39 protein-coding genes and 1 pseudogene are annotated in these 48163 nt (G+C 44.9%); 28 read left to right on the top strand and 12 right to left on the bottom strand.

What is annotated here, in order from left to right; all coding sequences use genetic code 11:
* Positions 1-129: 129 nt before the first annotated feature.
* Positions 130-294, top strand: a pseudogene (locus FTU72_RS11215) (nuclease); the annotation flags it as partial.
* 32 nt (positions 295-326) lie between these two features.
* On the opposite strand, the gene FTU72_RS11210 reads toward FTU72_RS11215, so the two are convergent.
* The 3 genes from FTU72_RS11210 to paaZ all read right to left on the bottom strand — a co-directional run bounded on the left by FTU72_RS11210 (position 327) and on the right by paaZ (position 5217).
* Complete coding sequence (locus tag FTU72_RS11210) at positions 327-1262, bottom strand: tRNA-dihydrouridine synthase (RefSeq protein WP_180034041.1); 936 nt, start codon at positions 1260-1262, stop codon at positions 327-329.
* 197 nt (positions 1263-1459) lie between these two features.
* Entirely contained in the window at positions 1460-2899 is a 1440-nt protein-coding gene (locus FTU72_RS11205) for an MFS transporter (protein WP_180052842.1), read from the bottom strand.
* Positions 2900-3105: 206 nt separating this feature from the next.
* The gene (paaZ, locus tag FTU72_RS11200; RefSeq protein ID WP_180052843.1) at positions 3106-5217 is read right to left on the bottom strand and encodes a phenylacetic acid degradation bifunctional protein PaaZ; all 2112 of its coding nucleotides are present in this window, start codon (positions 5215-5217) and stop codon (positions 3106-3108) included.
* A 262-nt stretch (positions 5218-5479) separates the two neighbouring features.
* Here paaZ and paaA point away from each other — a divergent pair, with 262 nt between their 5' ends.
* The 11 genes from paaA to FTU72_RS11145 all read left to right on the top strand — a co-directional run bounded on the left by paaA (position 5480) and on the right by FTU72_RS11145 (position 15591).
* On the top strand, positions 5480-6424 hold the full coding sequence (paaA, locus tag FTU72_RS11195; protein ID WP_180052844.1) for a 1,2-phenylacetyl-CoA epoxidase subunit PaaA: 945 nt from the start codon (positions 5480-5482) through the stop codon (positions 6422-6424).
* 28 nt (positions 6425-6452) lie between these two features.
* The gene (gene paaB / locus FTU72_RS11190; RefSeq protein WP_004783374.1) at positions 6453-6740 is read left to right on the top strand and encodes a 1,2-phenylacetyl-CoA epoxidase subunit PaaB; all 288 of its coding nucleotides are present in this window, start codon (positions 6453-6455) and stop codon (positions 6738-6740) included.
* Between the two features lie 16 nt (positions 6741-6756).
* A complete protein-coding gene (paaC, locus tag FTU72_RS11185) occupies positions 6757-7512 on the top strand; it encodes a 1,2-phenylacetyl-CoA epoxidase subunit PaaC (RefSeq protein ID WP_004783372.1) in 756 nt (251 codons plus the stop codon).
* Positions 7513-7540: 28 nt separating this feature from the next.
* The gene (gene paaD, locus FTU72_RS11180; RefSeq protein WP_180003062.1) at positions 7541-8041 is read left to right on the top strand and encodes a 1,2-phenylacetyl-CoA epoxidase subunit PaaD; all 501 of its coding nucleotides are present in this window, start codon (positions 7541-7543) and stop codon (positions 8039-8041) included.
* Positions 8042-8106: 65 nt separating this feature from the next.
* Positions 8107-9165: a 1,2-phenylacetyl-CoA epoxidase subunit PaaE gene (paaE, locus tag FTU72_RS11175; RefSeq protein ID WP_180052845.1), complete on the top strand. Its 1059-nt coding sequence runs from the start codon at positions 8107-8109 to the stop codon at positions 9163-9165.
* A 64-nt stretch (positions 9166-9229) separates the two neighbouring features.
* A complete protein-coding gene (gene paaG / locus FTU72_RS11170; RefSeq protein ID WP_180031824.1) occupies positions 9230-10021 on the top strand; it encodes a 2-(1,2-epoxy-1,2-dihydrophenyl)acetyl-CoA isomerase PaaG in 792 nt (263 codons plus the stop codon).
* Positions 10022-10463: 442 nt separating this feature from the next.
* Positions 10464-11675, top strand: a complete 1212-nt coding sequence (gene pcaF / locus FTU72_RS11165) for a 3-oxoadipyl-CoA thiolase (RefSeq protein WP_180052846.1) — start codon at positions 10464-10466, stop codon at positions 11673-11675.
* 58 nt (positions 11676-11733) lie between these two features.
* Positions 11734-13026, top strand: a complete 1293-nt coding sequence (gene paaK, locus FTU72_RS11160; protein ID WP_180052847.1) for a phenylacetate--CoA ligase PaaK — start codon at positions 11734-11736, stop codon at positions 13024-13026.
* 60 nt (positions 13027-13086) lie between these two features.
* Entirely contained in the window at positions 13087-14028 is a 942-nt protein-coding gene (gene paaX, locus FTU72_RS11155) for a phenylacetic acid degradation operon negative regulatory protein PaaX (RefSeq protein ID WP_159123525.1), read from the top strand.
* 42 nt (positions 14029-14070) lie between these two features.
* The gene (locus FTU72_RS11150; RefSeq protein ID WP_179993128.1) at positions 14071-14670 is read left to right on the top strand and encodes a gamma carbonic anhydrase family protein; all 600 of its coding nucleotides are present in this window, start codon (positions 14071-14073) and stop codon (positions 14668-14670) included.
* Positions 14671-14811: 141 nt separating this feature from the next.
* On the top strand, positions 14812-15591 hold the full coding sequence (locus FTU72_RS11145; RefSeq protein ID WP_179993127.1) for a class I SAM-dependent methyltransferase: 780 nt from the start codon (positions 14812-14814) through the stop codon (positions 15589-15591).
* 55 nt (positions 15592-15646) lie between these two features.
* On the opposite strand, the gene FTU72_RS11140 is transcribed toward FTU72_RS11145, so the two are convergent.
* Positions 15647-16456, bottom strand: a complete 810-nt coding sequence (locus FTU72_RS11140; protein ID WP_004783358.1) for an inner membrane protein YpjD — start codon at positions 16454-16456, stop codon at positions 15647-15649.
* A gap of 138 nt (positions 16457-16594) precedes the next feature.
* Here FTU72_RS11140 and ffh point away from each other — a divergent pair, with 138 nt between their 5' ends.
* The 3 genes from ffh (at position 16595) to FTU72_RS11125 (ending at position 19479) form a co-directional block, all read left to right on the top strand.
* Positions 16595-18001, top strand: coding sequence for a signal recognition particle protein (gene ffh / locus FTU72_RS11135; protein WP_180052848.1), 1407 nt, complete (start codon positions 16595-16597; stop codon positions 17999-18001).
* A 159-nt stretch (positions 18002-18160) separates the two neighbouring features.
* Positions 18161-18736, top strand: coding sequence for an alpha/beta hydrolase (locus FTU72_RS11130; RefSeq protein WP_159123528.1), 576 nt, complete (start codon positions 18161-18163; stop codon positions 18734-18736).
* A gap of 137 nt (positions 18737-18873) precedes the next feature.
* Positions 18874-19479: an alpha/beta hydrolase gene (locus FTU72_RS11125; protein ID WP_179992863.1), complete on the top strand. Its 606-nt coding sequence runs from the start codon at positions 18874-18876 to the stop codon at positions 19477-19479.
* On the opposite strand, the gene FTU72_RS11120 is transcribed toward FTU72_RS11125, so the two are convergent.
* Positions 19433-20173, bottom strand: coding sequence for a type III pantothenate kinase (locus FTU72_RS11120; RefSeq protein WP_179992864.1), 741 nt, complete (start codon positions 20171-20173; stop codon positions 19433-19435). The two genes, FTU72_RS11125 and FTU72_RS11120, sit on opposite strands and share 47 nt — an antisense overlap.
* A gap of 14 nt (positions 20174-20187) precedes the next feature.
* Positions 20188-20943: a biotin--[acetyl-CoA-carboxylase] ligase gene (locus FTU72_RS11115; protein ID WP_004783349.1), complete on the bottom strand. Its 756-nt coding sequence runs from the start codon at positions 20941-20943 to the stop codon at positions 20188-20190.
* A 27-nt stretch (positions 20944-20970) separates the two neighbouring features.
* Here FTU72_RS11115 and FTU72_RS11110 point away from each other — a divergent pair, with 27 nt between their 5' ends.
* From FTU72_RS11110 to rlmF, 6 genes are all read left to right on the top strand, one after another.
* Positions 20971-21774: a sulfite exporter TauE/SafE family protein gene (locus FTU72_RS11110; RefSeq protein WP_004783347.1), complete on the top strand. Its 804-nt coding sequence runs from the start codon at positions 20971-20973 to the stop codon at positions 21772-21774.
* 194 nt (positions 21775-21968) lie between these two features.
* The gene (locus FTU72_RS11105; RefSeq protein WP_004783346.1) at positions 21969-22664 is read left to right on the top strand and encodes a GntR family transcriptional regulator; all 696 of its coding nucleotides are present in this window, start codon (positions 21969-21971) and stop codon (positions 22662-22664) included.
* 11 nt (positions 22665-22675) lie between these two features.
* A complete protein-coding gene (smc, locus tag FTU72_RS11100) occupies positions 22676-26128 on the top strand; it encodes a chromosome segregation protein SMC (RefSeq protein ID WP_180052853.1) in 3453 nt (1150 codons plus the stop codon).
* A 1-nt stretch (position 26129) separates the two neighbouring features.
* Positions 26130-27137: a cell division protein ZipA C-terminal FtsZ-binding domain-containing protein gene (locus tag FTU72_RS11095; protein WP_180052849.1), complete on the top strand. Its 1008-nt coding sequence runs from the start codon at positions 26130-26132 to the stop codon at positions 27135-27137.
* 96 nt (positions 27138-27233) lie between these two features.
* Positions 27234-29273 (top strand): NAD-dependent DNA ligase LigA, encoded by a 2040-nt coding sequence (gene ligA, locus FTU72_RS11090; RefSeq protein WP_180052850.1) that lies wholly within the window; start codon positions 27234-27236, stop codon positions 29271-29273.
* Positions 29274-29495: 222 nt separating this feature from the next.
* A complete protein-coding gene (rlmF, locus tag FTU72_RS11085; protein ID WP_180052851.1) occupies positions 29496-30470 on the top strand; it encodes a 23S rRNA (adenine(1618)-N(6))-methyltransferase RlmF in 975 nt (324 codons plus the stop codon).
* Between the two features lie 120 nt (positions 30471-30590).
* On the opposite strand, the gene FTU72_RS11080 is transcribed toward rlmF, so the two are convergent.
* Positions 30591-31658, bottom strand: coding sequence for an aldehyde reductase (locus FTU72_RS11080; RefSeq protein WP_034590045.1), 1068 nt, complete (start codon positions 31656-31658; stop codon positions 30591-30593).
* A gap of 336 nt (positions 31659-31994) precedes the next feature.
* Here FTU72_RS11080 and bfr point away from each other — a divergent pair, with 336 nt between their 5' ends.
* Entirely contained in the window at positions 31995-32459 is a 465-nt protein-coding gene (gene bfr, locus FTU72_RS11075) for a bacterioferritin (RefSeq protein WP_004783337.1), read from the top strand.
* 53 nt (positions 32460-32512) lie between these two features.
* On the opposite strand, the gene FTU72_RS11070 is transcribed toward bfr, so the two are convergent.
* From FTU72_RS11070 to FTU72_RS11050, 5 genes are all read right to left on the bottom strand, one after another.
* Positions 32513-32932, bottom strand: coding sequence for a biopolymer transporter ExbD (locus tag FTU72_RS11070; RefSeq protein WP_004783336.1), 420 nt, complete (start codon positions 32930-32932; stop codon positions 32513-32515).
* A 20-nt stretch (positions 32933-32952) separates the two neighbouring features.
* A complete protein-coding gene (locus tag FTU72_RS11065; RefSeq protein ID WP_005234255.1) occupies positions 32953-33378 on the bottom strand; it encodes a biopolymer transporter ExbD in 426 nt (141 codons plus the stop codon).
* 15 nt (positions 33379-33393) lie between these two features.
* On the bottom strand, positions 33394-34278 hold the full coding sequence (locus FTU72_RS11060; protein WP_179992868.1) for a MotA/TolQ/ExbB proton channel family protein: 885 nt from the start codon (positions 34276-34278) through the stop codon (positions 33394-33396).
* Positions 34279-34317: 39 nt separating this feature from the next.
* Positions 34318-35022: an energy transducer TonB gene (locus FTU72_RS11055; RefSeq protein WP_180012860.1), complete on the bottom strand. Its 705-nt coding sequence runs from the start codon at positions 35020-35022 to the stop codon at positions 34318-34320.
* Between the two features lie 137 nt (positions 35023-35159).
* Complete coding sequence (locus FTU72_RS11050; protein WP_180011936.1) at positions 35160-37817, bottom strand: TonB-dependent receptor; 2658 nt, start codon at positions 37815-37817, stop codon at positions 35160-35162.
* A 725-nt stretch (positions 37818-38542) separates the two neighbouring features.
* Here FTU72_RS11050 and FTU72_RS11045 point away from each other — a divergent pair.
* From FTU72_RS11045 to FTU72_RS11020, 6 genes are read left to right on the top strand one after another with little or no spacing between them, the layout of a single operon-like run.
* Entirely contained in the window at positions 38543-40300 is a 1758-nt protein-coding gene (locus tag FTU72_RS11045; protein WP_159123547.1) for an ABC transporter substrate-binding protein, read from the top strand.
* A 22-nt stretch (positions 40301-40322) separates the two neighbouring features.
* Positions 40323-42125 (top strand): ABC transporter substrate-binding protein, encoded by a 1803-nt coding sequence (locus FTU72_RS11040; RefSeq protein WP_179992870.1) that lies wholly within the window; start codon positions 40323-40325, stop codon positions 42123-42125.
* Between the two features lie 19 nt (positions 42126-42144).
* A complete protein-coding gene (locus tag FTU72_RS11035; RefSeq protein WP_180052852.1) occupies positions 42145-44148 on the top strand; it encodes a M3 family metallopeptidase in 2004 nt (667 codons plus the stop codon).
* Positions 44149-44165: 17 nt separating this feature from the next.
* The gene (locus tag FTU72_RS11030; protein WP_004783323.1) at positions 44166-45104 is read left to right on the top strand and encodes an ABC transporter permease; all 939 of its coding nucleotides are present in this window, start codon (positions 44166-44168) and stop codon (positions 45102-45104) included.
* A 7-nt stretch (positions 45105-45111) separates the two neighbouring features.
* On the top strand, positions 45112-46260 hold the full coding sequence (locus tag FTU72_RS11025; protein WP_034170660.1) for an ABC transporter permease: 1149 nt from the start codon (positions 45112-45114) through the stop codon (positions 46258-46260).
* Positions 46261-46270: 10 nt separating this feature from the next.
* Positions 46271-47998 (top strand): ABC transporter ATP-binding protein, encoded by a 1728-nt coding sequence (locus FTU72_RS11020; RefSeq protein ID WP_034701592.1) that lies wholly within the window; start codon positions 46271-46273, stop codon positions 47996-47998.
* Positions 47999-48163: the final 165 nt, after the last annotated feature.

Genomic DNA, 48163 nt, shown 5'->3' with positions numbered 1-48163 from the left:
GTTGAATTTCCTTGTCAGACATAGTGATCAACATCTCTAATTTATATCCAGTCCATGATGGTAAAAACCATCATAAACTAGACATTTTTATTGGTGAGAATATAGACACTTTAAATGGTTTCTAACATTCGGGGTGCAGGTTGGACAGATTATGTAAAAAGCTTTAATCAGCGAGTTATTTCTGACACCAAGATTAAACATATCCAGATTCGCTTGGAGAAGGAAGTACTAGAAAAATCCTGGAAAACCAACCGTGAACATGTTGCAAATTTAAACAGGCGGCAATCCGAATAAAAAAGCCTTTGAATCATTCAAAGGCTTTTTTCTTAATTTTTCGAGGCTTTTAGCTTTTCAGTAATTTCAACCAGCTGTTTAATCCGTTTAACCTCATCCCAGAGTGCTTTAGCTTCAGGATAATGCTTGGACATCATCCCCAACCATTGTTTGTAACGGCCGACCATATTCATTTCCTTTTTATAGGAACCATTCAGGAAACGGATTTGCAGTTTCAGTAGTTCATTCCAGGTGATGAGCGGCTCATCAGAATTCTGGCGAATACATTGGGTCAGATCAGGTGTAGTGACCGCACCACGGCCAATCATCAGGTCTTCACAGCCTGATTCTAGCTGACATTGCTTGGCATCGGTATTGGTCCAGATTTCACCATTGGCAATCACATTGATTTTTAGTGCTTCACGAATCGGTTGCAGTTGGTCCCAGAAGGCTGGCGGAGTATAGCCATCGGCTTTGGTTCGTGCATGGACAGTGACCCAGGCCGCTCCAGCATCTTCAATGGCATGGGCATTTTCCATCATGAAGTTGCGATCCATATAACCCAGACGCATTTTCGCCGAAACCGGGATATGTGCAGGCACTGCATCACGAACAGCTTTGACCAATTCATAGACGACTTCAGGTTCATCTAGCAGCACTGAACCACCACGGTGACGATTCACGGTTTTAGCTGGGCAACCGAAATTCATATCAATTGCAGGCGCGCCCATGGCAGCGACCTTCACTGCATTGGCTGCCAGCATTTCCGGATTATTTCCCAGAAACTGTACATGCACCGGCGTACCGGCAGCAGTTTTGCCCTCATTTAACAGTTCAGGGCAGTAGGTGTGATAGATATGATCTGGTAGCACCGAATCCGTGACACGAATAAACTCGGTTACACACCAGTCGAAGCTCCCAACGGATGTCAGTACATCACGCATAATCGGGTCAGTTAAGCCTTCCATGGGTGCAAGAACAAGTTTCAACGGTCAACACCTGTTAATTCGAAAAACGGTGTTATACGGCTTTTTGGTGGGAAAGTCCAGGCAGTTTAATTTTCATATGAATTGCAGAAAAAGATTGAGTGTGAATGAGTATCTATTGATCTTTTGCTATCTAAATAAAAAACCTTAAATCGGCTGATTTAAGGTTTGGATTTAAAGCTTGAAAATCTAATATTGTCTTAATCGACCAGCTTTTCAACTTTCATGCTTTCACGATAATACTGACAGCCTTTATACAGTAGGAATACACCAATCAGGCCGGCTATCGCATTGACGATAGAAATTGAATTCCCCACCATTAGGGTATTTTCATAATATCGGTCTGTAATCAGCGCCACCGCAGTTGTACCCACACCGAGTGCAATCAGGTTAGAAATCAACAGGAATTTGGCTGATACCTGAGAGCGCAACTGGTTTGGTGTCAACATCTGGGTAGCAGCGGCTGATGCTGGAATCGGGAAGGTGGAGAAGAACATCGCGACAAAGATCAGTGCGAATGAAAGCTGCATATTGTCGACTTGGGTAAACAGCACGCTTGGAATGATCAGGGCAGCACAGCCAATTGCACCGGCACGGATTGCTGCATCGCTATAGCCACGTTTAGAAAAGAAGTCGATGAGCCAGCCACAGAATAAGGCACCTGAAGTATTTGCAACAAGAATAATACTTCCAAGGATATATCCGGTCTGGCTTGCATCCAGGCCAAAGTGACGCATGTAGTAGGCCGGTGCCCAGCCGAGCAGGGAATACAGCATCATAGTATAGAAAGAGAAGCCAATAAAATGACAGAAGAAAGTCTTTTTATGGGTTTTAATAAAACCGATGGAATTCTTAAAAGATGCTTTAACGGCGACACCATTCGCATCCATTTTGAGGCCTTTACGTTCTGGTTCACGTACGGTCAAAATCATCAGTAATGCCAGCAATACACCCGGTAAACCGACAATCATAAAGGTCAGCTGCCAGGTTTTGATTTCACCGATCACCGGTAAAGTGACAAAGCTCACATCTTTGAGCAGACCAATCACATAACCACCGATCAGGAAAGCCAGTCCTGAACCGATAAAAGCACCAATGGCATAAACACCCAGCGCACGGCCTAGTTTATGTTTAGGAAACAGATCCGCCACGATTGAGTAAAAAGCAGGAGATAGGGCTGCTTCACCTGCACCGACACTAAGGCGAGCCAGGAACATCTGGATAAAGTTTTTACTGAGGCCACAGGCTGCAGTGGCCAGACTCCAGAAAGCGATCCCAACCGAAATAATTTTCACACGTGATTTCTTGTCGGCCAGTGCGGCGATCGGTACGCCCATAAAGGCATAAAACAGCGAAAAGGCCAGCCCCTGTAATAGGCTGAACTGGGTATCACTGAGCATCAAGTCGGCCTTAATCGGCTCAATCATCAGAGATAAAATCTGACGGTCTACGAAAGACAGAATGTAGGCCACCATACAGATGATTACCACATACCATTGATAGCTGCTACGTTCCGGAGTTGCTGGTGGAATTTCTGTAGCTACCTGTTCAGGGATAGGCGTAGTAATTTTTAGATGAGAATCGAGTGGTTGGACGTCATTGTCAACCTTGTCTATGACCAATGTTTTTTCATTCATCATGCAACATCCTGTGCAAGTTATAGTGATTGGTTTATTTGATACAAATTTAATTATTTTTATTTTTAATGTGTATCAATTAATCTAATCTAGGAGTAATTTGCATAGCCGTCAATATGTCGGGATTAAAAAGATACAATTATTTTTAAATCAATAAAAAAAGGGAATCAAATAGATTCCCTTTTGCTTTAAATATCTGAAAATAGTGCTTAAGCGGCTTTTTCCACGAGAGTCAGGATGTCATAGGTCGCGACCAGTTCATTGCGCTGGTTTTTCACTTTGATATCCCAAACCACGACACCGTGCGGTTTTTGCTCATCACGCAGTGGTTTAGGGGTTTTCTGCTTGCAGGTCAGTTCTACCTGAATGGTATCGCCAATTTTCACCGGTTCTACGAAGCGAAGGTTATCCATACCGTAGTTAGCAATGACAGGACCCGGAGCGGCATCAACAAACAGACCAGCAGCGGCAGAGACAATGAAGTAACCATGTGCGACGCGTTCACCGAACAGGGATTCCGCAGCCGCAATCTTATCCATATGTGCATAGAAGTAATCACCACTTAAACCACCAAAGTTGACAATATCAGCTTCAGTAATGGTACGGCGTGCAGTCAGCAGGCGTTCACCGATCCGCAGTTCATCAAAGGATTTCTTGAATGGATGCACGCGGTCTTCAAATACCTCCGCACCCGCGGTCCAGCTATGACCGACCTGAGTCAGCACATTTGGTGAGCCTTGAATAGCAGTACGCTGCATATAGTGTTTCACTGCACGCAGACCACCGAGTTCCTCACCACCGCCAGCACGCCCCGGACCACCATGCACTAACAATGGCAGTGGTGAACCATGACCGGTACTTTCCTTAGCGCTTTCACGATCCAGAATATGCACACGACCATGCCAAGGCGCGATCTTGCTGAGTAGCTGTTCAATATTTTCATCCTGGTTACGCACGATTGAAGCAACCAGACTGCCTTCACCACGAGCTACTAATGTTGCCAGTTGTGGTAGGTTACTATAGGGCATCAATGTAACCACTGGGCCAAAGGCTTCGATATTATGAATCTGCTGGGCCTGAACCGGATCTTTACATAAAAGCACTGTTGGTGGATAGAAAGCAGATTTTTCTGGATGTGCGACCTGGATGGCAAAGTCCTGGCGCAGGTGGCTACCCATGATGATTTCAGCTTCCTGTGCCAGCTGTTCTACCTTGGCAGCAACATCATGCTTCTGTTTAACGCTGGCCAGAGCACCCATGGTTACGCCGTCCTGTGCAGGATCACCCATGACCACTTTCTGTAGTTTCTCAGTCAGGCGTTGCTGTACGGTATCGAGCAATGCTGCTGGCACAAAGGCACGACGAATTGCAGTACATTTTTGTCCGGCCTTGGTTGTCATTTCACGGAAGACTTCACGCACAAACAGGTCAATGGTTTCATCGTTGGCTTGCTGGGTCAGGATGGCACTGTTTACCGAGTCGGCTTCCATGCTGAATGGAATAGAGTGGGCATTCAGGTGCGGATGCGCACGCAGTTTCTGGCCGGTAGCAGCCGAACCTGTGAAGGTTACCGTATCCTGTGCATTCAGGTGATCAAACAGGTCATAAGTCTGCCCGCAGATCAGCTGAAGGGTGCCTTCTGGCAGTAAATTGCTGGCTAAAATGTCTTTAACGACTGCATGTGTCAGTTCTGCGCCTTCTGTTGCTGGCTTGACAATACAAGGTACGCCGGCTAGTAGAGTAGGTGCAATTTTTTCCAGCATGCCCCAGATCGGGAAGTTAAAGGCATTAATATGCACTGCTACACCAGCTTTTGGGCTCAGGATATGTTTGGCACCAAAGCTACCCTGTTTGGATAGTGGAATCCAGGCATCTTCAACCAGTGCCGTTTCATCGCTGAGTTCACGGCGAACCAGACTTGAATAGGCAAACAGGGTGCCAATCCCACCTTCAATATCAATCCAGGCATCTTTGCGGGTACAGCCGGTTGCGGCTGCCAGGCGGTAATAATCTTCCTTACGTTCCAGTAAATATTGTGCCACCTGTTTCAGAGCATTAGCACGCTGGTGGAAAGTCCAGTGGGCAATGGCTGCACCCTTCTGTTTGGCATATTGCACCACATTATGCATGTCGATACCGTGACTGCTGACCTGATAAATCGCTTCACCGCTAATAGCGTGATAAACCGTACGCAAGTCATTTTGTGCGCTATGTTCACCACCTAAAACCAGTGAACTCAATACTTTAACTTTAGCTGAGTAATTCGCCTGTGTGTCGTCCTGAAGATCTGTGCTCTGGGTAGTGCTGTCCAGTTCCAACATTGTATAACTCCATTTATGATACGTTATTGAGTTTATTTTTACTTTTGATGTTTCATAAATTGCAATCAAAAAGCTTAAATGTCAATCATAATCCGCAAACAAAAAAGTAACTTTCATGTAATTAAAAATTTAAAAATATTAAAAACAATAGCTTAATTAAAAATGCTTTTAAAAAATATATGATACTTAAAAAATAGTATTGATTTTATATTTGTATCGTTTTAATTTGAGTGTATCAGCACTTGGGATAAGTGAGACAAACATGAATAAGCAACAACAAACATTCGATCAGAAGATAGAGCAGGACATTTCTATTGAAGCGAAGGACTGGATGCCGGATGCCTATAGAAAGACCCTGATTCGCCAGATTGGCCAGCATGGACATTCAGAAGTGATTGGTATGTTGCCAGAAGGGAACTGGATTACCCGCGCACCGACTTTGAAACGTAAAGCGGTATTGCTGGCTAAAGTACAAGATGAAGCCGGGCATGGCCTGTACCTGTACAGTGCAGCAGAAACGCTTGGTGCAGACCGTGATGACATGATGGAAAAGCTGATTGCTGGCCGCATGAAATACTCATCCATTTTTAACTATCCAACTTTGACCTGGGCAGATGTAGCGGCGATTGGCTGGCTGGTAGATGGTGCTGCAATCGTCAATCAGGTGGCGTTATGCCGTACCTCTTATGGTCCTTATGCACGTGCCATGGTGCGTATCTGTAAAGAAGAAAGTTTCCATCAGCGTCAAGGTTTTGAAGCCATGATGCAACTGGCAGAAGGTACACCAGAACAGAAACAGATGGCACAGGATGCAGTGAACCGTTTCTGGTGGCCGGCACTGATGATGTTTGGTCCAAGTGATGACAATTCTCCAAACAGTGCACAAAGCATGCAGTGGAAAATCAAATTATTCAGTAATGATGCATTGCGTCAGAAATTTGTCGACAACACCGTGCCGCAAGTATTGCAGCTTGGCCTGACTGTGCCGGACCCAGACCTGAAGTTTAATGAAGAAACAGGCCACTATGAATTTGGTCAGGTGAACTGGGATGAGTTCTTCGATGTGCTGGCAGGTAAAGGTCCATGTAACCATGAACGTATCGAAGCGCGTCGCAAGGCTTGGGAAGACGGCAAATGGGTGCGTGAATCAGCAGCAGTTTATGCCAGCAAGCAACAGCAGCAGTCAGATCAACAAAAAATCGCTTAAGGCAACGGAATAGCACAAGGATATGCAAATGAACAAGAATAACTGGTCTTTATACGAAGTATTTATTCGCAGCAAACAGGGTCTGAGCCACCGTCATGTCGGCAGCCTGCGCGCCCCTGATGATGAAATTGCCCTGCAAAATGCCCGTGACGTCTATACCCGTCGCAATGAAGGTGTAAGTATCTGGGTCGTGAAATCTGAACTAATTACCTCATCTCAACCAGATGAAAAATCGGAGTTTTTTGATCCTTCATTGAACAAGGTCTACCGTCATCCGACCTTCTATCACATTCCAGATGGCATCGAACACATGTAAGGTGGAGGAAAGAGCAATGACGAATCAGGTATTGGCACAATTTTTACTGCATGTTGGCGACAGCCAACTCATCCTTTCACACCGTCTGGCAGAGTGGTGCGGTCACGCACCGGAGCTGGAGCTGGATATTGCATTGGCAAATATCGGTTTGGACCTGCTGGGTCAGGCACGTACCGCGTTGAGTCTAGCCGGTGAAATTGAAGGGCAAGGTCGTGATGAAGATAAACTGGCCTATTTCCGTACCGAGCGTGAATACCGTAACTTACTGCTATGCGAACAGCCAAATAATGACTTCGGTCAAACTATCGTACGTCAGTGGTTGATGGATCATTACCATGCTTTGCTGTTTGCAGCCCTGAGCAATAGCAGGAATGAAGAGATTTCCTCATTCGCCATCAAGTCGCTGAAAGAAGTGAAATACCATTTGCGTTTTTCAACCTCATGGATGGAACGCCTGAGCTTAGGTACAGCAGAAGCTCATGAAAAAATCCAGAATGGTCTGAATCAGCTATGGCGTTTTACCGAAGAGTTGTTCAGCCTGACTGCAGATGAACGTCAGCTGGTTGATGCTCACCTGATTCCGGATGTGGAACTGCTGAAACCGAAATGGTTGGAAAGCATATCTGCTGAGTTGCAACGTTTTGAACTGAGCTTGCCAGAAAGTGGTGCTTACCGTAGTGGCGCCAAGCAGGGACTACATACCGAACATCTGGGTTATGTACTGGCGGAACTGCAATATATGCAGCGCAGCTATCCAGGCATGAACTGGTAAATCCAGCACATCACAGGGAGTGAGTGGCATGAACTTGATTAGACATGTAGAAGATCAATGCTGGGAGGTCCTGGCACAGGTTTCCGATCCGGAAATTCCAGTCCTGTCAGTCCTTGACCTGGGCATGATTCGTGGAGTGGAGATCAACCCACAGGATGAAATCGTGGTTCGATTGACCCCCACTTATAGTGGCTGTCCGGCAACCGATCTGCTCAAGGCGGAAATCACCCAGGCATTTGCAGCACATGAGCTGACGCCGGTCAAAGTCGTGGTCGATCTGTCAGAAGCATGGACTACTGACTGGATGAGTGAGGAAGGTAAACATAAATTGCAGCAATACGGTATTGCTCCACCTAAAGGTGAATCGAATAGCTGCGGCACTCATGTTGCACTCAGTGATGGTATCCAGTGTCCACATTGCCATAGCCATCACACTCGACTACTCAGTGAATTCAGTTCAACCGCTTGCAAGGCGCTGTACAAATGTCAGGAATGCCTGGAGCCGTTTGACTATTTTAAATGTATTTAAGGGCTTAAGCGCACAAGCCATAACAATAAAGCGTGAGATCGCCACAGCTTAAGAAGGATTTTGAAATGAGCCAGTTTATTCCGTTAACCATTAAATCTATTCAGCCTCAGACTGAACAGGCAATTTGCATTGCTTTTGAACTGAGTCCAGAACATGCCGAAAATTTTCAGTATCAGCCGGGCCAACACCTGACCATCCGTCATATGACAGGACAGGAAGAATTGCGCCGTTGCTATTCGATCTGTAGCGATAGTGATGAAGACATGAGTATTGCGATCAAGAAAATTGATCAGGGCCAGTTCTCGACCTGGGCCAATGAAAATCTGAAAGTCGGCGATGTACTGGAAGTGATGCCACCACAAGGTGTGTTTTTCCAGAAAGCGGCCAAGGCTGGTGGCAAACACTATCTGGGCTTTGCTGCAGGTAGTGGCATTACACCAATTTTGTCTATTGTCAAAGCAGTGTTGAGCCGTAAGCAAGATGCCACTTTTACACTGGTTTATGGTAACCGTTCCTGGAAACAGACCATGTTCTCTGAACAGATCATGGATCTGAAAGACCGCTTTAAAGAGCGTTTGCAACTGATCAATATTTTCTCGCGTGAGCTAAATGACAGCGAGATTTTCAATGGTCGTATTGATGAAGAAAAATTGCAGCAGTTGTTCCAGGCGGGCCTGATTCCAGCAGAAACTGATCACTGCTTTGCTTGTGGTCCTGAAGAAATGATGAATGCGGTAGAAACCGTATTGCCAACCCTTGGGATCGAACGCAGCAAAATTCACACCGAACGCTTTAATACCGGTACTGCACCAAAAGCCTCTGCGCAGCAGATCGAAAGCCGTACCGAGGAAAAGGTCAACATCATTCTGGATGGTCGTGAGCTGATCATTGAAGTGTCCAAACAGGATGACAGCATTCTGGATGCGGCTTTACGTGCTGGTGCAGATCTGCCATATGCCTGCAAGGGCGGGGTATGCGCAACCTGTAAATGTAAGGTGCTGCAAGGTGAAGTGGAAATGGCAATCAACTATAGCCTGGAAGAAGAAGAAATCCAGAAAGGTTATGTGCTGAGCTGTCAGGCGCGTCCAACCACTCGAAATGTTCGTCTCAGTTTCGACGAGTAAAGATTTTAAATTAAGCACCATGCAGATAAATGCATGAACGAAATAGAAACTTAAAAGGTGTGTAATGGATTACCAAACAATTATTGTTGAAGAAAAAAATGCAGTGGGCTACCTGACTTTTAATCGTCCTAAACAGCTCAACAGTTTTAATGAAACCATGCATCAGGAAGTATCTTCTGTCGTAAAACGCTGGGCGCAAGATTCAGCAATTCGCGCAGTGGTGATTTCTGCAGAAGGTCGTGGTTTCTGCGCTGGTCAGGACCTGAACGACCGTGTAGTAGATCCAAATGCTGATGCTCCAGATTTAGGTTTATCCATTGAAAAATACTACAACCCGCTGATTAAACTGATTACTGAAATGCCAAAACCGGTGATCTGTGCCGTAAATGGTGTAGCAGCGGGTGCAGGTGCCAATATTGCTCTGGCTTGTGACATCGTGGTAGCAGCGAAATCTGCTTCATTTATTCAGGCCTTCTGCCGTCTCGGTCTGGTGCCAGATTCAGGGGGTACCTGGTTCCTACCACGCCTGGTTGGCCGTGCCCAAGCGATGGGTCTGGCGATGCTGGGTGACAAAATCTCGGCTGAACGTGCACTGCAACTCGGCATGATCTGGCAGGTAGTTGAAGATGATCAGTTAAAAGCAGAAGCTGAAAAAATGGCTGAACATCTGGCGACTCAGCCGACTTATGGTCTATCCCTGATCAAGAAAGCGATTCATGCCGCTGCAGACAATAATCTGGATGAGCAACTGATTCTGGAGCGGGATCTGCAACGTCTGGCGGGCCGTTCTAATGATTATCGTGAGGGCGTTCAGGCCTTTATGCAAAAACGCACACCACAATATAAGGGCTGCTAAATCTGCCGGAGATGGATTTGACTCGGCTCAAAGTTGTTGGATTTTTTCCTTTCAGTTATCGCTTAGCAACTTGGTCGAGTTGAATTATTCCTGACAGGTATGAATATGATACCTATTTGGTCTGATGGTTAGCTAGGTCCTATGTTATATGTAGTAGTACCCTGATAGTAAATGAAATCTGAAAATATAGATTTATGCACTATTTTTCTACTCAAGATGTTGATTTTTGAATTATTTTTTATTTTATTTATTCAAAAAAATGATTTGGATGAGTAAATGGAATTTAATATGTCAGGAATTTACAAATATTAAAAAATATGTATCGTATTTTTGGTTAAGAGTGATACAACCTGGTATATATTGAACTAAGCAGACAGCGCTAGGACAGGCGCAACAAGTATCGCCAACAGACTGAGGTATGGCGAGCTAAGGAACAAGAACGATGGAACATGTTTATATTTTTGACGGTATTCGTACCCCAATTGGTCGTTACGCAGGTGGTTTGAGCAGTATTCGTACTGATGACCTTGCTGCTTTACCGATCCAGTATTTAAAACAGCAGCATCCCAACCTGCCATGGGTGGAAGTCGATGAAGTGATTTTAGGCTGCGCCAATCAGGCAGGTGAAGATAATCGTAATGTGGCGCGTATGGCTACACTCTTGGCTGGCTTGCCGGAAAGCGTACCGGCGATTACCGTAAACCGTCTCTGTGCTTCCGGTCTGGATGCTGTTGGTTTGGCAGCACGTGCGATTAAATCGGGTGAAGCGCAGTTCGTAGTGGCGGGTGGTGTGGAATCGATGAGCCGTGCGCCATTCGTACAATCCAAGCCAACCACAGCATTTAGCCGTACTCCGGAAATTTATGACACCACCATTGGCTGGCGTTTTATCAATCCAAAATTTAAAGCTGGCTTCGGCGTAGATAGCATGCCGGAAACAGCAGAAAATGTGGCTGAAAAATATCAGATTAATCGTGAAGATCAGGATCTGTTTGCTTATCGTAGCCAGCAAAAAACTGCACAGGCACAGCAGAATGGTATTTTTCAGGCAGAAATCCTGCCAGTGGAAATCAAGGGCGCTAAGGGTTCTACTCGGGTGATTGCTGAAGATGAACATCCACGTGCCGATACTACTTTAGAAAAGTTATCTTCTCTAAAAGCACCATTTCGCAAGGAAGGTGGTTCGGTAACTGCGGGTAATGCGTCTGGTGTCAATGACGGTGCAGCCTGTGTGCTACTGGGTAATAGATATTTCGCAGAACAATATGGACTGAAACCGCTAGTACGAGTAGTAGGAATTGCCAGTGCAGGTGTAGAGCCACGCTATATGGGGATTGGACCAGTACCAGCGATACAGAAAGTATTAAAACAGACAAACTTAAGTCTGGAACAGATGGATGTGATCGAACTGAATGAAGCCTTTGCCGCACAGGCACTTGCAGTGCTACGTGAGCTAGGCCTTCAGGATGATGATCCACGAGTCAATCCAAACGGGGGTGCTATTGCCCTTGGCCATCCACTCGGAATGAGCGGTACACGACTCGTGATTACTGCCATGAAAGAATTACAACGCAAGCAAGGAAAATATGCCCTTTGTACCATGTGTGTCGGTGTTGGACAGGGTGTCGCACTGATTCTGGAAAATGTGGCTTAAGGACTGAATCAAAAGAGAAATCATCAGCAGTCAGGATGACTGCAGCAGGAGCAAGAATATGAATAACAATGCAATGGAACAAATTGAAACCGCTTCAGTAGATGAATTACGTAGCCTGCAACTGGAACGTATGAAAAAAACGCTGCAGCATGCCTATCAGAACAGTACGGTTTACAAGAAAAAGTTTGATGAAGCGGGTGTCCATCCGGATGACTTAAAATCACTGGAAGACCTGGCAAAATTCCCGTTCACCACCAAGCAGGATCTGCGCGAAAACTATCCATTTGGCATGTTTGCTGTGCCTCAGGAGCAGATTGTCCGTGTACATGCTTCTTCAGGTACTACAGGTCAGCCGACTGTAGTCGGTTATACCCAGAATGACATTACGACCTGGTCAGATGTGGTGGCACGTTCGTTACGTGCAGCAGGACTCAGCAGTAAAGATACGATTCAGGTATCTTATGGTTACGGCCTGTTTACTGGTGGTCTAGGTGCACATTATGGTGTAGAACGTCTGGGCGCTACCGTAATTCCAATGTCAGGTGGCCAGACCGACAAGCAGGCCCAGCTGATTCATGATTTCAAGCCAACAGCTTTAATGGTCACTCCATCATACTGTCTGAACATTATTGAATGTCTGGAGAAAAAATTCGGAACTGCCAAAGACTGTTCAATCAAGACAGGTATCTTTGGTGCAGAGCCATGGACCAATGAAATGCGCCGTGAAATTGAAGAACGTCTGGGTATTGATGCACTGGATATTTATGGCCTTTCTGAAGTGATGGGGCCGGGTGTGGCGATGGAATGTCTGGAATCCAAAGATGGTCCTACCATCTGGGAAGATCACTTCTATCCTGAAATTATCCATCCGGAAACTGGTGAAGTATTACCTGATGGTGAGCTGGGTGAACTGGTATTTACCACCATTACCAAAGAAGGTATGCCGGTAATTCGTTACCGTACCCGTGATCTGACACGCTTATTGCCAGGTACAGCGCGTACCATGCGTCGTATGGACAAGATTGTCGGTCGCAGTGATGACATGATGATTATTCGTGGCGTGAATGTGTTCCCATCACAGATTGAAGAGCAAATCCTGCATATTCCGCAGCTTATTCCAAATTATCAGATTCAGATTTGTAAACAGGGTCATCTGGATACATTGCATATTCGTACCGAAATGCGTAAAGATAGTGCTATAAATATGACACACCAATTGGCAAATCAGCTGAAAGTACAAATCAAGACCATGGTCGGGATTAGTGTCAGTGTGGAAGTTTTACCGGAAGGTAGCTTGCCACGTTCTGAAGGTAAGGCTCAGCGGGTGTTTGATATCCGAAAGTCCGCTTAAATACGTCTGGATGACAGGCTCAGGTCTGTCATCCGGCTTTAACAAGGTAAATTGAACGTAATGAATCCGAAATTAAAACAAGTAATTGATGATTTCATTCAGAATGAGACCCTCAGTGGAACCTCATTGGTAATGACGATTTTTGGTGACAGTATTTATCACCGCGGGGGAGTCATTAGTCTTGCCAGCCTGATTCAGCTGATGGATGTATTCGGCTTCAATGAGCGTTCTGTGCGTACCGCCGTATTCCGTCTGGTACAAAATGGCTGGCTGAGTTCTGAAAAAATTGGCCGCACCAGTTATTACCGGATTACCGAAAGCAGCCGTCAGCGTTTTATTACCGCAGACCAGAAAATTTACAGCTTCCAACATAATGAATGGGATCAGAAATGGGATCTGGTTCTGCTCAGTTCAGTTGAACTGGAAAATAAACAGACACTGAAAAAAGAACTGGAATGGTTGGGCTTTGCCAATATCGCGACCAATGTCATGGCCTATCCGGGTTGTGATCAGCAGAAACTGCAAAACCTTTTACTGAATAACAAGATGACCGATCAGGTGGTAGTATTCCGTGCTGAAACTTTACAGCTTTGGCAGGAATCTTATCCGACCATTAAACGCATGGTTGAAACCAATTGGCCAATCCCGGAATTGCATCAGCGTTATGAAAAATTTATTAGTGATTTCCGTGAATTTTTCTATCTGGTGGAAAATGAAGAGGAACTGGATCCAGTACAAGCCTTTCAGATCCGTATCCTGCTGATCCACCAGTATCGCCGTATTTTACTGAAAGACCCGAATCTGCCATTTGAACTGTTACCAACAGACTGGTTGTCACTGATTGCACGTAACTTAAGTACCAATCTATATCAGGCAGTATTTGCAGCAGGAGATGAGTTTTTCCTGGAGACTGCCCGGACAGCGGAAGGCCTTATGCCACCTGCACATCCACAATTTTATAAACGTTTTGGTGGCTTAAAGCAGCCGGAATTGACTTTTTAATATTTTAAAAAATCATGAATGTAATAGCTCAAGGAGGAGTCTATGCCATGTTATGCGATTGATGGGGTGATTCCTGTCGTCAGCCCTGAAGCTTATATCCATCCTACGGCTGTGCTGATCGGTGATGTGATCATTGAAGCCGGAGTTTATATTGGTCCGTTCGCTTCGCTGCGTGCCGATTTTGGCCGGATTCATATCCAGAAAAATGCCAATGTCCAAGACTCCTGTACCATCCATGGATTTCCGGACAGTGTGACCTTGGTTGAAGAATATGGCCATGTCGGTCATGGTGCCATTCTGCATGGCTGCGTGGTACGAAAAAATGCCCTGATCGGTATGAATAGTGTGATTCTGGATGAGGCCGAAATCGGGGAGAATGTCATTGTTGGGGCCAACAGTACAGTTAAGGCCAAATTCAAAGTGCCAGCAAATAATCTGGTACTTGGCAGTCCGGCAAAAGTAGTTCGGCCCTTAGAAGAAAAAGAAATTGCCTGGAAAAGCCATGGCACCGAGCAATATATCCAGCTCACTGCACGTTGCTTGAATACCATGCAGGAAGTAAAAGCTTTAACCGAAAATTCCGCAGAGCGACGTAGTTATCAGAACTTTAAAGCGGATTATCAAATCAAGCAAAATAGTTAAACTCGCTGATTTTTAAAAAATTTAGATAATTAAAATACGCTAATTTTTTAGTTTTAAAAATTATTGGAAATGAAACCAAATTCCTATTGTCGCCTTTCCGGATCGAGTTAAGCTGTTAGAAAACAGGTCAGGAAAGTGCAGATGGAAAGGCGGGAATTTAAAGACCATTTCTCCCAGCAGTCCCAAGATTATGCCTTGTTTCGCCCGCATTATCCGGACACTTTGGGGAAGATGCTGGCAGAGCTATCAACGAGTACCAAATTGGCTTTAGACGTCGGCTGTGGCTCAGGACAGTTTTCAGAGGTTTTGGCGCATTATTTTGATCAGATCATTGCCATTGATGCGAGTAGCGAACAAATCGCACAGGCCAAACCTCATCCGAAAATTCAATATCATCAGGCCTTAGCCGAAGAAATCCCATGTGTTGACCAGAGTGTAGATCTGATTTCAGTCGCACAAGCTGCCCATTGGCTGGATCTGGACAAGTTCTATGCGGAAGTTCGCCGTATTGCAAAATCCAATGCCATTCTGGCTCTTATTAGTTATGGGGTATTCAGCATTGATGAAGAACATCTGAATCATTATTTCAGACATTTTTATGAAGTGACGATCGCACCCTATTGGGCACCTGAACGTCGCCATGTCGATGAAGGATACAAAAATCTGCCATTTCCATTTCAGGAAATTTCTGTACAGCCGCCGGTATTACAAGTCGAGTGGAACTTTTACCAACTGATAGGCTATATGAGTACCTGGTCAGCCGTAAAAGCAGCCACCCAGGCACTCGGACATAATCCGCTGAATGTACTGGCAGATGCCTTATTGCCAGAATGGGAAGATCCAGAATTGCCCCGGGTGGTGAGTTGGCCGCTATCGCTACGAGTGGGAAGGATAAATCCAGATCAAGAAAAGGATAATTAAATAAAAAGCCCAGTCTTAGCTGGGCTTTTATAATACCGATCGAAGATCAATCAGCTTATTTGTTTAACAGCATTTCTAGCACAAATTTGGAACCGATAAAGCCGAGCGCCAGCAGGCCAAACCCAAGCAGGGTAAAGCGCACTGCTTTCTGACCACGCCAGCCAAATTTCCAGTGGCCAATCAGTAATGCACCATAAACCAGCCAGGACACAATACTAAAGGCAGTCTTATGGGCCAGATGCTGGGCAAAGAAATTATCGATGGTAAAGAAGCCAAAACCCAATGCCAGTGTCAGTAAAATGAAACCGGTCATCAGCATATCGAACAATAAAGATTCCATATCCTGATAGGAGGGCAACAGATTAACCCAAACCCGACGTTTCTGTTTTTTCTTCAGTTCACGATCCTGAAACCGCAAAATGACGGCCTGAATCGTCGCCATCAATAACACAGCATAAGCGGATAGGGACAAGATAATATGAATATCCAGGCCTAGAGAATTCTGTGCAATGACTTTCGCTGGCTGGGTGAAACTGAAACCGAGAATTAGGCCGGTTGCAGCGACGGGAATACCAATCAGGTTTAGCGCAATAATCGGCCGATAGGTACTGTAAATGATACTTAGCAGCAGCATTAGCCCTGACGTAAAGGAAAGTAAGGCAAATACATCATAATTCATCCCCATCGGGGTATACATGTCACCTGATAAAACCAAAGCATGCAGTACCAGTCCAACTAAAGCTGTTAAGCCGACAAACCATTGATTTGGAGTACGTTTAGTCATTAAATGAATGAACAGATACCAAAAAGAGGAGGTATAAGCGATTAATGCTAAGATCGTGTAAACCAAGGGTAGGCTAAGCATGTCAAACCTTTTTAAGGGTGATGAATATTCATTTATATAAATTCAGTGCGAACTACAGTATCCTATAGCATTCTATGCATAAATTTTCTATTTTAAGAAACAATTTTTTGCTACTGGCTATTTTAAGCGGATTTTGCAATGTTTGATACCTTAACAGAACGACTCACGCAGAGTTTAAGAAATGTTACTGGCTCAGGGCAGCTAACCGAAGACAATATTAAAGATACGTTACGTGAAGTACGTATGGCACTTCTTGAAGCCGACGTTGCGTTACCTGTAACTCGTGAATTTATCGCGAAAGTTAAGGAAGAAGCATTAGGCCAGGAAGTGATGACTCAGTTATCACCAGGGCAAGCCTTCGTCAAAATCGTCTATGACGAATTGACCAAAATGATGGGCGAGGCTAATGAAAGCCTTGACCTTGCAGCAAAACCACCGGTGGTGGTACTGCTTGCCGGTTTGCAGGGTGCGGGTAAAACCACGACTGCAGCCAAACTTGCGCGCTTCCTGCAAGAGCGTCAAAAGAAAAAAGTAGCTATGGTGTCTGCCGACGTTTATCGTCCGGCTGCGATCAAGCAGTTACAGACAGTGGCTGGCGAAGTTGGCGCGATTTTCCTTGAATCGAGTGCTACTGAAAAACCGATCAGCATCGTTAATCGTGCGATTGAACAGGCAAAAATCCAGTTTGCCGATGTACTGATTGTCGATACTGCAGGTCGTCTGCATATCGATGACGATATGATGGAAGAGATTAAAGAGCTGCATGCAGCGATTAATCCGACTGAAACCCTGTTCGTGGTTGATGCCATGACCGGTCAGGATGCGGCGAATACAGCCAAAGCATTTAACGATGCGCTTCCTTTGACGGGTGTGATCCTGACTAAAACCGATGGTGATGCGCGCGGTGGTGCAGCACTGTCTGTTCGTGCGATTACTGGCAAGCCAATCAAGTTCCTCGGTATGGGCGAAAAATTGGATGCGCTGGAACCTTTCCATCCGGAACGTGTGGCACAGCGTATTCTGGGTATGGGTGACGTCCTTTCTTTGGTCGAAGAAGTTGAACGCAAAATCGACAAAGAAAAAGCCGAGAAAATGGCGAAGAAATTGCAGAAAGGCGGTAGCTTCAACTTTGAAGATATGCTGATGCAATTCGAGCAGATGAACAAGATGGGCGGCATGATGGGCTTCCTGGACAAACTTCCAGGCATGAGCAATTCTGGTATTCAAGACGCAATTGCGCATGCGAATCCTGAAAAGCAAGTGAAGAAAATGGAAGCGATTATCCAGTCGATGACTATCAAGGAGCGCCGTAACCCTGACCTGATGAATCCAAGCCGTAAAAAGCGTATTGCAGCAGGTTGCGGTATGGAAGTCTCAGAAGTCAACAAGCTGATTAAACAGCATGCGCAAATGGCGAAGATGATGAAGAAATTTGCTAATCCGTCGGGTATGGCAAAAATGATGAAATCACTGAGCGGTCTGCAAAAACAGTTTGGCGGTGGCGGTGGTATGGGCCCACTGTTCGGCGGCAACGACAAAAAATAACTGTTTTAAATAAAAAAGGCGCGTACAGCGCCTTTTTTATTGTCTGTATTTTCTTTTATATCCAGTTTAAACAAAACAACATTTGCTTACCCAAATTTCCAGAAAAATCAGGCAGACTCGAAAACATTCGAAATAAAATAATACAGAAGGATGTATCTAATGACTCAAGTGATTGTGGTGCATGGCTATACCGCAAGTCCTGAAGAAAACTGGTTTCCATGGATTCAGGAAAAAGCCCAGCAGGAACATGTCAGCTTGAAAGTACTCAGACTTGACCCGTCAACTACGCCAAAACTGGAGGTCTGGGAACAGCAAATGCGTGAACAGATTGACGGGATTGACGAAAACAGTATTTTTATTGCGCATAGTCTGGGTTGTCTGGCTGCATTACATTATTTAAGTCGCGAATTAAAAAATCAGAGAATCAAACAACTGGTTTTGGTGGCCGGTTTCAATGGCAGACTGGGACGTCTGGAAGAAGTTAATCCGTTCATTGACGCGGCTGAAGTGGATTTTGATTTACTAAAACGCCAGATTGATGAACGTGTAGTGATTTATTCGGAAGGTGATGATCGGGTTCAGCCTGACTTTAGTCTGGAGCAAGCGGAAAGTCTGGATGCAATTGTAGTCTGTGCCGAGCATCAAGGACATTTTATTAATTCGCAAGGCTGTACTGAACTGCCGGAAGTCTGGCGAGTGATTCAGCCTTATCTGATTCAATCTTCCACTGAATAGGGAGGATGATGAACAGATCGGTTCAATGATGACAGGATGAAATTAAATAAGGAATATTGAATTTCATCCGCTAATAAATAATTAAAAACTTAATTTTTTTCGGAGCATTTTGCTCTCAATATAATAAGTACAATGCTATGAAAAATATAACGAAGAAAGTCTATATCGTGCCTGACTATCAGGCGACCTCAAATGACCACTGGTATCCGTGGTTAAGCCGGCAGATCAAAGACGCCGGGTTCGAGGCCAAACGGATCATGCTGGCCAATCCTTTTCAACCCGATCTGGAAGAATGGCAGCACAACCTGAAACTGCAGATTCCACATCTGGATGAGCATAGTTTCATTGTTGCGCATGGCTTGGGTGGCTTAAGTGCTCTAAAGTTTCTCGAAGAACACTATAACCGTACACAGTTGAAAATTGGCGGGCTAATGCTGGTCGCAGCTTTTGATACACCACTGGTGGCCTGGTCGGAACTAAACAAAATGGTACAGGCAGTAAAGCTAGATCTGAACAATTTATCACTTGGCGCCAAACGTTTTGTAATGCTGCTTTCCAGCAATAATCCTTATGTGCCTGCACCGATTTCACTGCGTTTGGGCCATAGCCTGAATGCACAGATTTTTGAAATCAAAAATGCAGGGCATTTTAACAAGCTGGATGGCTATGCAGATTTTTCAAAGTTGCTCGAGCTGCTCAAACTGTGTTTGGCAAATGATCTGCAAAATGCTGCAGGCCTTTAAGCAATAAATCGGGTTCAATAATAGGCTGAAACCGTTCGAGATGCTGGGCAAAGAGTGCAGCATCTCCACCGGTCAGGATCAGCTGTGCCGGAAAATCTTGCAGTACTTTTTCAATGGTACTGAGCAGACCGAATAAAATGCCATGATGTACGGCATCAATGGTATTGCGCCCAGGACTGAGTTCCTCGAAAGCTGCATCCGGGATTTTAATGCCTTTGGTATTCTGGATCAGGGAATCGCGTTGTAAATACAGATTCGGCAGGATATAACCGCCGAGATGTTTCTGACCTTGGGCTAGATCAATGGTCAGGGCAGTCCCGCAGCTGATGACACAGTAATTTTGCTCGGTCGACTTGGCAACGGCCAGCACCTGCAACCAGCGGTCAATCCCAAGCTGGGAAGGATCATCATAGCCACAGATCAAACCGGCATAGCGTGCCTGTACCTTGGCAAAAACTACAGGAATGTTCAGGCAGGTCAGAATCGATTGAATTCGGGTATTATTTGCTTTGTCCAGCACGGAAGAAATCCCGACCTGATGCAAGCCTAAACTCTTAAAGTGCTGAATCAAGCCAAGAAGTAAGTCGGCAGGGGATTGCAAATGCATTTCCGCGGCATGTTCAATGATCTGGTTCTGCTCCGTAATCCAGTACTTGAGCCGTGTATTGCCGATATCCAACCATAGTTTTTTCATTGAATGATGCCTGTTCAGCCACCGTTTTTAAGACGGAGTTGCCCCTGATAAAATGTCTGCGTACCTGCATTCGTTTCGATAATGACCGCACCATCGTCTTGAATGCCGAGGAAAGTTCCGGAATATTGGCCCTGAATATCAGTAAATTCAACTGTTTGCTGGAAAAATGCAGCATATTGGTTAAACCGTGCCGGCAGATTCTGACTGCCATAATTAAACCATTCCCCCGCTTGCTGAATAGCCAGATACAACTCGGCAATCAGATCTACACGTGAAGTATGTGGTAGTCCCAATTCAGTCAGAGAGGTGACCTGCTGGTCTGGAATGCTTTCCATGAGTGGGCTGATATTGATCCCGACACCAACCACCACCTGTTGAGTCGAAATCGGTTCAATCAGAATGCCACCCCATTTCCCCTGCAGGCTGTACAGGTCATTGGGCCATTTCACCTGCAAGTCCAGTCCTTTTAGGCTTGGCATTTGCAGGATATTTAATGCAATTTCCAGTGCCAGGCGACCATCGATTACTTTTTGTGTATGCAGCAATGTGCTTAAATAGATGTTCCCCTCAGGAGAAATCCACTGACGTTGACGCTGTCCACGTCCCTGGGTTTGCACGCGGCTACACACTAGTACCTGTTGTACCCCTTTGGTTGCCAGTTCCCGGACATCGTCATTGGTCGATGTGGTGATCGGCTTGATCAGCAACACTTCAGGGAGTTGGCCTGCTTGACTTAAACGTTGCTGCAGTTCGCGAGTTTCTACATCCATTTGAATCTAAACGTGGTAAATGTCGTTATGGAGTTAATCATATATTTATTGATTGGTGCAATTGCAGGATTTGCCGCAGGCCTGTTTGGCGTGGGTGGTGGTCTGATTATCGTGCCAATTCTGTACATTGTTTTTACCCAGCTCCAGTACGATCCAAGCGTGATTATGCATATGGCAGTCGGAACTTCTCTGGCCACAATTATTGTGACCTCAATCAGTTCGGTGATGGCACATCATCAGAGAGGGGCAGTGTTATGGGATGTGGTGCGTAATCTGGCACCCGGCCTGGTCATTGGCTCATTCTTGGGAGCTGGAATTGCAGATTATTTATCGGGCCAAGGCCTGCAATTGCTGATTGGCTTCTTTGCAGTCTGGATTGCATTCAGAATGTTTAGAGGCGCGCATTATCAGGTTGATCCGAATCAGAAATTGCCTTCAGCCGCATTACAGTTGGCAGCGGGTGGTGGCATTGGCGTGGCATCGGCCATATTCGGGATTGGTGGCGGCAGTTTGACTGTGCCTTTCCTGAATCGTTGTGGTGTCGTCATCCAGAAAGCAGTAGCCACTTCTGCTGCCTGCGGTTTGCCGATCGCAGTGGCTGGTGCCTTAGGTTTCATCTGGTTTGGTCAGAAAGCTGAAGTCGAAGTACCAAATACGATTGGTTATATTCATATTTATGCGTTTATTGGTATTAGTGTGATGAGTTTTATCACTGCAAAATTTGGTGCAAAAGTGGCGCATTTATTATCACCAGTTCTATTAAAAAAATGTTTTGCGGCCTTATTGACTACAGTTGGTCTGTATTTTATCTATCAAGGCTTTACTGCCTGAACTACTCATTTTTTATCAGCTAAATTTTTTGAGGAGAATAGGTCACTATTCTCCTTTTTTTTTGACTGGGTTGGCTGTATAGACACAAGATTGTCTGACAATGTCAAAGTATTTTCTGCAAAAAAGCCGTTTAATAACTGAAAAGTCATCCAGAATGACTGCACTTGCATCAATAAAAATAAGACAGGAACAGTATGCAACAACAAGAAGCACACAGTTTGTCTGAACAGATTGCCAAGCATATCAGTGAACAGATTATCCGGGGTGAACTAGTTGAAGGCGAACGCATCCAGGAACTCAGAATTGCATCGGAACTTGACGTCAGTCGGGGATCAGTCCGTGAAGCCTTGCTCTTGCTTGAACGTACCCAGCTGATTGAAATCTTCCCGCGTCGTGGCGCCATTGTTTCGGAAATGTCGGCCATGCAGGTTCGTGCCCTGTTTGACCTGACCTCTTTATTGCTGGGGCAGATGGTACATCGCATGGCAGAGACCTGGCGCAGTCATGAGGCAGAGCGCATTCAGCTACTATTAGAACAATTGGAAGCCGAAACCCGCCAAGGCCATATCGAAAAGTTTTATGATTTGATCTTTCAGGGAATGGCCCAGCAACAGGAGATGGTCGGTAATCTTTACCTGATGCGCTACTATCAGGAACTGCTGCCATCTTTACGCCGTAGCTATTTTCTGACCCTGAATATTTCAAGACGTGAGCTACAGGAATCTTTTGAATTATTTAAACTGGTGACGGAAGCGATTTTAATTCGTAAATCCCATCAGGCGACGTTATTTATGGAAGATTTTTGTCGACACTTGCGCAACCTTGTGTTGGAATCTCTGATACGGATGAAACAAATTGAACTCGCGTGGGCCAGACGCTCACGACGTTAAATCAGGACACTATGCGTTTAAGCAGTTTAAAACTTTCAGGCTTCAAATCTTTTGCTGACAGTACTACCTTACACTTCAAGGATAACCGGACTGCAGTGGTGGGACCCAATGGTTGTGGTAAATCAAATGTGATTGATGCCATACGCTGGGTGATGGGTGAGTCCAGTGCGCGCCAACTACGTGGTGGCAGCATGCAGGATGTGATTTTTACCGGAACAGCCAAGCGCAAACCGGTGGGCATCGCCAGTGTAGAACTGCGTTTTGATAATACTTATGGCAAGCTGGGCGGTGCGTATAATGCCTATAATGAGCTGGCAGTGCGTCGTCAGGTCAACCGTGATGGCAAGTCTGAATATTTCCTGAATGGCACTAAATGCCGACGTCGTGATATTACCGATATTTTCTTGGGAACCGGTCTGGGGCCGCGTTCTTATGCAATTATTGAACAGGGCATGATTAACCGTCTGGTAGATGCCAAGCCGGAAGAAATGCGGGTTTTTATTGAAGAAGCTGCCGGGGTTTCCCGTTATCAGGCACGTCGCCGCGAGACCATGCTGCATCTGGATCACACGACGCAGAACCTGTCGCGTCTGGAAGATATTGCCTCTGAACTCAAGTCTCAGCTTAAAACCTTGAAACGCCAGTCAGAAACTGCCATTCAATATAAGGAACTGGAAGGCCAGATCCGTACCATCAAGATTGAAATCCTGTCGTTCCAGTGTGAGCAGAGCCAGCGTCTGCAAGAAGAATATACTGTGCAGATGAATACGCTGGGCGAGAATTTTAAGCTGGTACGTTCTGAATTGACTACTGTTGAGCATGATCTGGGAGCGACCAGTGAACTGTTCCAGCGCTTGATTCAACAGTCCACACCGCTACAAACTGAATGGCAACAGGCTGAGAAAAAGCTCAGCGAACTGGAAATGACCCTGCAGCAAAAGCAGTCCTTATTGCAGCAGAACTCAAGCAGTCTGGTGAAGCTGGAAGAACAAAAAGCACAAACCAAAGAACGTTTACAGCTGATTGAATTGCAACTGGACACCCTGCATCAACAACTCGAAGATCAGACTGCACAATTGCAGAAGCAGGAAGGTCAAAGTCAGGAACAAAACCAAGGTCTGACTGATCTGAAATTCCAGCAAGGCACAATTGCTGCCCAGTTTGCTCAAATTAAAACCCAGGTTGAGCAACAGCAACAACGTAAACAGCAAATGCTGGCACAAAGTGAACAGCTGGCTAAAAATATTGTCCGGATTGAACAGCAAAAAGAAACCTTGCAACAGCAGGCAGCACAAATTCAGCAGCAGGCGCAGCAAGATGAGCTGGAACAGTATCAGACTGATAGAGCTGAAACTGAACAGCAAATCACTGGCTTTGAGGCTCAACTCAAAACACTGAAAACTGAGCTTGAGCAGCTACAGGCAGAACAGGCAAGTCAGCAGCAAATGCTCATGCAGCTGAAATCAGAAATTCAGGTACTGCATTCAGAACGCAAAAACCTGAGCCAGTTACTGACCAAAGCCAATCCAAACGCCAAAGCGGATGCGGTGCAGTTAATGCAGGTGCTGAAGCTGAATCCACAGGCCAAAGCTCATGCCAGCCTGATTGAAAAGTTCCTGGCGAAATGGCTTTCTGCACAAGTACTAGAAGAAACTGAGCATTTTTTGGAAAATAGTGCACGCCAGCTCAAAGCTCAGACGACACAGGATAATATTCAGCTTGATGGGCTCCCTTGTTTAGCAGACTGGATTGAAGCGCCTCAATATTCGCTCTGGCAACAGGTGGCCGTAGCTGAGAACTTTAAACAGGCACTTGGTTTACAAACTCAGCTGAGAACAGGCCAGTCGATCTTAAGTCTGGATGGCTATCATGTCGGCCCCGACTGGATGATTGCACTGGACTATGATGAAGCCAGTCAGGCGGGACAAGGAGCACTGAGTCATCGTATTCGTCTGGATGAAATCGAGCAGCAACTGATTCAGCTTGAACCAAAATTCGCAGATCTAGAGCAACAGCTTCCTGAACTCACTGCTCAAGTAAAAGCTTTGCAAAGCCAGATTCAAAGCATCAATGAGCAGCAGAAGCAGGCACAAAAGCAGTTACAACAGCTTGATCTGAACATTGCCAAAGTTCAGAGTGCGACGCAGGCCTTTGCGGTACAGAAACAGCAATTGCAGAACCAGTTACAGCAACTGGATGAGCAGCTGGAAGAAGATGCGATGCAGAAAGATGATCTGGAAATTGATCTGCATGCACTGAATCTGAAACTGGAACAGGCACTGCCCAATTACAAGACCTTGCAATTTCAGTTGGAAGAACTCAATGCCCAGCTGGAAGACTCACAGCTAGTCACTCAGCAGGCGCAGCAGGAATTAGAAGTACTGCGCCGTCAAACGGTACAAAGTCAGCAGCAGGCTGAACTGCTGGAAAAAGACCAGCTGTTTTTAAAAGAGCAATATCAACAGATTATTGCGCAAATAGAACAGGCCAAAAAGTTTGTCGATCCGGTACAGCTGGAATTACCTGCTTTACAGAGCCAGTTCAATGAACAGGCACTGATCACGGAAAAACTGCAAAAAACCTGGGCAGACTGGCAGATCGAGCTGAATCAGATCCAGAGCAAGCAGCAGCACCTGACTGAGCAGCGCCATACTTTCCAGCAGCAAGATGAACAACTGCGTACTGAACTTGAAGCCAAACGTCTGGCTTGGCAAGCTGCCAGATCTGATTTACAGCATTATTCAGAACAACTGAAAGAGTTGAATAGTGAAGTAATTTCAGGGCTAAATATTGATGTAAAAGTACATCAGGCTAAACTGGAAAAAGCCCAGGCTCAATTCGATAAACTGGGTGCAGTGAATCTGGCAGCTTCTGAAGAGTATGAAGAAGTTTCGAAACGCTATGATGAACTCAACCATCAGATTCAGGATCTGGAAAATACCGTTGAACAGCTGCAGGCAGCAATGAAAAGTATTGATCAGGAAACCCGTAAGCTGTTTATGAATACCTTCGATCAGGTCAATGCCGAGCTACAAAACCTGTTCCCGAAAGTATTTGAGGGCGGTGAAGCGAGTTTAAGTCTTGAAGATGGATGGCAATCGGGTGTAAAACTGATGGCTCGCCCACCGGGCAAGCGTAACAGTTCACTGGCATTACTTTCTGGTGGTGAAAAAGCTTTAACCGCATTAGCACTGGTCTTTGCAATTTTCCGCTTAAATCCGGCACCATTCTGTGTATTGGACGAAGTGGATGCACCGCTGGACGATGCCAATGTGGGACGTTTTTGTAATTTAGTCAAAGAGCTTTCTGAACAAGTGCAATTTATTTATATTACCCATAACAAACTTGCAATGATGATGGCGACTGATCTTTTAGGTGTAACCATGCCTGAACCGGGAACCTCAAAATTAGTGACAGTAAATTTGGAACAGGCAAAAGAATACGGCTTAGCTGCGGAGGTATAACATGGAAATCACCACAATTATCGGGATTGTTATTGCAATTGTGATTATGCTATTCGGCATAAGACTGATCTTGAAAAAACCTGCGGAGGCTGTACCGTCACTGGATGCGGATCTGCATATTGATCCTGACAGTCAGACTCCGGTTATTCCGAGGCATGTACGTTCTCAACTGTCTAAAACCGAAAGTCCGGCAGCTGCACGTGTTGAACCGAGCCTGAATGAAGAAGCAGTAGACAACATTGCACCTGTGGCAGAACAACAAGAAGCAGCCAAAGTAGAGCCAACTTTGACTGAAACCGTCCAGCCAGAAAGCAAAGCAGCAAGTCCACTCGATACACCGGTGGTTGCAGAGGAAGCAGAACCGGAAGTAACCAAAGCTGAAGAAACCGCAACATCTGCTGAACAAGAAAACAAGCCTGAAATAGTAGACGTAGCAGAAGCAGAAAAAGAACCTAAAGCAGCTGAATTTAGCCTGAATAGCAATATCGAGAAAGCTGAAATTTCTGACTTCAATGATGAAAGTAGTATTCTGGATGCACATCTCCATGAGCAAAAAATTGTGGATGAAGAATGTTCGCTGGCTAATGCTGAAACGATTATTTCATTGCATGTTTATCCACAGGGCCGTGCTCTTTCAGGCGAAAAAACTCTAAAAGTTTTACTGAAATATGGCCTGCGTTATGGTGAGCTGGCATGTTTCCATCGTTATAGTGAAGATGGCTCGAAATTGCTATTTTCGGTATTGCGTATGGCAGATACCGGTATGGAAGGTTTTGACTTAGAAACTCTGTCGACTGAAGAAGTCAAAGGTTTGGCGTTCTTCCTGGCTTTACCGCATAGCGATGTACAGAATGCCTTCGATACTATGGACAGCATTTCACGTCTGATTGCGCGTGAAGTGGATGGTCTGGTCTATGATCAGAACCAGCAGGAAATGACCCCACAATTACGTGAATTCTGGCGTCATCAGGCGATTGATTATCGTGCTGGACAGACTGCAGAAGTTTAATATTCCAATATTGAATCTGCAGAATCCGATTTTTATAATAGCGAAAAGCTGAATATTGTATAGGGCGGATTTTCCGCCCTTTTTTATGGTGAAATTATGACCCAAGATGCCACTGTCATTGCGCAAATGCGTCAATTGATTCAACTGCTTGCCAAGCATAATCATGCTTATTATGTGATGGATCAACCTACGATTGAAGACAGTGAATATGATCAGCTCTTTCATCAGCTCAAAGCTTTAGAAGAACAATATCCACATTTACAACAGCCAGACACACCGACAGTGAAAGTAGGCGGTCAGGCACTTTCCAAATTTCTGACCGTAACGCATGCGGTGCCAATGCTGTCTTTAGGCAACGTGTTTAATCAGGATGATCTGTTTGCTTTCGCACGCCGTATTGAAGAGCGTTTACCCAATCAAAAGATTGAATACGATGTTGAGCTGAAATTTGACGGTCTGGCAATTTCCCTCTGGTATGAACATGGCGTACTGGTTCGTGGTGTCACTCGTGGTGATGGGGAAACTGGCGAAGATATTACCCAGAATGTCAAAACCATTCGTAACCTGCCGAAATTCTTGTCTCCAGTGAATGGCGTGATTCCAGAATTACTGGAAGTGCGAGGCGAAGTGCTGATGCCGAAATCTGGCTTTGAACGCCTGAATGCAGCCAATGCTGCGAAAGGCGAAAAAACTTTTGCCAATCCACGTAATGCCGCGGCCGGCAGTTTACGCCAGCTTGATCCGAATATTGCAGCTTCTCGACCTTTGGCTTTTTATGCTTATGGAATTGCCCAGTGTGTTCCTCATCATGGTCAAACCACAATGTCAGGCAGTCTGGAATGGCTACAGCAGTTTGGCTTTGCTGTGGGTGAGCGCCATTTCATCTGCAGTAGCATCCAGGAAGTGCAAAAAGTTTACGAGCAGATCATTGAAGAACGTTCTAAACTCAGTGTCGAAATCGATGGTATGGTCATTAAGGTCAATGACCTTAAACAGCAACAAAAACTAGGTTTCTTGAGCCGTGAACCACGTTGGGCAACGGCTTATAAATTCCCAGCAGTGGCTGCATTGACCACTGTTGAAAATATTGACTGGCAAGTGGGTCGTACCGGGACTCTAACGCCTGTGGCACGGTTGAATCCGGTTGCAGTGGGTGGTGTAACCGTTTCCAATGTAACGCTGCATAATATTGGTGAAATTCACCGTCTGGATGTAAGAATCGGGGATACCGTCAGTGTTTATCGTAGTGGTGACGTGATTCCTAAGGTTGAAAAAGTCTGGCCAGAATTTCGTCCTGTTGACGCAGTCGAAGTGCATTTACCTGAGAACTGTCCAGTGTGTGATTCACCCGTGGTGATGCCGGAAGGTGAAGCACTGGCACGTTGTTCAGGTGAACTGTATTGTGCGGCGCAGCGCATCGAAACTATTCGTCACTTTGTTTCACGTAAGGCTATGGATATCGAAGGTCTGGGCGATCGCTGGGTGGAGTCACTGTTACATCTCAATCTTTTGAAAGATGTTTCGGATATTTATCACTTGCATGAGCATCGTGAGCAATTGCTGCAAATCGAAAAAATGGGTGAAAAATCCGTGCAGAATCTCATTGATTCGATTGAGAACAGCAAGAAAACTACATTGGCAGCGTTTATTTATGCACTCGGTATTCGCGGTGTAGGTGAAACGACAGCACGTATGCTGGCCAATACTTTCCAGACTCTCGACGCTTTACGTAGTGCCGATGTAGACGCTTTAAAGAAAACACCGGATGTTGGTGATATTACAGCAGAGTGGATTGTTGATTTCTTCCAGGCACCGCATAATCTGGAAGTGTTGGATCGCTTGTTGGCTGCCGGTATTCATTGGGATGCGCCAATTGCACCAACGCGCCAACCACTGAATGGCGAAAGCTGGGTAGTGACTGGAACTTTAAGCTCTATGGGACGTGATGAAGCGACGCAATTACTGCAAGCCTTAGGTGCACGGGTCAGTGGCAGTGTCTCTAGCAAGACCAAATGCGTGGTGGCGGGTGAAAAAGCCGGTTCTAAGCTCGATAAAGCAGAAAAACTCGGTGTGCCCGTGATCAATGAAGCGCAATTTATTGCTTTGATGAAGGAGCATGGGCAAATCGAAGAATAATTAGCTCTAAACAATGACTCAAATAAAAAAGACACCCAGGATGATGAATCTTAAGGTGTCTTTTTTATTGCTAGTTCAAAACTATAGGTGAATGAGAGGGGAGGATAGACAAATACAAGGACGGGTTCGGTAATGTAAGTTGAATTCACGTACAATAGATTCATTTGCAGGTATAGATCCTGCCTGATTGATTCTGTTCTCCCTTTGATGATTGGCATACACATGGCGCAAGCAAAGAAATCTTTTCCGCAACAAAAATCGCAATTACATGCACGAAATCTGCATCGTAGTCGTTACGATTTTCCTCAGCTGATCAAGAGTTGTCCGGAACTTGCACCTTTTGTCAGCCTGAATCAATACAACGATCTTTCAGTCAACTTTTCTGATCCACTGGCTGTGAAAATGCTCAATAAAGCATTGCTCAAGCATTTTTACGGCATTCAATATTGGGATATTCCTCAAGATTATCTTTGCCCACCGATTCCGGGTAGAGCAGACTATATTCACTATTTGGCTGACCTGTTAAGTGACAATAATAACGGCCAAATTCCAACAGGGCGTGCAGTTCAGGTGTTAGATATTGGGGTAGGTGCGAACTGTATTTATCCGATCATTGGGCATCGTAGTTATGGTTGGAAATTTGTTGGCTCAGACATTCATCCTGCATCGGTTAAAAGTGCTCAATTTATTGTGGAGGCAAATCCGAATCTCAGGAAGGGGATTCAGATTCGATTGCAGAAGACACCCAGCAATATCTTCAAAGGTGTGATTAAACCTTCAGATCGTTTTGATTTGACCCTGTGTAACCCACCATTTCATGCTTCGCAAGATGAGGCAAATGCCACAGCAACGCAAAAATTACGCAAACTTGGCAAACCGGTTGATCGCTCTAAGGTGGTGTTAAACTTTGGCGGACAAAAGAACGAGCTGTGGTGTGACGGTGGAGAAGAACGCTTTGTTTGCCAAATGGTACAAGAGAGCACACAGTTTGCTGAGCAATGTCTTTGGTTTAGTACACTGGTTTCTAAGAAAACCACATTGCCTATGCTGTTAAATACCTTGCGTAAGTGCGGTGCAGTGGATGTAAAAACTATTAAAATGACGCAGGGGCAAAAAGAGAGTCGTTTTGTGGCTTGGACTTTTCTAGATACAAAGCAACAGCAAGCGTGGAAAAATGCGCGTTGGACTTCTGCTTAGCTTGTTTTTATGCAGGAATAGTGAGCTTGTGGGCGCATAAGTCGGTGTAGTAGCTCAAATTTAATCTGACAGATACAATAAAAAATCGGTCACTGTCAGATCAGGTTTGAGCTCGTACAATTAAGGAATATATTTCTTCACCACACCATCATCCAGCAATTGCTGGAAATGTTCGACCAAGCTTTCTTTTACTGGACGATATTCCAGACCGAGTTCATCCTTACTTTTTTGTGCATTAAAGAAAATTGGATAACCCATATTGAGTTCAACAAATTTACGGCTAAAGCCGGCCAGAGGACCAAAAATCTTGAAAGCCGTTTTTGGCAACTGGTTGCGCGGAAACGGGAATTTTGGACCAAATGCTTCACGCAGGATTTTACCCATTTCTAGCAGGCTCAAAGTCTCACTACAGATAATATAACGGCCATGCGCTTCCGGATTAAATGCAGCACGGATATGGGCTTCCGCAACATCTTGAACATCCACCACACCATTCCACATCGGTGGAACACCCAGCAAGGTCATGCCATTGGCAAACTGTTGCAGAACTTCCACACTGCCTGATTGAGTATTAGGCGTTAAGGACTCCCCAAAGACCAGTGCCGGATTGATACAGATCAGGTCCCAGCGATCCTGTGCTTCCGCCATTTCCCAAGCTTTGCGTTCTGCCATGACTTTGGAATATGGATAAGGCTGATGGGTTTCTGAACTGGTGGTATTCCAGTGAGATTCATCAAAACTGGTATGCTCGGTTTGCAAAATATCAATCGCATCGCCATACGTTGAGGCAATACTTGAGGTGACAATCACACGTTTGACAGATTCAGTTTTATTGACGCTATTCAGCACATTTTGCGTACCCAGAATTGCCGGTTCAATAATGTCTTTGAGCGCATCTTTATAATTGGTGACCACAAAAGGCGAGGCCATATGAAAGACAATTTCACACCCTTCCATGGCCGCATCAAAAGAACCGGGCTTGAGCAGGTTAGCTTCAAACAACTTTAAGGTCCCCGGGCTGCTGTTTGCAATTTGTTCAAGGTGCGTATAACTCTGGGTTTTATTCAGATCGCGTACAGTGGCATGTACGGTATAACCTTGTTTTAAAAGTTTCTGGATCACCCAACTGGCGATATAGCCAGATGCACCAGTCACCAGAACGGGTGCTGTACTGTGTTGTAATGTCATATTTTAACCATTGTTGTTTTAACTTCGCATCATCGTCACAATTATGCACGAACCAGACCAAACTAGTGAGTCCAAGATAAAAATAAGCAACAAGATAAGTGCTTATTAATATTTACAAAAATTAACGTTTGAATATTCCAGCTTGCTAGAATGAATAAAAACGGAACGAAAAATGCAAGATGTTGTTTTATAAATGGGATTTGGCCGAACAGAGAGCGTAAATGCAAGTGCTTCTCATTTTAATTATATAAAAATCAGACATTTACCATAATTTTGCTTTTGCAAATCAAAAATCTTTTCTCCATAATAGGATGATAAAAGCAGGGAGTAATTCAAATGCGCGGTAATCCAGAAGTCGTAGATTATTTAAATATGCTGATCGGTGGCGAACTGGCTGCTCGTGATCAATACCTGATTCACTCTCGTATGTATGAAGATTGGGGTCTGACTAAAATCTTTGAACGCATCGACCATGAAATGCAGGAAGAAGCACAGCATGCAGATGCCCTGATCCGTCGTGTCCTTTTTCTTGAAGGTACGCCAAATATGCAGCGTGATGACATCGAAGTTGGTGAAGATGTGGTGACCTGCCTGAAAGCTGACCTGAAGCTTGAGTATCATGTCCGTGAAAAGCTGGCTCAAGGGGTCAAACTTTGTGAAGAGAAGGGCGATTATGTGACCCGTGACATGCTGCGCCAGCAAATGTCGGATACGGAAGAAGATCATACTTACTGGTTAGAAAAACAGTTACGTTTGATCGAGCTGATTGGTCTGCAAAACTATATCCAGTCACAAATGTAAGATATTGAATAATAAAAAACCCAGCAGATGCTGGGTTTTTTGATTCTATAGACTTAAGAATTGTTGTTACTGACAATTCCGATTTTTTTCACTTCCAGACGCTGAGCCGCAGCCATCACCATCGCGATATGCTTGTATTCAGTTGCACGATCAGCCTTGATTTTAATCTGATCCTGATCGGCTTTTTGCGCCACGGTCTTGAATAAGGCTTCCAGCGCTTGAGCATTGGCCACCGGCTGATCATTCCAGAAGATCTGGCCTTGAGCATCGAGACGCAAATTCACAATCTCTGGCGGTTTTTCCTCAGTCGGTGGTGGTGTACCATTCGGCAGGTTGATATTAATCGAATTATTCGGCAATGGAATAGTGATAATAAACATAATCAGCAAGACCAGCATGACATCAATCAATGGTGTCATGTTGACGTCCAGCATTACATCATCATCCTGATTTGAGCCAACATTCATTCCCATAACTGGATTCTCCCTCAATCTTAAGGTGAAGCGGGCGGGGTCGTGACAAATGCAATCTTGCCAATACCTGCTTGCTGGGTAGTACTGATGACCTGATCAATCGCTTCAAAAGCTGTTCTTTGATCACCGCGAATATGCACCTCAGGCTGAGGACGTTTCTGGGCTTCTGCCTGTAAACGGGTCAGTAAAATTGCCTTGTCCGGAATATAGGATTCATTCCAGAAAATATCGCCATTTTTATTGACTGCCAGCTGGATATTTTCCGGCTTGGTTTCATACGGGACATTACGTTCTTCAGGCAGATCGACCGGTACGGTATGAATTGCAACCGGTACTGTAATCAGAAAAATAATCAGCAGTACCAGCATCACATCAACCAGAGGCGTGGTATTAATGGTACCAATGACCTCATCATCGCTGTCGTTTGAATTGACCATCATTCCCATGGTTGACCCCCATTTTTATTTTGTGTCGCGGTGAACAGGATTGTTTGAGCTGATTTCGCCGCTCAGTAGTACAGCATGCAGGTCAGAACCGAAGGTACGAACTTCTTCCATTACAGCTTTATTACGGCGAGTTAACCAGTTGTAACCAAGTACTGCCGGAACTGCCACAGCCAGACCGATTGCAGTCATGATCAGTGCTTCACCGACCGGACCAGCAACTTTATCGATTGATGCCTGTCCTGAAATACCAATTGCAGTCAGTGCATGGTAAATACCCCAAACGGTACCAAACAGACCTACGAAAGGTGCAGTAGAACCTACAGTTGCAAGGAAGGCCAGACCACCACTCAGATGGCTTTGAATCTTGTCGACTGCGCGTGAAATAGAAATCGTAACCCAGGTATTAAAGTCGATACGCTCAAGTAAAGTACCGCCATGGTTTTTGGTTGACTTGATGCCTTTTTCAGCGATAAAACGATATACGCTGGCTTCATCCAGATTTTGCGCTGCATTGTCCAATGAAGAAGATTCCCAGAACTGATGCTCTGCTTCTTTGGCTTGTTTGCGAATCTTGCCTTGTTGCAAGCACTTGGTGATCATGATGTACCAGGTACCGATTGACATGATCACCAGAATGAACAGGGTCACTTTAGACACCATGTCACCTTCTTTCCACATGGCTTCCAGACCATAAGGGTTGCTGGCAGGTTTTTCAGCTGCAGCAGGTGCTGGCGGTGTAGGCTCAGCGACAGTCGCAGGAGTTGGGGTTGCCGTTTCAGTGACTGTCGTTGCAGGTGTAGGGGATTCTTCAGCAAATACGGTTTGCAAAGGTAGTAGAGTACTTGCCGCAATGACACTTGCAGCAGTGATATTTTTTAAAGTGTGTCGTGCGTTTTTCATAATGAATCTCCTCATTTTGTTTTTAATCTGTTGTCTGGATCAGTCCAAGATAAATTCGTAGGGAATGTCGTACCAAGATTCTTGTGGTTCACCATTTTTCATTGCAGGTTTGAAGGTACATAAGCTGAAAGCCTTGGACGCTGCACGGTCAAGAGAACGGCTGCCACTGGATTTTTTTACTTTGGCCTCTTTCACTTTGCCGTCGGTATTCACAAAGACAGAGATCAGCACATTACCTTGCTCTTCCTTCATTGATGCATCACGTGGATATTCTGGACTCTTACAGCCAGCTTCACCTTGAGATACGCCGCGTGTAACGCCAGTTGGTTGCGGTGGAGCAGCAGGCGCCGCTGCAACAACTGGAGCTGGTGCAGCCACCGGACTTGGGGATGGTGTTGCTGCAGCTACAGGCGTTGGTTCTGCAACCGGTTGAGTGACGGTTGGTGTAGGCTGTGTTTTCTGTACCGGAACCACTTTTTCTACCGGTTTAACCTCAGGAACCTGTGCCACTTTTTCTACAATTTTAGGTGGCTCAGGTGGGGTTTCCTTAGGTGGCTCTGGTTCTGGTGGTTTAATATCCTGAATAATCATCAATTCAACCGGTTCTTCTGACGGTTTGATGATGTCTTTTGCCATACCTGCCATTAGCACCAGGCCCACCAGGATATGCAAGAAAATCACGACACCAATTCCAGTCAACTTTTTGGCGGAGCTTTTTTCTATGTCTTCAAACGTTGTGCTCATCATGACTCCTGGAATTTAAGACAAACAAGAAATAACGGTTTATTTCAAAGGTGATGTAGCTGCATTATTTTTTGTTTGGCTAAAATGATATGAATACTGCAAATACAGCATGACGCTGTATTTGCAGAAAGTTTGTCTTAGAATTTGTAAGTACCACGGATGTAGTAAGTACGACCTGTAGGATCTGAGTAACGAGGGTCATAACCGTATTGGAAGTTATCCAGAACATCAGATGCAGCAGGCTCTTCATCAAAGATGTTGAGGATACCGCCAGTCAACTCCAGGTTTTTGAAGCCTTTATAAGTTGTTGCGAAGTTATAAAGTGTGTAGTCACCCACATCACGTTCGCCAGAGTAGTCTTCATAACCACGAGTGAACTGTTGTTCAAAGATCATTTTCCAGTCTTCATAAGACCAGTTCAGGTTGGCAACATGTTTCCAGCGAACTACTGCCGGGTCTTCATATTTGCCTACCAGACCAGACCATTCACCGCCTGGTTCACTTTGGTAGTCCAGATTGATCACGTAAGTACCATCAATACCGAAACCGAAACGACCAGTAGATGTTTTAGGTGTCAGGTAGTTCAGGCTCAGGTCTACACCTGAAGTTTTTAAACCGCCAGAGTTCATCAGGGTAGTACGGATGTGCTGGATACGGCCTTCGCTATCACGTATGAAACGGTCTGCATAAAGGTCTGGATTACCAAAGATTGATGATTCACCCACTGTACCTACCAGACCATCGATCTCGATATTGAAGTAGTCAGCAGTGAAGACCAGGTTTTTGATTGGTTCAAATACTAAACCAGCAGTGAATGATGTAGATTCTTCTGGTTGCAGGTCAGGTGAACCACCTTGGGTACGCTTAAACTGGGTATTACATTCAACCTGATATTTAGGTTCGACTGGCGTGCCACCTGGACATAACACAGGGTCATTGTATTTCGCACCTGTCCAGGTTTCACTGATTGGCGCGTTGATTTCGTACAAGCTTGGTGCACGGAAACCGGTGCTATAAGATGCACGGAACATGACTTCCTTCATTGGTTCCCAACGAAGACCAACTTTCGGGTTGAAGGTATCACCGAAGTCGCTGTAGTCATCATAACGGGCAGCAATTTGAGCTTCCAGGCTTGGCAAGATTGGAATCTGGAATTCAGTAAAGAATGCTGTGATGTCACGATCACCCTTACTGATTGGTTTGCTCGGATCAATACCAGAACCTGGTACTTGAGCCACGATTTCAGAGTTTACTTTCGCTTCCCAGTCCTGAGTGGTGAAGCTACCACCGAAGGCAAAGCCAACATCACCTGCAGGTAATTCAAAAATTGGACGGCTGATTGTAAAGTCTGCAGTTGTAGACTCTAAAGAGGCGATGTTAGTTTCGCCATTAATCACAAATGATTCCCAAGGGGTATCGCCTGGACGTGCTGGACCGAATGGGTTAATACGACCTTCATTCAATGCAGTTTGCAGGTTGCTACGGTGTAAGTAACCACCTGTAAATTCATCAGTTGCTTCGCTTTTCGCGTATGACACGCCTGCGTTGATATCCCAGCCTAATGCCTCACCTTCAATACCGGCAAAGAAGCGGTGTGAGTCATTGGTTGACATACTTTGACGGTTACCTGCCTGAGAACGGAGGTAAAGTTGAAGTGGGTCACCGCTTAACTCACCATCTGTAATAGCCGGAGTAATACCATTACCTGGATAATATTGGCTGCTTGAAGGTAAAGTCACGGTACGGCCATAAACGTCTGGTGCAATTGAAGTGGATACTTCAGAACGTGTAAACACGTATTCACCAACTGCATTTAATGAATCATTAAGCTTGAATGTACCTTTACCTAATGCAGACAGGGTTTCAACCTGTGGTTTGATCGCAATCAAAGCCTGCGTATTCAGATAACAGAAGCCATCATCTGGAGAAGACCATGGAACATTATTACAGTCATCTGGATATGGGTTACCTAAATAACCAGTGGTTGGATCATAGATGTTTGCCGGGAAGCCACTTGCAGAGCCAGCATCAATACCTAATTCAGGAATTACACCACCACGGCGGCTGACTTTACGCTGTTGAGCATGGATCTGGTTAGATTTACGGTAGTCCAAGACACCCATGACGTTAAAGCCATTTTCATCCAGGTCACCGAAACCACCGAAGATCGCAGCCTGTTGTTTCTCACCACCTGAATGTTCAGTTTCATGTAAGGCTCCGGTAACGCCTAAGCCATTGTATTCAGATTTGGTGATGAAGTTGATTACCCCCGCAATCGCATCTGCACCATAAACTGCAGAAGCACCATCACGTAAAATCTCAATACGGTCAATCATCGCCATAGGGATGATGTTTAAGTTGGTACTATCTGTACTGAATGCACTATAGGCAAGACGGCGGCCATTTAAAAGCACAAGCGTTTTGTCTGAGCCTAGACCACGTAAGTTGGCTGTAGAACCTGAAGTATTACTTGCACCTACGTTTTGAGCAGTAGAGAAACCAGCCTGGTTGGCGCTGACTTTTACTAAAGCTTCTTCAACAGTAGTTACACCCTGGTTCGCAAGATCTTCACCTTTGATGACGGTGATTGGTGAAGAACTTTGTGCAGCAACCCCCTTGATTGATGAACCCGTCACTGTCACTTTCTGAACTTTAGTTGGCTGTTCAGCAGATGCAGCTTCTTCGGCATGGGCCAGCGGCAGACACATCATACTTAAGCTGAGTGCGCTTAACTTGAGTAGTCTTTTGCTAACGGTTGGAGCCCCCATAGATCCTACCAATTTATTTTTTTTCATCGTAAATTTCACCCTTTTGTTATGTGAAGTAGTGCTGGGTTGATCTAAGCAAGGCGGATGCCAACTTATAAAATTTTATATTTTTATATTTTTAACTTATTGAAAAATATTGATTTAATTGAATGAGGTTTGAATTTATCGAGCGATATTGAAGAAAAATTAAGAAGTCTGTGTATCGAATCTGAAGAAAGAAGGAAGTGAGACCCCTGTCAAAGCAATAAATAAATATTTAATGAATAAGAAAGTAGTCCAAAAATGAGAGGGAAATTGAATAAAGTTTAATCATGGTGCATAATTTTTACATAAAATATACAATATTTTTTTAAAATAAATTATTTATAATACAATTACTTGTGTTTATTTGTTGTTTACCTAAAGGTATACAATAGTGCAATAAGATGAAACAGGGTTGAGTTATTTTTGTGCGAAATGAACTTTAGTGAGAATTTTAAGGATAAAAATTTAATTAATGATTCATGGAAAATATTATGTTATTCATAATGTTTTAAATAATTAATAAAAATAAACTTTTTTCAGTTAAAAACAGGAAGAAATCCCTATTTTTTGCAAGGATGGCATGAAATTCGCTTTGTTCAGTTTATTCCATCTGTCCAGCTTTGACCCATCCATTGAAGCAAATATGGGATGATGTATTTAAAACTTCCTATAGCAATAAAACTTCAAGATAAAGAATAGGTACAAATTTGAAATCAGCACTTTTTAGTATGACGATTTTGGCCTTGGCTATGAGCTCGGGGCAAACTGCCTGGGCAAAATCATCTGCACATCCGGATAAAATTTTAAACCTGGCTTTCGAAGCACCTGATGATGGTTTTGATATGGTCAAAACCTATAATTTTTATAGTGGTAGCGTAGCTGAGGCCATTTTCGAGCCTTTGTTGCGTTATGACTATCTGGCCCGGCCTGCAATTTTGGCTCCGAATACCGCCGAGTCTTTACCCGTGGTTAAACAGGATGGCAAAGTTTATACTTTTAAAATCAAGCCAGGAATTTATTTCAGTCCGGATCCGGCCTTTCAGGGCAAGAAGCGTGAACTGGTTGCTCGGGATTATATTTATTCCATGCAAAGGGTGATGGATCCGAAAAATCATTCGCCTTCTTTTTCCTTTATCGAAGGCAAAATTCTTGGCGCGGATCAAGTTATCCAACAAGCCAAAAAAACGGGCAAATTTAACTATGATGCTCCGATTGCCGGTTTAAAAGCCCTAGATAAATATACCTTACAAATTACCCTGACCCGTTCAGACCTGAACTTTCCTTACATTCTGGCCTATGTCGCTTTTGCTGGTACTGCACGTGAAGTCATCGAACATTATGGCGATCGGGTAGGTCAGCATCCAGTCGGAACAGGGGCATACCAGTTACATAAATATGTGCCGCGTAGCCGCATTGAGTTAACCGCTAATCCAAATTATCGCGGTTTTGTCTGGAACTTTAAGGGGGATGGTTCAGAGTGGGATCAACGGATTGTTAAAGCCATGCAAGGCAAGCAGATGCCGCAAATCGGCAAGGTCAAGATCAGTATCATTGAAGAAGAACAATCACGTTGGCTGGCCTTAAAATCTGGACAATTAGACTATGACAAACTGACTGCAAGCGGCGCTGAACAGGCACTGGAAAATAAGCAGCTGAAAAGTGAATACAAGAAAAAAGGCATCCTGCATTATCCGAATAAAGAACCGGAAATCACCTATACCATCATGAATATGCGTGATCCGGTGATTGGTGGAGACTCACTGGAAAAAATTGCACTACGCCGTGCCATTGCCTTGTCCTATAACCAGAAAGAAGCCATCCAGCAGCTATATAAGGGGCATGCTGTTAAAGCTGAAATGATTCTTCCTGAAGGCGTGGGCGGATATAACCCGAATTATAGAAGCAGTATTGCCTATAACCCATTACTCGCCAATAAACTGCTCGATCGTTTTGGCTACAAGAAAGGCGCCGATGGTTATCGCACCTTGCCTGATGGCAAACCATTGGTTCTGAAAATGAACTCGACTAGCTCAAGCTCTTCCGTTATTTCTGCGGAGCTATGGAAAAAGAACCTGGATGCAATCGGGGTAAAAGTTGAATTTAAAGTCAGTAATTTTGCCGACAATTTAAAAGAAGCCACCCAGTGCAAACATATGATGTGGGGTGGTGCCTGGATTGCCGATTACCCGGAAGGGGAAAACTTTGCCCAGTTGCTGTATGGCCCAAATGCCCAGCAAGGTAACCTGAGCTGCTATACCTCTAAAGCCTATGACGCGCTGTATCAAACTGCGATGAAACTGCCGCCTCAGCAACGCACTCCATATTATGAGCAGATGAACCGCCAGATGGAGGCCGATAATCCATGGATTTTGCACAATACCCGGGTACGCAACTGGCTGATTCACCCACAGGTACAGGGCTTTAAGGCACATCCGGTGACCAGGGCAGTTTGGCAATATCTGGATATTGAACCTGTTAAAAAATAACTTGAGAAGATTAAGAACCAGTATGAATGTGAATACAAATGCTTTAAAAAAGCTGGCCAGTGGGGTTTTAATGGCCAGTTTAATGATGGCCGGTGCTGCACCCACATGGGCTGCCAATCCCGCTAATCCAAATAAAGTCTTAAAAACGGTCTTTCCTGCGGCTGAAACCGGTTTCGATCCTGGTTATATCCATGACCGTTATTCGGCCAAGATTAACTCGGCAATTTTCGAAACCTTATATACCTATGATTATCTGGCCTCACCAGCGAAACTGGTGCCATTGACTGCGGTAGATATGCCTCAAGTCAGTGCAGACGGTTTGACTTATACCATTAAAGTTAAAAAGGGCATTTACTTTGCAGATGATCCGGTCTTTGGCGGTAAAAAACGTGAACTGACCGCCTATGACTATGCCTATTCTCTAAAGCGTCTCTTAGATCCAAAACTTAATTCACCAAATAGCTGGTTGCTGGATGGTCGGATCAAAGGGCTGGAAGCATGGACAGCCATGGCGAAAAAAAATGGCAAAGTCTATGAAAATCCATTTGAAGGTATTCAGACTCCAGATCGCTATACCTTGGTACTCAAGCTGAATAATCCGGATCAGAACTTTCCGATGTTGCTGGCCCACGGTCCAGCTGCCGCAGTTGCACGCGAAGTCATTGAAAAGTATAAAGACAAAGCTGGCTGGGTAATGAGTAAGCCGGTCGGTACAGGGCCTTATGTACTTAGTCGCTGGACACCGGGATCACGCATTATCTTAAAGCCAAATCCGGCTTACCGTGGTTTTGTCTGGAATTATAAAGCCAATAGTGCAGAAGACCAGGCGATTGTCAGTGCGATGCAGGGCAAAAAAATGCCTCAAATCGGCACCATTGATGTGCGTGTCATTGAAGAAGCCCAATCACGGATGTTGTCATTCAAGAAAAATGAACTGGATCTGGTGGAAATCGACGGCGATCTGGTCGTGCAGGCATTGGATGGTGACAAGTTAAAACCTGAGCTGGTCAAGCAAGGCATCAAGCTGTCACGCATGTTGGAGCCATCGATTAACTACCATTATTGGAATATGCAAGATCCGGTAGTAGGTGGCTTTACGCCAGAAAAAATTGCCTTACGTCGTGCGATGGCAATGGCTTTTTCTGTTGAAAATATGATTAGCGTACTCCTTAAAGGAGATGGTGCAAAGCTGCACATGCCTATTCCGCCAGGAGTTGCAGGCTATTCACCCGCTTATAAAACCAGTACGCCCTATTCGGTTAAGGCAGCCAACATGTTGCTGGATCGCTATAACTATAAGATCGGTGCGGATGGCTGGAGGAGAACTCCTGAAGGCAAACCTCTGGTGATTGAACTGATTACGGCCAATACCAGTCGTGGTCAGCAACAGGGCGAATTTTGGAAAAAGACCTTAGATAATATTCATATCAAACTGACCAGTAAGGCCATGCCATTTGCTGAAGGCATTAAGCTGGAAAAGCAATGTAAAACCATGTTTAAAAGCTCTGCATGGATTGCCGACTATCCGGATGCTGACAACTTCATGCAGTTGTTCTATGGCAAAAACGTCAATGTCACTAATAATGCCTGTTTCAAGCATGCGGAATATGACCGTTTATATGAACAGAGTCAGAGCATGCCACCGGGTCCTGAACGGGATCTGGTTTATCGCAAAATGACCCGTATTCTAGAGGTCAATATGCCAACCATGATGCTGTATAGCACCTACCGTAATGCATTAGCGCAACCTCATGTTATTGGACACAAGTCCCATCCGATTCTGTCTACAGAATGGATGTATATCGATATTGATACTAAAAAGTAAGAAAAAGCTGGAGATGATGATGACATTAAAACACTTGAAATTTACCACACTCTGTCTGGCGATGATCGGGGGATCTCAAACCGTCATGGCAGAGACCCAAACCCAGCTTTTGCCTTTATTCAAGGCTGCAGAAATTCCGGCATTGTGCGATGCCAATCTGGATAAAATGCAAAAAGATATCCAGAAATTTGAAAGCCAGAAAATCAAAAATAAGGCTGAAGCCCGTCCTTATCTGGCAGCTTGGGATACATTGCAGGCATCGATTGGTGATTTTGTTTCACCTATCGGTCTATATAGTAATGTTGATCCTGATCCAGCCTTGCGTCAGGCGGCAGATGACTGTGAACTGAAAATCAGTAAATACCTGACTTCCATGTATCAGAGTCCAAAACTGTATGCCCAATTCAAGAAACTGAAAGCCACAGATCCGGTCGATGAAAAATTCCTGAAAGATATTCTGAATCAGTTTGAAAAAACCGGGGTACAACTCAGCGCAGAGAAACAGAAGCGTCTGAAGGAAATTATTGAAGAAAGTACCAAACTGGGGCAGGACTATTCCAAGAATGTACGTGATAACCCTGAAAAAGTTGAATTCACTGTTGCAGAGCTGAAAGGTTTACCTGCGAGCTATATCGCCGGTTTAAAGAAAAATGAAAAGGGCAATTATCTGCTCGGCTTCGACTATCCGGAATATCAGCCATTTATGGAGCTGGCAGAGAGTGATGAAGCTCGTAAACGTTATCAGACTGCCTATACCCGCCGAGGGACTGAGAAAAACCTCGAATACATGAAAAAGGCTATTGATCTGCGTTATGAACTGGCCCAGCTATTCGATAAAGACAGCTATGCTTATGTTGCCTTAAAAGATCGTATGGCTAAAACCCCAGAAGCAGTGAATGGTTTTCTGGATGAGGTCTATGCCAAAGTTGCGCCATTAGAAAAGCAGGATGTTGAAGAATTACGTCAGTTCAAGGCAGAAACCTTAAAAATTCCTTTGGAAAAAGCAGAAATTGAGCGTTGGAGCCAAGGCTATTGGAGTGAAAAACTGCGTCAGGCCAAATATAAGGTGGATCAGGAAAAACTGCGTGATTATTTCCCGACTGAAGCGGCTCAAAAATGGTTATTTGCCATATCTTCCGATTTATATGGGATTGAATTCAAGCCGGTAAAAGTCAAAGCCTGGCACGATGAAGTTGAATACTATGCCGTGCATGACAAAGCCACCGGTGAGTTTATGGGCGGACTTTATGTCGATAAATATCCACGTGAAGGCAAATATGGCCATGCTGCAGTCTGGGGCGTTTATGGTGGCAGCCGTTTAAATCATCGCCGTCCGGTCTCTGTTTTGGTGACCAACTTCAACCGTAAAGGTCTGAACAGTAATGAGCTGGAGACTTTTGTACATGAAATGGGTCATGCGCTACACGGAATATTATCGAAGACCCGTTATACCGAGCAGTCAGGTACATCGGTAGAGCGTGACTTTGTTGAAGCACCTTCGCAAATGTATGAAGAGTGGGCGCGCCGTTTCGAGACTTTATCTAAAGTAGCAGATTACTGTGAACCTGCTTGTCCTCGTGTCGATGAAGCCATGACCGAGCGCTTAAAGAATGTGAAAAATTATGGTCGCGGCCTGCATTATGCCCGTCAGACTTTATATGCTCAGTACGACATGGCCCTGCACGGTAAAGATGCGAAAAGTATTGATCCATTAAAACTCTGGCAGGATATGGAAAGTAAAACTGCGTTGGGCTCTGTTCCAGGTCAGCAATTCCCGGGTCAGTTCGGACATTTGATGGGTGGCTATCAGGCGGGTTATTACAGCTATATGTGGTCTGAAGTGCTGGCACTCGATATGTTGTCTGCTTATGGTGACCATCTGATGGATCCAAAAGTCGGCATGCACTATCGCGAGACTGTACTAGCACAAGGCGGACAAAAGCCGGGCGATCAGATGGTTAAGGATTTTCTGGGCCGTGATCCGGACAGCAAAGCTTTCTTTAATGAAATTTCAGGACATTAAGTCAAGGAAGGAAAGCGATGCTGGCATATATTATTCGAAGGATTTGGCAAATGATCCCCACCATGCTGGGGGTGATTCTGCTGATATTCCTGTTATTTAACTGGGTCGGGGGAGATCCGGCCTATATCCTGGCCGGTAAAATGGCCAATGCTGAGCAGATTGAAAATATCCGCCAACAGCTCGGGGTCGATCAGCCTTATTACGTACAACTGTGGATTTTTATCCAGCAGATTTTGACCTTTGATTATGGCGTGAGCTGGAGTACCGGTGAGTCGGTATCACAGATTATTACCACGCGTTTGGGGCCATCACTGACCATTCTGATTCCACTGACTATCCTGCAAACGATTGTTTCAATCATTTTGGCGCTCGGGGTCGCTTCAGTGCGCGGTTCGCTGACTGACCGCATGATCATGATGCTGTGTACCATCGGTATGTCGATCAGTATTCTGGTCTATATCATCGTATTCCAGTACGTCTTGGCTTATGAACTGAGCTGGTTCCCGGTACAGGGCTGGAGCGATAACTTTACTGAAAACTTATTCAAATATGCACTATTGCCAGTATTAATCATGCTGGTGGTGAGTATTGCACCGACTTTACGTCTCTACCGTAGTTTTGTCTTGGATGAAGTCAATCAGGACTATGTCCGTACCGCACGCGCCAAAGGTCTGGGCGAAAGCCGCATTCTGGGCGTGCATGTATTGCGTAATGCATCAATTCCAATCATTACCGATGTCATGGCGGGACTTCCGGCTTTACTGATCGGTGCTTTCCTGATTGAACGTTTCTTTGGTATTCCAGGCATTGGCCGTGAAGTGATTATCGCAGTTGAGCGTTCTGACTTTCCCGTAATTAAAGCGATTACAGTCTATGTTGCGGCTGCGACCATGTTATTTAACCTGATTGCTGATCTGATCTATAAATGGGTCGATCCACGTGTACAGTTGAAGTAGGTGAATTATGCTGAGTGCGATATTTAAAAAAGAGCAACATGCTTCAGCAGTGCCTGAGTCTGCTTCAACCGGATTATGGCAGCTGGCGTTGCGTCGTCTGAAACGTGATCGTATTGCGATGTTCTCCCTATTTGTGGTGCTGTTTTATCTGCTGATGTTGCTGCTTTCCATGACAGGTGTGATTGCCAAGGACTGGAATAAAGAAGTAGCGGTGAGTTATGCACCCCCAAGCTTTATCTATACACCGTCTATGCCTGGAGCGGCAGGTGAAGATCAAAGTACTGAATCTGCCGTAGTACCAGTTAATCCAGTTGATCCTTTAAAAGATGTGATTGCAGAACTGGAAGCAGAAATTGCTGCTGAACAGGGCGCAGGTGTGATTGATTATTATGGTGTAGTCGATCCACTGGCTGAAGATATGAAAGCCATTGATCAGGAATTAGGGGGTCAGTTACTGGATCAGAGTAGTGAGCTTAAACAGAGCCTGTTCTTTGGCGCAGATAAATGGGGTCAGGATGTACTACTGAAAACCATTAAAGGTGCAGAAACTTCGATTTTAGTTGGCCTGATTGCTGCGCTGGTTGCGGTGGTGATTGGTACAGTACTTGGTGCGATTGCTGGCTATTTCGGTGGTTGGGTCGATGATGTGCTGAACTGGTTCTACAATATCTTTACTTCTATTCCTTATCTGTTGCTGGTGTTAGCGATTGCAGCAGTACTGCAACAAAAAGGGATCTTATCGATTATCCTGATTTTGGGTCTGACCGGCTGGACCGGGGTATTCCGCCTGGTTCGTGCGGAATATATGAAGCATACTGCACGTGAATATGTACTGGCAGCGAAAGCCATTGGGGTAAGCAATATGCGCCGTATCTTCGTGCATATTTTTCCGAATGTCAGTCATATCGCTTTGGTTCAAATGTCCATTCTTGCAGTGGCCTTTATCAAGTCCGAAGTGATTCTGAGCTTCTTAGGCTTTGGCGTACCGATTGGTGTGGTGTCATGGGGTAGTATGCTGAATGAAGCGCAAAGCGAGCTGATTTTAGGCAAATGGTGGCAGTTGACTGCGGCATCGGTGGCGATGGCGGTACTGGTGACAGCTTTCTCAATGTTTACTGATGCATTACGTGATGCATTAGATCCAAAACTGAAATAGGAGCGCAGCGATGTCTGAAATGAATCCAAGCACAGCACCCGCGTTACTTCGCGTAGATAACTTACGTGTCAGTTTTAAAGGTGAAAATAAACAATATGTGGAAACGGTCAAAGGGATTTCATTTGAAATTCCGGCCAATACCACAGTGGCGTTAGTCGGTGAATCCGGAAGTGGTAAATCTGTGACTTCATTAGCAGTGATGGGACTATTAGCACCTGAGAACTCGAAGGTCGCTGAAGACAGTCAGATCCTGTTTGAAGGTCGGGACTTATTGAAACTTAAGTCGAGTGAAATGCGTCAGATCTGTGGCAAAGAAATTGCCATGATCTTCCAGGAACCGATGTCCTCATTAAATCCGGTGTTTACCGTAGGCATGCAGATCTCGGAAATTCTACGCCTGCATTTGGGCATGAATAAAAAGCAGGCCCGTCAAAGAACACTGGAACTTTTGCAGGAAGTCGGTATTCCTTCACCGGAAACCAAGATTGATGCTTATCCAAGCCAGTTGTCTGGTGGACAGCAGCAACGGGTGATGATTGCCATGGCTATTGCCTGTGAACCGAAACTCTTGATTGCTGATGAACCAACGACGGCATTAGATGTGACTATCCAGAAACAGATTCTGGACCTGCTTGAATCCTTGCGTCAGCGCCGTCAAATGTCGATGTTATTCATCAGTCATGACCTGGCGGTCGTTGGTGAAATTGCGGATCAGGTCATTGTAATGCGTTATGGCGAGATTCGTGAGCAAGGTTCGGTGACAGAAGTCCTGAACAATCCTCAGGATATTTATACCCAAGCCTTGTTGCATTGCCGTCCACAGCTGTCGCACCGTCCTTTGCGTTTGCCGGTGATTAGCGACTTTATGAAACAGGATAGTCTGGCGCATGACCTGCATGCGAACGCTCCGCTACAACAGGAACGTTCCCGTGGTTTAAAAGGTAATGAAGAGATCATTCTCGATGTACGTGATCTGAAAAAATCCTTCTATAGCCGTAAAGGCCTATTTGGAAAAGATGAATTTCAGGCTGTGAAAGGCGTGTCTTTTCAGCTGGCTAAAGGCAAAACCTTAGGGCTGGTTGGGGAGTCAGGTTCTGGTAAAACCACGATTGGTTTGCTCCTGATGCGACTGCAACAAGCTACAGGCGGCAAGGCGTTGTTTCAGGGTAAAGATATCTTGTCGATGACTGAAAAAGAGTTTACGGCCTATCAGCGTAAAATCCAGATCATTTTCCAGAACCCTTATGCTTCTTTGAATCCGCGTTTTACCGTGGGACAAATCCTGATGGAGCCGATGCAGATTCATCATATTGGCAAGGATGATGCAGAACGTAAACAGATGGCACTTGATTTATTAGAAAGGGTCAGCTTACCGGCTCAGGCCTTCTATCGCTATCCACATGAGTTTTCAGGTGGCCAGCGTCAGCGGATTGCAATTGCACGCTGTCTGACCTTAAAGCCTGAGATTTTGATCTGTGATGAATCAGTGTCCGCACTGGATGTATCCGTACAGGCGCAGGTACTGAACTTATTGCAGGATTTACAGGATGAATTTGGTCTGAGTTACATCTTTATTTCGCATGATTTGTCAGTGGTGAAATATATTTCTGATCAGATCATGGTGCTAAATCATGGTGATCTGGTGGAAATTGCCAACTCAGATGACCTGTATCAGTCTCCGCAACACGACTATACCAAGCGTCTGCTAAGTGCGATTCCCCAGGGTATTCCGCAGTAACTTGCTAAAGCACGAAATAAAAAAATGTCCACATTGCTGTAATGCCAGTCAGTTAAGCAGACATTAGAAAAATGTAGTAAAAATGAGTGTATGCCAATACGCTCATTTTTTTATGACTTTATCTGAAAATTTAGATTGTACTCTTCAACATTCTCTACCTTCACT

The organism is Acinetobacter sp. YH12137 (genome assembly GCF_013418535.1).
Classification (GTDB): Bacteria; Pseudomonadota; Gammaproteobacteria; order Pseudomonadales; family Moraxellaceae; genus Acinetobacter.
The sequence above is the reverse complement of the archived record's forward strand: the minus strand, read 5'-3'. Positions and strand labels throughout refer to the sequence as shown.

Excerpts from the sequence above, each read along its gene's own strand:
- paaK (WP_180052847.1), top strand. The coding sequence starts at position 11,734 with ATGAATAACAATGCAATGGAACAAATTGAAACCGCTTCAGTAGATGAA.
- FTU72_RS11065 (WP_005234255.1), bottom strand. The coding sequence starts at position 33,378 with ATGGGAATGATGGTCAATTCAAACGACAGCGATGATGAGGTCATTGGT.
- FTU72_RS11030 (WP_004783323.1), top strand. The coding sequence starts at position 44,166 with ATGCTGGCATATATTATTCGAAGGATTTGGCAAATGATCCCCACCATG.
- paaZ (WP_180052843.1), bottom strand. The coding sequence starts at position 5,217 with ATGTTGGAACTGGACAGCACTACCCAGAGCACAGATCTTCAGGACGAC.
- FTU72_RS11025 (WP_034170660.1), top strand. The coding sequence starts at position 45,112 with ATGCTGAGTGCGATATTTAAAAAAGAGCAACATGCTTCAGCAGTGCCT.
- ligA (WP_180052850.1), top strand. The coding sequence starts at position 27,234 with ATGACCCAAGATGCCACTGTCATTGCGCAAATGCGTCAATTGATTCAA.
- paaB (WP_004783374.1), top strand. The coding sequence starts at position 6,453 with ATGAACAAGAATAACTGGTCTTTATACGAAGTATTTATTCGCAGCAAA.
- paaX (WP_159123525.1), top strand. The coding sequence starts at position 13,087 with ATGAATCCGAAATTAAAACAAGTAATTGATGATTTCATTCAGAATGAG.
- FTU72_RS11055 (WP_180012860.1), bottom strand. The coding sequence starts at position 35,022 with ATGAGCACAACGTTTGAAGACATAGAAAAAAGCTCCGCCAAAAAGTTG.
- FTU72_RS11110 (WP_004783347.1), top strand. The coding sequence starts at position 20,971 with ATGGAGTTAATCATATATTTATTGATTGGTGCAATTGCAGGATTTGCC.
- FTU72_RS11020 (WP_034701592.1), top strand. The coding sequence starts at position 46,271 with ATGTCTGAAATGAATCCAAGCACAGCACCCGCGTTACTTCGCGTAGAT.
- paaC (WP_004783372.1), top strand. The coding sequence starts at position 6,757 with ATGACGAATCAGGTATTGGCACAATTTTTACTGCATGTTGGCGACAGC.
- ffh (WP_180052848.1), top strand. The coding sequence starts at position 16,595 with ATGTTTGATACCTTAACAGAACGACTCACGCAGAGTTTAAGAAATGTT.
- rlmF (WP_180052851.1), top strand. The coding sequence starts at position 29,496 with ATGGCGCAAGCAAAGAAATCTTTTCCGCAACAAAAATCGCAATTACAT.
- FTU72_RS11140 (WP_004783358.1), bottom strand. The coding sequence starts at position 16,456 with ATGCTTAGCCTACCCTTGGTTTACACGATCTTAGCATTAATCGCTTAT.
- paaE (WP_180052845.1), top strand. The coding sequence starts at position 8,107 with ATGAGCCAGTTTATTCCGTTAACCATTAAATCTATTCAGCCTCAGACT.
- FTU72_RS11080 (WP_034590045.1), bottom strand. The coding sequence starts at position 31,658 with ATGACATTACAACACAGTACAGCACCCGTTCTGGTGACTGGTGCATCT.
- FTU72_RS11125 (WP_179992863.1), top strand. The coding sequence starts at position 18,874 with ATGAAAAATATAACGAAGAAAGTCTATATCGTGCCTGACTATCAGGCG.
- FTU72_RS11035 (WP_180052852.1), top strand. The coding sequence starts at position 42,145 with ATGACATTAAAACACTTGAAATTTACCACACTCTGTCTGGCGATGATC.
- pcaF (WP_180052846.1), top strand. The coding sequence starts at position 10,464 with ATGGAACATGTTTATATTTTTGACGGTATTCGTACCCCAATTGGTCGT.
- bfr (WP_004783337.1), top strand. The coding sequence starts at position 31,995 with ATGCGCGGTAATCCAGAAGTCGTAGATTATTTAAATATGCTGATCGGT.
- FTU72_RS11040 (WP_179992870.1), top strand. The coding sequence starts at position 40,323 with ATGAATGTGAATACAAATGCTTTAAAAAAGCTGGCCAGTGGGGTTTTA.
- FTU72_RS11145 (WP_179993127.1), top strand. The coding sequence starts at position 14,812 with ATGGAAAGGCGGGAATTTAAAGACCATTTCTCCCAGCAGTCCCAAGAT.
- FTU72_RS11115 (WP_004783349.1), bottom strand. The coding sequence starts at position 20,943 with ATGGATGTAGAAACTCGCGAACTGCAGCAACGTTTAAGTCAAGCAGGC.
- FTU72_RS11105 (WP_004783346.1), top strand. The coding sequence starts at position 21,969 with ATGCAACAACAAGAAGCACACAGTTTGTCTGAACAGATTGCCAAGCAT.
- FTU72_RS11060 (WP_179992868.1), bottom strand. The coding sequence starts at position 34,278 with ATGAAAAACGCACGACACACTTTAAAAAATATCACTGCTGCAAGTGTC.
- FTU72_RS11205 (WP_180052842.1), bottom strand. The coding sequence starts at position 2,899 with ATGATGAATGAAAAAACATTGGTCATAGACAAGGTTGACAATGACGTC.
- FTU72_RS11130 (WP_159123528.1), top strand. The coding sequence starts at position 18,161 with ATGACTCAAGTGATTGTGGTGCATGGCTATACCGCAAGTCCTGAAGAA.
- FTU72_RS11150 (WP_179993128.1), top strand. The coding sequence starts at position 14,071 with ATGCCATGTTATGCGATTGATGGGGTGATTCCTGTCGTCAGCCCTGAA.
- smc (WP_180052853.1), top strand. The coding sequence starts at position 22,676 with ATGCGTTTAAGCAGTTTAAAACTTTCAGGCTTCAAATCTTTTGCTGAC.
- paaA (WP_180052844.1), top strand. The coding sequence starts at position 5,480 with ATGAATAAGCAACAACAAACATTCGATCAGAAGATAGAGCAGGACATT.
- FTU72_RS11070 (WP_004783336.1), bottom strand. The coding sequence starts at position 32,932 with ATGGGAATGAATGTTGGCTCAAATCAGGATGATGATGTAATGCTGGAC.
- FTU72_RS11050 (WP_180011936.1), bottom strand. The coding sequence starts at position 37,817 with ATGAAAAAAAATAAATTGGTAGGATCTATGGGGGCTCCAACCGTTAGC.
- FTU72_RS11095 (WP_180052849.1), top strand. The coding sequence starts at position 26,130 with ATGGAAATCACCACAATTATCGGGATTGTTATTGCAATTGTGATTATG.
- FTU72_RS11045 (WP_159123547.1), top strand. The coding sequence starts at position 38,543 with ATGACGATTTTGGCCTTGGCTATGAGCTCGGGGCAAACTGCCTGGGCA.
- paaG (WP_180031824.1), top strand. The coding sequence starts at position 9,230 with ATGGATTACCAAACAATTATTGTTGAAGAAAAAAATGCAGTGGGCTAC.
- paaD (WP_180003062.1), top strand. The coding sequence starts at position 7,541 with ATGAACTTGATTAGACATGTAGAAGATCAATGCTGGGAGGTCCTGGCA.
- FTU72_RS11120 (WP_179992864.1), bottom strand. The coding sequence starts at position 20,173 with ATGAAAAAACTATGGTTGGATATCGGCAATACACGGCTCAAGTACTGG.